Genomic DNA, 57671 nt, shown 5'->3' with positions numbered 1-57671 from the left:
TTACATCGCGAGGTAGGCGAGCAACTTCCACCGCTGAACGGGCTGGAAATTCTTCTGTAAAAGCTGTCGCATACACTTCGTTAAAAGCGGCAAAATCGTTCATATCTTTTAAGAAGCAAGTTGTTTTGACAACATGGTTAAAATCCGTCCCTGCTTCCTCCAAAATAGCCGCAATGTTTTTCAAGACTTGCTCTGTTTGCTCTCGAATCGTTGTTCCAACAACCTCACCTGTTTCTGGAGACAAGGGAACTTGCCCAGATGCAAACAAGAGATTGCCTACAACTTTTCCTTGAACGTATGGACCGATTGCTGCGGGGGCTTTTTCTGTGTGAATGGTTTTCATATGATTTCCTACTTTCTATCTTTTATCGTTTGACCAAATTGATCGGCACGATGAATAGCTTGGCTGAAAGCTTCTGCTGTAAAAGGGGTATTGCGAAATTCAGCCGTGGTCGTCGCATAAGCGACAATAGCTGGAATGTCCTCTTCTGTCAAACCAATATCTGCTAAGGTCACTGGAAGACCTAACGAATCATTGAATAAAGCAACGGTTTCAAGTTCCGTTTCCTCTTCAAAATAAGCATGCAAGACCATGACTCCAAATGCGACAACTGCACCGTGCAAATGCTTGCGACTAGCTGAAACAACGGTCGAGCCATTGTAAAAAGCATGGGCATGACAGGTTGTCAAATCAAAAGCAGGTGGCTGCACCACTAAATTAGAAGCATAGGCGGTCGAGACAATAATCGCCAAGGCAATTTCTTGTACCGCCAGACTAGGGCGATGATTGGCCACATCTTGCAGGGCTTCTTGGGCATAGTCATACAGTGATTGGACTGAAGATTGAGCAATAGCTTGTCCCAACACAACTGGGTGGGGAGGCACAAAACCTCGTTGAACAGCTTCTTTAACAGCTCTGGTTACTTCTGGTCCTTTGGAAATGCCATCCCCAATACCAGCCCAAAAATATTCTTTTGGAGCTTCGGCAATCACTCGGGTATTGATAAAGGTATGCAGAGGTGGCTTACCGCTTTCATAATAGTCAAAGGAATGGTCTTCCTTATAGATAACTGCAATCCCAGTTGCTGCTGCACAGGTGGAACAAATCGTCGGCACACTGAATAGTTCTTTTTTCAATGCCCGTGCCACCTTTTTAACAGTATCCAAGGCCTGTCCACCACCAATTCCAATTAAGACAGCCGCATCTTGTACAGCTGGCTGGCGAACTAAGGCATTAATATTGCTTTGGGTTGCTGCTGTTCCGTAGACAAAACTAGCCGTTACCCCGACTCCTGCCTCTGTCAAAATGGTCCGCAACTCCTCTTCAACAGCTGCCAAAGCCTTTTGACCGCCAATGAGGGCAACAGAGTCAAAACCATAAGTCTTTAGGACACTTGGCAACTCCCTAAAACAATCTGTTCCGACACTGTAATTTGTAAAAAATTGACTGGTCATTCTTGTCTCCTCCACTTTTTGAACAGCAAATTGATAATCGAAAACCCAGCTACAAGTAACTGAGCTTTCTCCTGTATCATGAAAATGTGATTATGGCTTGATACGATGAAGCATACGTGGGAATGGAATGGCTTCACGGATATGCTTGGTACCTGCTACAAAGGTCACCATCCGCTCCAAACCAAGTCCAAAGCCACAGTGTGGAACCGATCCATATTTCCGCAAATCAAGATAGAAGGCATAGTCTTCTGGATTGAGGCCCTCTTCTTCGATTTTCGCCAATAATTTATCATAGTCTGTCTCACGTTCAGAGCCACCGATGATTTCTCCGTAGCCTTCTGGCGCCAACAAATCCGCACAAAGGACACGCTCAGGATTTCCTGGAACTGGCTTCATATAAAAGGCTTTGAAGCTGGCAGGATAGTTGACCACAAAGGTTGGCACACCAAAGTAGTTAGAAATCCATGTTTCATGTGGTGATCCAAAATCATCACCATGCTCCAAGTGCTCGTAATCCGTATCTTCATCTGCTTCATGCTCTTGCAAGAGGGTAATAGCATCGTCATAGGCCACACGTTTGAAAGGCTCTGCCACATAACGCTTGAGGGCTTCCACATCACGTTCTAAGGTTTCCAAAGCTTGCGGTGCGCGGTCAAGAACACCTTGGATCAAGGCCTTGACATAGGCTTCTTGCAAGTCAAGTGATTGGTCATGGCTGAGGAATGGATATTCCGCGTCCATCATCCAAAATTCCGTCAAGTGACGACGGGTTTTGGATTTTTCAGCACGGAAAACCGGTCCAAAATCATAAACACGCCCAAGGGCATACATGCCCGCTTCAAGGTAGAGCTGACCAGATTGGCTAAGGAAGGCTGGTGTACCGAAATAATCTGTTTCAAAGAGTTCGGTTGTGTTTTCAGCGGCGTTTCCAGATAGTATCGGACTATCAAACTTGGTAAAGCCATTTTTGTCAAAAAATTCAGCTGACGCCATTAAAATCGCATTCCGAATTTGCATAATGGCCGCTTGGCGACGCGAACGCAACCACAAGTGACGGTTGTCCATCAAGAAGTCTGTTCCATGTTCTTTTGGTGTAATAGGATAATCAACAGACTCGCCGATGATTTCAATATCCGTCACATCCAACTCATAGCCAAATTTCGAACGTTCATCTTCTTTGACAATTCCTGTCACATAGACAGAAGTTTCTTGGCTGACACGTTTGACGATGTCAAACTTGGCTGTTCCTTCTTCTTCACCAAATTTTTCAATAAAGTTTGGTTTAAACGCCACTGCTTGGAAAAAAGCAGAGCCATCACGAAGTTGCAAAAAGGCAATTTTCCCTTTACCAGATTTGTTGGCAACCCACGCTCCGATGGTCACTTCTTGACCAGCATGCTGGGGAACTTGGCTAATGGTAATTAAATCTTTTGTCATAAATTTCTCTTTCTCTTATTTTTCATTTAGCATAAAGGCATGGATCCGACGAACAGCTTCTTTTAAGGTACCCAAATCAGTTGCGTAACTCAAGCGAATATTTTCAGGAGCTCCAAAACCAGCTCCTGTCACCAAGGCAACACCGGTTTCTTCTAAGATGGCTGTTGTAAATTCGGTAACATCTGTGTAGCCTTTCATGTCCATGGCCTTTTTGACATTTGGAAATAGGTAGAAAGCCCCTTGGGGTTTGATAACCTCAAACCCTGGAATGGCTGCAACCAATGGATATAGAATATTCAGGCGTTCTTCAAAGGCTTGGCGCATGGTTTCAATAGAAGATTGATCGCCTGTTAAAGCTTCAATGGCCGCATATTGGGCTACCGTTGTCAGATTGGACGTTGTCTGGCCCACAATCTTAGACATGGCTGAAATAATATCCGGTTCTCCCACCGCAAATCCAACTCGCCAGCCCGTCATGGCATAGGTCTTAGAAACACCATTGACGACAACAGTTTGCTTGCGAATGGCTTCAGAGAGGCTGGAAATAGCTGTAAATCCATTGCCGTTATAAACCAGACGGCCGTAAATGTCATCTGCTAAGATGACAATATTGTGGGCAACCGCCCAATTTCCAATAGCTTCCAATTCCTCACGGGTATAGATCATACCAGTTGGGTTGGAAGGGGAATTGAGCAAGAGCACTTTTGTCTTTTCAGTACGGGCTGCTTCTAATTGGTCAACCGTTGCTTTGAATTGATTGGCTTCTGTTGTTTGGAAGGTTACTGGGACACCATCAACCATCTTCACTTGGTCGACATAAGAAACCCAGCAAGGAGTTGGAATGATGACTTCATCACCCGGATTGAGCACTGCTGCAAAAAAGGCATACAAGATAAATTTAGCCCCTGTCGCCACAACAACTTGATTGCGCTCCACAGCATAGCCGTAATAATTCTCCATATAAGAGGAAATGGCATCTTTTAATTCTGGAATACCAGAAGCTACGGTATAAAAACTCGCTTTGCCACTTGAAATGGCTTCGATGGCCTTATCTTGAATATTTTGCGGCGTGACAAAATCAGGCTCGCCCAAGGTCAAGGACAAAATATCCCTCCCTTGTTCTTTTAGCGCCTTTGCACGCGCGCTAGCGGCCAGCGTCACACTCTCTTCCATGTTTACCACACGATTAGATAATACTGTCATAAACCCTCCTTCTCCAACAATTCTCCTGTTTCAAAATCAATAATGTAGTAGGTTGTCCCTGATTTAATCTCCCAAATGGGCTCTTGATCACGGATACCGACTTGTGTTTTATCGATGTCAGACGCTCCTTGTTCCGTTGCAATTGAGATGGCTTCTTGCTCACTGATGCCGTCTCTTACAGGAAAAACATACAAATTGGAACTTTCTTCTGGCACAAATATATAGACATCCTCTTGCTGGTCCGTTTTCCCTCTAACGGTATAATAGGTCTCCAAACCATTATATATGTTTACATTCGAAACTTCTGAGACTCCAGCATACTGCTTGGCAACCGTTACAGCATGTTCTCTTGCCAATTCAAAAGGCTGGGCTGATTTTTCCAAAATGTATAAGATTGAAAAACAGACAGTAGCCGCTAACACAAAGAGACCAAAAACAACTTGTGTCCACATGCTAACTGATTTTTTTGATTGTGATCCGTATCGTTTGCCTAATTTTGCCATAATAGACATATTATACACCATTTTGCAACAGATTTCCATTGATTAAAAGTATCTTTATTGCTAAAATAAGCCTATGAAAGAAAATATTAAACAATCTATTGAAAAAAACCAAGAAGCCCTTCATAGCATCATCGTTTTTCGACGGGCTGAGAATGTGATCATGAAAAAAGAGTTGGAAACCATTCGTAAAAATGGCCTGACACCTACGCAATTTGGTGTGTTGGAAATTTTATACAACAAGGGGAGCTTGCGGATCCAAGATTTAATTGATAAAATGCTGAGCACATCTGGTAATATGACCGTTGTCATCAAAAATATGATTCGCGAGAATTACATTACCCGTATCCCCAATCCAACTGACAGGAGAGCCTGCCTAATCAGTCTAACCGAGGAAGGAAAGGGAAAAATCGAAGAAATATTGGAAGATCACTACAACAATATTGGGGATATTTTCTCAGTTTTAAGTAGTGAAGAACAAGAACAACTGGTCACGATTTTAAAAAAATTCAAACCGTGAGCATTTTTATTGCTAATTAGTGATATCTTTGTTATCCTTATCTCACAAAATAATTTTTTAGAATTAAGGAGTCACACATGACAAAAGTATTATTCTTAGTAGGTTCTCTTCGCAAAGGTTCTTTCAACCACCAATTGGCAGCACAAGCAGAAAAAGCTTTAGCTGGTAAAGCGGAAGTTTCTTACCTTGACTATTCCAAAGTACCTGTTTTTAACCAAGAATTGGAAATGCCTGTTCTTCCTGAAATCCAAGCCGTTCGTGACCAAGTTATGGCAGCGGATGCTATCTGGATTTTCTCTCCAGTTTACAACTTTTCTATCCCTGGCCCAGTTAAAAATGTCTTGGATTGGTTGAGCCGTGCATTGGATTTAACAGATCCTTCAGGTCCATCTGCTCTTCAAGACAAGGTGGTAACAGTATCTTCTGTTGCTAACGGCGGACAAGAAAACCTCTTTGCAAACTTCAAAGATCTATTGCCATTTATCCGCACAAAAGCTGTCGGTGAGTTTACAGCTGTTAGCGTCAACCCAGAAGCGTGGGGAACAGGTGAATTAGTTGTCGCAGAAGACAAATTAGCAGAAATTACTGCACAAGCAGATGCACTTCTTGTTGCCATTCAGTAATCCAGTTATAGACAAAAAATCTGAGAACCTCCTTCTCAGATTTTTATTTTTCAATCTTGAATATCATGAATCACTTTTTATTGTGGAGTGGTTATTCAGTAGCTACCAAACTCTCTTTCGAGTGCTCAACAATCTCTCCTGTCACAGCATCAATAGTGTAATCATAGTCCAGACCCGCAGTTGTATCATTGAAATCAACTTCGTAGACTTGCTGGCCATTTTCCATATCCAATTGAATGGTCAGTTGTGAAACGGCAGATTCTGCTAATCCAGCATGTTTAAGCGCTGCCTCTTTGGCTTGTTCTTCTGAAATGAGACTCGCTGCCACAGCTGCTTGATCGGTTGTCGAAGCTGTGCTCTCACTGCTACTTGTTGCTTGTGTTGTAGAAGAAGGAGCTGCCGCTACTTGGGAATTGATATGTTTACTTGTCGTAATATCCACATCCCGCTCCAAGATACTTCCGGTTGTTCCATCGATGGTAAAAGCATATTCTCCATCTGCTGTATAAAATTCAATATCATAGGTTTTCTGCCCGTCTTCCAAGTCCTTCTCAGATCGTGTAAAGGTCACCTCTGATTTGGCAACACCGGCACTTTCTAAAGCAATACTTTGTGCTTCGTCAAGCGAAATCGCATATTGATTGAAAGAATAAGCGAAAATCCCACCACCAATGGCTAGAGCTGCTAAGGCGACACCACCTCCAATAAGAACTTTTTTAGATTTAAATAAATGCAACATAAACTGTACCTCTTTTCTAATTATAATCTCATTATACAAAAAGACCGAACTCCAGTGTTCGGTCTTTTTGGTGCAAAAGTGTGGAAAATCTGTGGCAGTCTTAATTCCGATAAAAAGTCAGAATAAAAGCAGTCTCCTCATCATTAGTCTCCACATGGATTTTTCCACCCATCCGTTCAATCAAATCTTTTGTCATAGCCAGTCCAATGCCAACATGGCCATCTGCTCCCTTGTAAAACCGTTCAAAAATATGTGGAAGATCCTTATCCGCAATTTTTGGCCCATCATTTGAAATGGTGATGTACACTTGTTCTTCTTTTTGAATAGTTTCTATGTGGATAGCCTCTTTGGCATAGCGAATGGCATTGCTTAGAATGTTTGCAAATGCTTTTTCCATCAGGGCTTCATCCAAATCTAGGATTGGATTTTCCAATGTCAGGTTATGAACAAGGGCAATCCCTTTTTTATCTGCTTGCCCCTTTAATCGCCAAGAAACATCATAGAGCAATTCTTGTAGATCAATTTCTTCAAGTCTTAATGGGTGACTGACGTCTTCCATTCGAGACAGTTGCAGAATCTCATCGACTAACTCTTTCATTTTTTGGCTTTCTGCTTGAATAATCCCAGCTGCATGACGTGGGTTGTCAACCACTTCTTCCTGAATGGCTTCAGCATATCCCTGAATTGACATGAGAGGCGTCCGCAATTCATGTGACGCATTTTGGAAAAAGAGTTTTTGGCTGCGTTCATTGGCAGCAATCAAATGGTCCATTTCTTCAACAGACTGTTTGACCTCCTGAAACTCAACAAAAGCCAAGGAATCCAAACTGGCCTTTTTTTCTCGCTTCCCCACATGGTAAATAAAGGCTTTTAAGCGAGCAAAATCCCTGTCCACTTTTTGTGACGTTAAATAAATCAGTCCAACCGCCACACAGCCAATCACAGCCATCAAGCTCCATAATATCAACTGGATCAAGCGACTAAATTGGTCTAATGGTGTTGTATTCACAAATATGAGTACATAGTAGGTTTGGTCCTTGTCTTGGCTTTGCCGCACAAAGTAGTCCTTCAATTCCCCTTCGTATTCTCGGATTTTAACTGCATATCGGCTATCTTCCAATGAAATCAAAACAGGACTGCTTCCCCGGTCTGATTCCTCAATTTCTGCTTCTTCTTGCTCTTCTTGGTCAAAAAATTCCCAGTCATCATCGTGTTCATAAAAATAAGCCACGACTTCATCTGATACAACCGAGCTGGTCAAGTCGTCCTGACTAGCTGACAAATAGACCGTTTCATGGTTCTCATTGACAATGACATAAATGGGAGAAAAAATAGTCTCATCCGGTAATTCAGTTAATTCTTTCCCCACATACCGAGCATCCAACACATCGTATTGATACTGAATGGCCTCATCCACATGTTCGTTGATAAAGTAGCGCATGGCTAGCTGAAACAAGAGCAAGATTGAGAGAAAAGCCAAAATTAGAATTCCAAGTGGTTGAAGAAAGAGGGTCGACTTCAGGCGAACTCGTCTCTTCTGCCTATTTTTTAAGAAGTTTAAAGCCAAAGCCCCAAACCGTTTCAATCTGTACATCACTATCTACCTGCCTTAGTTTTTTCCGTAAGCGTTTAATGGTATCATCTGTCACTCGGGTTTCGACATCACTTTCGTAGCCCCAAACTCTCAAGAGCAAGTCTTCTCTCGCAACAGCTTCTTCTTGGTGTTCCATCAATACTTTTAAAAGTTCGTATTCTGTATTGGTCAAGGAAATGCCCTTTTCCTGAAAATGAGCATCTCGTGTTTTTTCAGACAAACTCAAACCACCAAACTGCATTTCGGATAGAGAAGCACTTGGCCTAATCTGTCGTTGCAAAATGGCTTTTACCCGCAGGGTTAATTGAATGGGAGAGAAAGGTTTTGTAAAATAATCATCTGCCCCAGCAGCAAACCCGTCGATAAAATCCTGATCGCTATCCCGTGCCGTTAAGAGAATAATTGGAACATCAGAGCGTTTTCGTATGGCTGACGCTGTATCATACCCATTGGTTCCCGGCATCATAACATCTAAAATCACTACATCCGCTGCTTTTTCTAGAAAGCGCAACAACAGCTGGTCCCCAGTTTCAAACAACTCAACATCTAGTCCTTCTTTTCGTAGAAAAGAGCCCAACAGTTCCCTGATATTTTTCTCATCATCTGCAATATAGATTGTCACCATAGGAACATCCTCCCGATCATTTGCTTCTATCATACCATATTTTGGTAGTAAAAAAGGCAAACTCTTGCGTTTGCCACACTTTTGCCTTATTTAGTGCTTGGTCGTAAATACACCAAGTCTGTTTCGCTTGATAAGTCTTCTTGATAGACAAAACCATCGACCGATAGGGCTTTTAATGCTTCGACAGTTTGAACATTGTGACGAGCCATTTCCGACACAAAACGTCCCCGGCCTTTTTTAGAAATGGTCGAGTGAATCTTGTTGATCCCATTTCGTTCTTCCATAAAGGTCAAATGCACCATGCGTTTTTGAATAGCTGGAGAAAAAACAGCTTCAAATTCAGAAGACAAAAGGGAAATCACCAACTCTTCTTCTTGGACAAGGGCATCATACTGGCTGCGCCAAAAAGCCTTGAGGCTCTTGGAACCAATTTTTAGACTGCCTTGAAAATCCAAACGATGGGGCGAAATCAAGTCAAAGACATTGATGGCTCCATAAAAACCAGTTGTGATATAGACAGACTCCTTAAGATAGGCCATTTCTTCCTTGGTCAAATCCCGACGACTCATATAACGGTACATGAGTCCATCATAAAGTTGCCAAGCAGGATAGGTCTTGGCCTGTCCATTTGCAATTCGTTGCCAGCGGTCATATTCTAAGGTAGCCTTGTCAGGATTTATTTTATAAAATTTGGCCAATTCATCAGGGCTCATTTTGGATAGAACTGCTAAAAGCTCCTGGCTGGCACTGGACAAAGTCGCAAAAGGAGCATTGTCTAAATTGGTATTCATTTCTTTGGCATTTGGAATCAAAATTTTCATAATTCTATTGTATCATATCGCCTTTTTCCTTGACAAGATATTTAGATAATGTTAACATCTGATCATCAATACTAGATAAGGTTGTTTTTATGACTAACATTCCCCTTTGGGAGACCATTCCAGAACTGGAACTCTACCTTGACCAAGTCCTACTCTATGTCAACCAAGTGACAACCAGCTTTGAAGACATACAAGATAAACCCTTAACGGCTGCCATGGTCAACAATTATGTCAAACATGGCTATCTTCCAAAACCAACAAAAAAGAAATATGGCCGTGAGCACTTAGCCCGTCTCATCGTCCTCACCCTTTCTAAACAGGTCTTTGCCATTGCTGATACAGCAAAGCTCATGGACTCCTTAAGACTAGTAGAAGAAAATGAAAAGCTCTACAATCATTTTGTCACTACCTTGCAGGGTCAAGAAGATGAGCATACCCCGCCCGTTATTCGCTTGTTGTGCCAAACACTTCTTTCTTATCAGCAAACCATGGCCGCATTTCACACACAAACCAGAACCACTGAAGGAGAATAGTATGTCCAGAAGCTTTCAATTGTCCAACCCACTATCTTTTGGTGAAGAAGTTGCCAACGCAGTAACCCACGCTGTTGGTTCGTTACTAATGCTGATTCTTCTGCCTTTTGTCGCTATCTACAGCTATACCGAGCACGGCCTTGTCCATGCTGTCGGAGTATCTATTTTTGTGATTGGACTCTTTCTCATGTTTTTGTCTTCGACCATCTACCATTCCATGTCTTACGGAAGTGTCCACAAATATATCTTACGGATTATCGACCACAGTATGATTTATATTGCCATCGCAGCCAGTTATACCCCTGTCGTCTTAGCTCTCATGAACAATTGGATGGGCTATGTGATTTTGACACTGCAATGGGGAACAACCATTTTTGGTATTCTCTACAAAATCTTTGCTAAGAAGGTCAACGAGAAATTCAGTCTCATCCTCTACCTCATTATGGGGTGGCTGATTATTTTTATCTTCCCTAAGATCATTGCTCAAACTGGTATCCAGTTTTGGCTCATGATGCTAGCAGGAGGCTTGGCCTACTCCATCGGTGCTCTCTTTTATGCCAAGAAAAAGCCATATTATCACATGATTTGGCACCTGTTTATCCTCTTGGCCAGCAGTTTGCAATTTATCGGAATTATCTTTTATATGGTGTAAAAACAGGTCAGTGATTGATCTGTTTTCTTGTTTTTCAAGGTAAAATCAGCTAGAATAGAAGAAATCAATCTGTAGGGGGACAGATATGGCAAGCAAATACCAGACCATCATGAACACAATTTTACAAGGGATTGAAAACGGCAGCATCAAACGTGGGCAAAAACTACCTTCTATTCGGCAACTAAGCCAAGAATACCAATGCAGCAAAGATACGGTGCAAAAGGCGTTTTTAGAGCTTAAATACCAAAAAGTAATTTATGCAGTTGAAAAGAGTGGTTACTATGTATTAGAGGACAAGGCCTTCCAGGAAGAACAGATCCCTTTGGCATCGGAGGATTTCCACCAGCTCCCCTATGAAGATTTTCGCCTCTGCCTCAATGAATCCTTGATTGGCCGTGAAAACTACCTCTTTAACTACTACCATCAACAAGAAGGGTTAGAAGAGCTCATTTCCTCCACCCAGCAACTGCTGATGGATTACCAGGTTTTTGCCAAAAAAGAACAGATTGCCATCACCGCTGGAACCCAACAAGCCCTTTATGTCTTGTCCCGCATGAGCTTCCCTAGCAAACGGGAAACCATCCTGCTGGAACATCCTACCTATGACCGCATGCAACACCTTCTCGACCAGCAAGAGATTCCCTACCGCCTCATCGAACGCGATTTGGACGGGATTGATCTGGACGAATTGGAAAAGCAATTTCAAGAAGGGGATATTAAATTTTTCTATACCATTCCCCGCTTGCACAATCCCCTGGGCACCAGCTATAGCCTGCAAGAAAAAGAAGCCATCCTTCGTTTAGCCCAAACCTATCAAGTCTACATTGTGGAAGACGACTATTTGGCAGATTTTGACTTGGAACAGGTTCTCCCCTTTCATTACTTAGACACAGAGGACAGGGTTATCTATCTCAAATCCTTTACCACCACTCTTTTTCCGGCTCTCCGGATTGGAAGTGTGGTGCTGCCACCCGCTCTCATTGAACGATTTTTAGAAGACAAGGGATTGATTGATTACGATACCAACCTCATCATGCAAAAAGCTCTCTCTCTCTACATCGACAATGGCATGTTTGCCCGAAATACCAAACATTTAAAAGACGCCCACCGCCAACAACAAGAAAGACTAGGCTTGCTGGTTAAAGAAAGTGGAATCCGCCTTCCCTATCAAATCACAAAAGATGCCATCCTTTTTCAACTACCTAAGAAACAGCTGACTCCGAAAATCAAACACAGTGGTCTTCCCCTTACTTTAATGGAAAATAAAGAATCGTTCTTTATCCGATTAACAGATAGTGCACAATTACAAAAACAGCTTATGCAAATCACAAAATTATTGCAATAAAAAGAAGCCCTTGGGCTTCTTTTTATGTATTCATCATACCAGACTGCAATTGGTACATTTTATGGTAGGTACCTTCCAGAGCTAGGAGCTCATCATGGGTACCTGCTTCAATAATTTCTCCCTTATCCAACACATAGATGCAATTAGCATCTTGAATGGTCGACAAACGATGGGCAATCGCAATCGTCGTGCGGCCCTGCCGCATTTTTTTCAAGGATTCTTGGATCACTTCTTCTGTTTCAGAATCAATATTGGCTGTTGCTTCATCCAAAATGAGGATTTTGGGTTGGGCAGCAATGGTTCTTGCAAAAGCAATTAATTGGCGTTGCCCAGAAGAAAAGGTCGATCCTCTCTCGGTCACAGGCTGGTCGTAACCCTTAGGAAGGCTCTTAATAAAGTCTGCCGCGTCCACAAATTCTGCAGCTGCCTCAATTTCCTCTCTGCTGAGCTGTTCTTGGTACATCTGAATATTGGATGCCACTGAACCATGATAAAGGAAGGGATCCTGTAAGACCAGACCAACGGCCTTTCGTAAGGCTGGCTGACTGTAAGAACGAATATCTTTGCCATCAATCCGAATCTGTCCTCGGTCAAATTCATAAAACCGCATAAACAGGTTAATAATAGAGGATTTACCAGATCCAGTATGGCCAACAAAGGCGATGGTTTCCCCCTTGTTCACAGAAAATGAAATATTTTTTAAGACATCTGTTTCCCCGTCATAAGAAAAACTCACATTTTCAAATTCAATTCGACCTTCAAGGACTGCTTCACTACTGTCTGCCTGGGCTGGCTCGTAATCTTTTTGGTCCATCAAGGTAAAAACACGATCCGCAGATACCATTGACGTCTGGAGGGTCGCGAAATTCTGCGTTACCTCAATCAAAGGATCAAATAGTTGGTTAATGTATTGGATAAAGGCATACATGAGACCAGCTGTAAAAGTAGCTGTTTGCCAGTTGAGTCCAAAATAAGTCAAAATAACTGCATAGGCCAAGACTTTTAAGACAGACATAGCAGGACGCAAGAAAAGGGAGTTGACATTGATTGAGCGATTGGCATAGTCTAAGTGCTCTTCGTTAATCTCCTCAAACTCTTCGTTCAAGCGATCCTCTTGTACAAAGGCTTGGATTATCCGCATGCCTTCAATTGACTCGGATAGCTTAACATTGATGTCACTCAATTTTTTACGGGTCATAGCCACCAAGTCATTGGATAATTTCCGATAAAGCCAGACCGATCCCCAAATAATGGGTAAGAAAGGAATAATAGCCAGGGTCAACTGCCAGTTCAACTGCAGCATGGTGACCAGGGTTGCTGCAAAAAGGAAAAAGGAAGAGATAAAACTGGCAAATACCGTACCAAACATATCCGCCACCGCCTGACTATCATTGGTTAAACGAGATACAATAGAGCCGGCAGGCGTTTTATCAAAATAAGACATGCCTAAGGATTGCAAATTAGCAAATGTTTCTTGACGAAGGTCACGCACAATACTATAGGCCACTTTGGAAAAAGTATAGCTTCCTAAGTAGGTAAAGAGAATCCGTAATAGAAACAAGAGGTAATAACCAATTAAGACAAAAAGCCCTGCTTGTCCAACTTGATTGTTAATAAAATGATCTATATAATAACGGGCTACCAAGGGAATGGCCGTTCGTGTCGCTGTTGTCAGCAGAATAAAGAGGAGAGCCAAGAAGGTCAGCCACTTGTAACGATAGACATAGGCCATCAAGCGACCAAATACACTAGTTTTCATGCTGCAAGTCTCCTTTCTCTAAACTGGCTGTTAAATCTTCAATCAATTGTTGAGACTGATAAGTATCATAGTACCAGCCTTGTTGGGCCATCAATTCTTCATGGGTTCCACGCTCCTTGATGGTGCCATTTTCCATCACCAAAATCAAATCCGCATGAACAATAGCTGACAAACGATGGGCGGTAATGATCGTCGTTTTACCAATCCGCTCTGATTTGAGGTTTTCAACAATCAGGTGCTCTGTCTTGGCATCAACGGCAGATAAGGAGTCATCCAAAAGCAAGATTTCAGGATTGGCTGCCAGAGCTCGGCTCATGGCAATCCGTTGTTTTTGACCACCCGAAAGTGAAACACCACGCTCGCCAATAATGGTTGAAAAACCATCCCTCATGCTCATAATGTCATCGTATACTCCACATAGCTGAGCAGCATTAGCAATGTCTTCCTGCGTTAGGTTAGGATTTGAAAAAGCAATATTGTCTGCAATACTCATAGCAAACAAAACCTGATCTTGAGGAACATAGCCTGTTAAACCACGTAAATCCTTGAGACGATAATCTTTGATATTGTAGCCATTGACTAAAATCTGACCATCAACTAGATCTCGTTCACGCAATAATAATTTCAAGAGGGTTGTCTTCCCAGACCCCGTTGGACCAACAATCCCTAAGGTCTGTCCCTTTTCAAGGGTAAAGGAAACAGCTGAAAGCGTTTCTTGCTCATCATAAGAGAAAGACTCAATCTGATAAGTAATAGCACCATTTTCCATAGGTACAATCGGCTCCAAAGTCTCCGTAATATCGGATTTTTGAGCTAAAAGATGGTCAATCCGCTCATAGGACACAGAGCCCCGCTGGATCACATTGAACAAGAAGCCCATGGCTTGAAGCGGCCAGACCAACATATCCAAATAGGTAATAAAAGTCACCAACTGCCCAATGGTTAAATCTCCTTGGCGAATAAAGAAAGCCCCCATAACCAAGGTCACGACATAGGAAAGACCTACAAAGGTCAAGGTTAAGGGATCAAACAAGGCATTGTATTTAGCGGCCACCATGTTTTTTTCAAATACAGCTTGATTAGTCTCTGAAAAAGCGGCAATCTCTTGTTCTTTGTAACCAAATGACTTCGTAACTTTGATACCTGAAACACTTTCTTGAACATGGTTGTTTAAAGTTGAAAAAGCTTCTTGTGATGCCTTGAAAGCCCTGTGGTTCCGTCGTCCCAGAGCACTCGTCCCCAAAGCCATAAAAGGCAAGGGAAGGATGGCTAAGAGGGTCAAGCGCCAATCCAATACAACAAACATGGTTGCTAGGGTTACCAAGGCCGTAATCGAAGCATCAACAGCCGACATGACACCAGCTCCTGCTGTCATTGTCAAGGCATTGATGTCATTGGTCGCATGGGCCATCAAGTCACCGGTTCGAAAGCGTTGGAAAAAGGACGGAGACATCTTTGTAAAGTGGTCAAACAAGCGAAAACGCAAAATCCGCCCCAAATGATTGGCCGTCCCCAAAATATACATTCGCCAAACATAACGTAGGGCATACATGGCAAAACCGGATAAAACTAAGTAAAGGATATTGAGCCATAATTCCTGATTGGTTAAGGTCCCTGATGCGATCTGGTCTATCACAACCCCCATCACTCGTGGTGGAACTAGATTAAAGACACTCACCAGTGCGAGGGCGACAATCCCAATCACATACCGGCGTTTTTCAAGCTTAAAAAACCAGCCTAATTTCTTTATTAAATTCATAGAATCTCCTTTAACAAACTATACTATTATATGCCCATCAGGACAGAATTGCAAGGATTGTCCATTAAAAAAACAGAAAAAGCCGAACAAAGTCAGCTTTCTCTTATCCAATTTCATATCCCATCAAGAGACCATTTTCTTCTGCATAAAAACTGCACAATCCTGAAGTCGCAATTACTTCAATGTCTGCACCTGGAAACTCTGCTTTAACCAGTTCTGAAAATTGATCTACAAATTTCTCATTGTTGCGGTGTGCCATGGCAATTCTACCACCAGCATAACCTGCTTTTTTCAATTCATCAAAGGCTGTTGTTACTGATTTCTTATGGCCACGCGCTTTTTGCAAGAGTTCCAATTTTCCTTCACTGCTGGCTTCGCCGACCATACGAATGTTCAAGAGACCAACAACTGTACCTAATAACTTACTGAGTCGGCCATTTTTAACAAGATTATCTACTTTTGCCAATACAAACAACAATTTTGTTTTGGCTTGGTAAGCCGTGATGGCATCCACTACTTGGTCAAAGTCTAATCCTTGACTAATCAAGCGGTTGATTTCCATCACCAAAAGATCCATCTCGCCACCAGCTGACAAACTATCGATCAAGTGAACATTGACATCTGGATGCTCTTCAGCAAACATTTCTTTAGCAACACGGGCACTATTAAAGCTACCTGATAGGCCACCTGTAATGGTCACTACAATGACATTTTCAGCCCCTTCATAGGCTGCTGCAAAGGCTTGAGGACTTGGGCAGGCTGAACTAGCTGCTTTGGAAGAACCATACATGGTTTCCATCATATAGTCAATATTGAGATTGGCGTCATCCACAAAATCAACACCCTCAACTTGGATGGACAAGGGAACACTTTCAAAAGCCGCATCAGGGGCTAAGTTTGCTAATTCTTTATAGTCACAGCCAGAATCGGCTACAATTTTCCATTTTTTCATTTTACATCATTCCTTTTCAAACAAACAATAGACTACTTTTATTTGACAAGCAGATTATCTTCTTTTACAATTATACCATGAAAACCATTTCCACTAAAGTACAAATGCCTTCGGATGTCACACTTAAAGGAGAACTATGAACAAACGCCAGATTTCACCAAAATCCTTAAAAAATCTCTATCAATCCAATAAAGAGTCTAACCAACTGACCAGAGAATCCATTGAAACAGCTCTACTCTTTCTCATGGAGAAAAAAGAGATGAAACAGATTTCGATTTCTGAGCTGGTTCGAAAAGCTGGTGTCTCCCGCAATGCCTTTTACCGCAACTACAAATCCAAGGAAGAAATTTTAGAGATGGCCTATGAGCGGACATCTCATCAACTGGCTGAAAAGTGGAAACATTTGTCTGATAAAGTGAAACGTAAAGGCGTTCCCCAGACTGTATCAGACTTTGTTCAACACCAAAAAGATAAGGTGACGGACAATCCAACTTTGACCAATGTCAGCCAATGGATCAAAGAAAAGACTGAGAAAAAATGATTGAACGCTTCAGTCATTTTTCTATTTTATTAATAAAAGAAGCTACTATTCCCTCATAGAGGGAAAATCGTCTGATCTAAATATAAGGAGAAAAAATGAAACCCTTACGATTTGATCCATTCGGTCTTCTGGTCGGTGGCATGATATTCGCCATTTACCTGATGGTCTTTGAAGATACCTTTTTTGTCTTTCCTCGTAATCTCATTACCTTCTATTTAATGGTATGTGTTATCTGTTTTTCCTTAGTATTGGATGAATTTCCCCATCGTTTTACCTTTCCTACTCCATCCTTACTTTATCGCTTGATTTATCCCCTCTTGTGGTTATTTGCGCCCTTTTACCTTGTCTATCTCCATTTTAGCTCCAAATCTTAATAAATAAAGCTCATAATTCAAAATTTTATCCCCGCTATAACATAAAATGTCTATAGGCATATGTTGATGAATTACAATATAAAAAGACTACACGACATTCGTGTAGTCTTTTTGACGTTCAAATGGAACTACGTTCTTTTTTACTCGACATCATATGCTAAAACAAGAGCTTGATAAGGTTTCAAGGTGATTTGTTTTGCCTCAACCGCTACATCTATATAGTTGTTCAAGAGCACTTCTTCAATAGATTGCTCAAGGTTCAATACGGCTTCTCTTGCTTGGAAATTGACGATAACAGCAACTCGTTTGTCTAAAACACGTTCATAGGCAATGACACCTGTTTCCCCTGCTAAAATCGGTAAGAGGTCACCGTGTTGAATGGTTTTTCCATAGGTATCATGCTTGTAAAGACGGGTAAGACGGCGATAGAAATGAAGAACAGAATTCTCATCCTTTAATTGAGCCGCAACGGTAATGTTCCGATTTGGTTGCTTGCTATAGAGCCATGGCTCAGTCGTTGAGAAACCAAGGTACTCACTATCATCCCACTGAACAGGGGTCCGAGCATTGTCACGGCTAATTTTAGAAACCGCCTTGAAAGCTTCTTCAGGGGTCAAGCCGTCTTCCATAGCCACCTTGTATTCATTCAAGGTGCTAATGTCATCAAATTCAGAAACATCTGTAAAGACCTGATTTTCCATCCCAATTTCTTGGCCTTGGTAGATAAATGGAATCCCTTTTCGCAAGGTGAAGATCGTTGCCAAGGCTTTTTTACTGGTGTCGTTCAAGTCTGCTTCTAGAATAAAGCGGCTAACGCCACGGGGTTGATCATGGTTTTCAATGATAGTTGAAATCACACCCACTGGATCATTGCGCTTGTGAGCCGCAAAGATACTTTCCTTGATTTGTTCAGCTGTCGGTGTCTCAAAATGGTGCCAGCCTTTTTCCATATTGATACCAGATTGTTTGAAATCAAAGATGGAAGAAAAGACACTCTCGTCTCCACCAATCAAGAACTGAAGGTCGTCATCACTTTCGTTGAAGACTTCTCCAACCGCAAAGGCATTGTATTTCTTGAAGGTTTCTTCATACATTTCACGAAGGAATGGTTCAATTGGTTGGGCATTGTCAAGGAAGACATCTGGAGATACCAAACCATCTTCATCTTCTGACTCATAAGTGGTCCAATTGAGGTCTTTTTTGATGTTGATAATGGCATCAATCCGGAAACCAGCCACTCCTTTGTCCATCCACCAGTTCATCATATCATAAATCTTGCGGCGAACCACTGGATTTTGCCAGTTCAAATCTGGCTGTGCCTTATGGAAGGAATGGAAATAATAGGTATCCGTTCCAGGAATTTGTTCCCACATATTGCCACCAAAGTAACTTCTCCAGTTGCTTGGCGGGCCATCTGGACTGTCTACAAAGTAGAAGTAATCACGGTACTCACTGTCTGGATCAGCCAAGGCTTGTTGGAACCATTCATGCTGGTCTGAACAATGATTGACCACTAAATCAAGAACAATGGCAATCCCACGTTTTTTAGCTTCTGCAATCAATTCGTCCATATCTTCATCTGTACCAAAGATTGGATCCACCTTGTAGTAATCTGAAATATCGTAACCTTGGTCTACAAAAGGACTCTGAAACATTGGCGAGAGCCAGAGAATATCAATCCCAAGGTCTTGTAAGTAATCTAATTTTTCGGTAATTCCTTTCAAGTCACCATAGCCATCATTGTTGCTATCGTTGAAACTTTTCGGGTAAATCTGGTAGGCAACTTTGCCCTTCCACCAATTTTTCTCCATTTTTTCTCCTATTACGTATAATTTTATTTTACAGCACCATCAGACAAGCCCTTGATGATATTCTTTTGCAAGAACAAGAACATGATGATGACTGGGGTAATGGTAATCAATACCGCTGGGAAAATCAAATCCCATGAATTACCATATTGGCCTGATTCGATTTTTGCAAAATAAACCGAAAGGGTTAAGGTTTTGACTGGACTGTTTCCGATTACCAAGAATGGTAAGAGGTAATCATTCCAAATCCACATACCATTTAAAATGATAACAGTCATGGTCGTTGGCTTCAACAGTGGCATAATGACCTTGAAATAGACTTGAATCGGACTTGCTCCATCAATAATAGCCGCTTCTTCTAAAGATGCTGGGATACTCTTGATAAACCCATGGTATAAAAAGAGTGACATACTAAGTCCAAATCCACCATACATCAAAATAAGACCTGGTACATTTTTCAAGCCCATGCTATCAAAGTTACTGATCAATGGATACATAATAGCTTGGAAAGGAATCAACATGGATGCCGTAAAGCAAAGCAATAAAAATGTTGAGAATTTCGATTTAAAACGCACCATCATCCAAGCTGCTGCCGACGATACAAAGACAATCAAAGCAACAGATAAAACCGTAATAACTAAGGTCAAAACAAAAGAGCTTCCAATGTTAATTTTTTCAATGGCATTGATAATGTATTCAAATGAAAAGTTTTTTGGCAAGGCCATCGGAGTCTTGACGATCTCTGTCTGAGATTTAAAGGAGTTTAAGAGCAAGAAAACGATTGGAAACAAGGTAAAGAGTGCCATGATAGTGATAATGGCGTACCGTAAGTAGGATTGTACTTGTTGTTTTTTCATTGTGCTTCAATCTCCTTTCTCTTAGTAATTACAACTTGTGTCAAGGATACAACAGCGATAATCACGAAGAAGATAACCGCTTGCGCTTGCGCCATACCATAGTTGTTCGTCGTATCTTTTGGAACACGTAAAATTTGCAAGGCTAACATACGGGTGCTGAATTCCCCGTTTGTCAAAGCCACGTTTGGGTCCAAGAGCTTAAAACAACCAGATAAGACTAAGAAGAATACGACTGTAAAACTTGGCATCAGCATTGGGAAGGTCACATTGCGCAATTTTTGCCAGTAGTTGGCACCATCAATATCTGCTGCTTCATATAAATCATCTGGAATATTGGCTAAACCGGTAATGTAAATAATCATCATATAGCCAGACATTTGCCATGTGACCATAATCAAAAGAGCCAAAAGGTTTTTGCCACTATCTTGGGTCATATTATTAAGCAAGTCAAATGGCATGATACCGTCTGGACCAAAGAGCATTTTTGAGAAAACATTCTCGTAGATAAAGAGCCAGATATAACCCAGAGCTAATCCACCTAGTAAGTTCGGTAAGAAAAAGGTTGCACGAAAGAGCCCAACAAACTTACCGAGACCGTGTACTAAAAGGGCTTGCGCTAAGGAAACCACATTGACCACCACTACTGCAATGACTGTAAATTTCAAGGTATAGACAAAAGCATTTCTAAAGTTTTCATTTTGAAATGATTTGATGTAGTTTTCAAATCCAACCCAAGCCTCAAAGGGATTACTTCCTCCTGCAAAGTAAACCCCTCTCCAAGCTGAGAAGGAGTAAATGACACCAACAATAAATGGTACTAAGACCACCATTGCAAACAAGATAAATGCTGGCAACACAAATGGAGCAAACCATTTTTTATAGACAGAATTCATACAGTCCTCCTAAATATTAAATAAGATAGGAGTGAGAAGTGCAGTAGCCGATTGGCCGACTGACTTTTCACTCCCGGTCGTCTTTTTAGCAATTAGTTTGCTGCGTCTTTCAAGTCAATCCATGTCTTGATGTATTTGTCAGCAAAATCTGAGTAAGTTTTTTCATCCCATGTTTCTTTGGTCATGTAGTTTTCTTTCAATTCATTCCCAATTTCCTCAAGGAAGCTACCTGGTGCAGCGTTGTATGGGTTTGAGAGGGTATCATTACCAAGGTATTGAACAATTGCATTGTTTAATGTATTTGGTGAATCAGTAGCGGTTGGGTCATTGTACATGATAAAGCCACTTTCTTCTTTCAAGAATTTCAAACCACGCTCAGAAGTATAGAGCCATACAAGGAAGTCTTCTGCTGCTTTGATTTTTTCTTCGCCTACATTTTTATTGATAGTGAAGTAGTTTGGAATGAAAACTGGAATAGAGTTTGTAAAGGTTTCAGCTTTACGACCATCAACAGAGATATCATCTTGTGTGAATGGCATTTTCACTGGCAACATATCCAATGTTGAAACGATTTCTTCGTTTAATTTCACCAAGTTAGGGTAAATCCAGTTCCCTTGTTTGATGAAGAGACCTTTGTGGCCCGCAAACAATTCAAGTGAGTAGTCGTATGAACCAGTAGTTGTGTTCACATACTCTGGACCACGTTTGTTCGGCCCATCTTCTCCAGCTGCGTGGGCAGTGTTGTACTCCAAGACACCCATTGCTTTAACGATAGCTGATTTTGCTTTTTCCATTTGTTTGGCATCTGTGTAAAGAGCGTCTGAGTAGCTCTCAAATGCTGCGTTGATTGGAAGATTGGCCATGAAATGGTCTGAGTATGTCCATTTTTCAGCACCTGCTTCAACAAAGACACCAGTCAATTGTTTGGTCAACTCTGTTTTTTCACTTGCAAATGTGTAAGTATTGCCATTGATTGTCACTGTTTGGCCAGTCTTGCCATTGATGAAAGCGTCAACAGCATCTGTGAATTGACGGAATGAATCAAAATCCGCCGCTTTTAAGTCAGCTACCAACGCTGCTGTATCCGCTCCTGCAAATAATTCAGTCAATAATTTCGTGTCAAAGACGTAACCATATCCTTCCACTGTGTAAGGAATACCAAAGTTTTCTTCATCCGTAGAACGCAAACGTTGTGCATCTGGAACTTGGTCAGCCAGTTCTTTCAATTTTTCATTGGAAGATTCGTTCAAGTTATACAAGAAATCACCGTCTTTTGGTCCCCAAGGAACAAGAGATACTGTTGAGAAAATCGCTGGTGGATTTTTAGAAGCCATCTCCGCATTGGCAGTTTCAGTAGTATCTGTACCAGATCCTGGTGAGAACACTTTTAATTTTTGACCAGTTTCTTCCTCGTAATCTTTTGCTAATTGCTCCAGACCAGGACCAATTTCACTCTTTGTGTTAAAGATATACAACTCATCGCTACTGGACGATCCACCTGAATTGCCACATCCAACAAGGGCTGCACCAAGTGCCACAGCAGCGAACATGCGCAAAAATGTTTTTTTCTTCATAAAAACATATCTCCTTTTTTCTTTGAACAGAAATTTTTCTGCCAACGCTTTTTAAAAGCGCTTTCTTTTGTTGATATATTTATTATATGGTAACGTTATCATAATGTCAAGCGTTTTGCAGAATTTTTTTATAAAAAATTTTTTATGGCTAAAATACAAACAAAATTCCCCTTTAAACTTGCCTTATAATCAAGTTTTTTTTATACTTAATATATTAAAAGGAGATAGGACTATGCCAGCTAGTATTACAGATGTTGCGAAAAAGGCTGGGGTATCAGTAACGACTGTTTCAAGAGCCATTAATGATCACCCCTACGTATCCAAACAAACAAAAGACCGCATCAAGGCGGTTATGGAAGAGCTAAACTACTATCCCAATCATGTTGCCCAACAATTACGGGGGCATAAATCAAAGCTGATTGGAGTCACCATCTCCTTTATCACCAACCAATTTTTTGCTTATCTGGTAGATGCCATTGAAAAAAAAGCTAAAGAGATGGGATACCGAATCAATATTTTACAAACTTCTGAAAATCCTGAATTGGAAGATTTTTATTTGGATTTGATTGCCAAAAAACAAATGGATGGGCTGATTGTGACCAGTATCGGTGAAGCAACACCCAAGTTAAAAAAATTATTAAAAGAAAAAAAAGTTGTTCTCTGCAATCGCTATTTAGGCGAAGAGCCCTTAGATATGATTCGGATTGATGAGGAAGAAGCTTGTTATGAAGGAACTAAACTTCTCATTGAAAAAGGGCATAAGACCATTGCTTTTTGTACTGGTAATCACCGCGATCCTTCCTTTAATGACAAACGTTACAAGGGTTTTTACAGGGCTATGGAAGACGCTGGATTATCCTTCAATATGGACCACTACTTCGCTCACACGATGGGAATCGAGGGTGGCCGATACTTTGCAAAAGAATGGATGAACATGACAGATGATCGTCCAACGGCTGTTTTTTCAAATGGTGATTTGACAGCTGCTGGTATCATCAATGAGCTACAAGAAAATGGCTATCGTGTTCCTGAAGATTTGGCAGTTCTGGGTTTTGACGACCAACCCATTGCTGGTCTAACCAAGCCTGGCATCACGACCATTGCCCAACCCATTCAAGAAATGGGGGAATTGGTAACAGAAATCTTGATCCATTCCTTAGAAGACAATGACATTCCAGCATATCAAACCTTAAAAACGAAATTGATTATTCGCGGTAGTGTCTAATATCGCTCAAGACATCTAAAAACGAGTTCAACACTGAACTCGTCTTTTTTTTAGCCAAAATGAATTTCTTGTCCATTTTCCGTCACACTATAAGTGACATCTTTTAGATTAAGGGTCGCGGTTGCAACAACTGACTTATCCTTATTGTGACGCGTAATCACAATAGTATTTTCATCTGGTGTCTCCACTTCAATGCCACCGTCTAAATCAAAAGCTTGGCTCTTGTTACGGTAGGTAAAGAGGCTAAGAAGCGATTTGACAACTGGTCGTTCCACTTCTTGTGCGATCTCTTCGCTACTATAATAGTGACGATTGATATTGCGGCCTTCCTTGGTGCTTTCAAGCAGTTCCAAATCGTTTTTACCAGCCAAGAAGCCAACATAATAAACCTGAGGAATACCAGGAGCAAAGGCTTGGATCAAACGAGAAAGGAAGTATTTCTTGTCATCATCACCCAGTGCAGAATAATAGGTTGAGTTGATTTGGTAGATATCCAAGTTGTTGTATTCAGCAGAAGAATATTTGCGTTTGACATTGGCTCCCACCTTATACAATTCGTTTGAAGCAAAATCAATTTCCTCGTCTGTCAAAATGTCTTTAACATCCACAACCCCAATTCCATCATGGGTATCCAAGGTAGTAAATTGCTTCATCGGACTCATCTTGAGCCATTTAGCCAACTGGTTGGTTTTTCCGCTATATAGCGAATAGAGGGTCACCATTGGAAGGGCAAAATCGTAAACATAGTAATCGTGATCAGCAATTTTGAACTGAATGGTGTAGTGCTCATGGATTTCCGGAAGCAACTCCACACCTTTTTCTGCTGCCATGTCTCGAACCTTGTCCAAGAGGTCCCAGATTTCAGGCTCTACAAAGAAATCATTGGTATCCAATTTTTTGATGGCGTAGGCAAAGGCATCTAAGCGAATCAAGTCACAGCCGTTTTCAGCCAAGTTGTCAATGGTATTTTTGATGAATTCCATGGTTACTTCTTTGGTCACATCTAAGTCAATTTGTTCTTCGCCAAAGGTGTTCCAAAGGTGCTCTTTACTGCCGTCTGCAAAAACAATTTCCTGCATTGGCGCCTTGTCTTTACGCTTGTAAATTAAATCAATGTCTTCTTGAGTCGGACGATTTTCAGGCCAGAATTTTTCCCAACGCAAGAACAAATCCGCATAAGCTGAATCGTCCTTTTTCTCTTGGAAGTCCTTGTAGTATTTGGATTGACGGGAAATGTGGTTGATCATAAAGTCAAACATGAGGTAGTATTTTTCACCCAGACGTTTGACATCATCCCAGTCTCCAAAAGCAGGATCGACTTCATCGTAGTCAACAGGGGCAAACCCACGGTCTCCTGTAGATGGGAAAAACGGCAAGAGGTGAACACCACCGACTGCTTCTCCAAAATACTTGGTCAAGTTTTCATCGAGTTCTTTTAAGTTTTTACCCAAACTATCTGAATAGGTAATCAACATGGTTTTATTTGAAATGGGCATAGCTACTCCTTTTTTTCAATTATTTTCTATATCTTAACAAATAAACCGCTTTCACAATAGAGGCAATCCCCCTAAATTTTTCGGTCAATTTGCACAAAGAACAATTACCAAAAGAAAATGAAGTTCAAGACTTCATTTTCTGGCTCTTACTTAACGGATCCACTGGTCATACCAGAAATAATATTCTTTTGGAAAATGAGGTAGACGATCAAGATTGGGATAATCCCTACGACATAGGAAGCAAAAGATGGTCCATAATCACTGAAATACATGCCTTGGTAATTGTATTGGAACAACGGAAGCGTCCACATATTTTGGTCCTTGTTCAAGACTAAAAGGGGCAACATAAAGTCATTCCATAGCCAAAGAGCATTGATAATTAAGACGGTCGCATGCATGGGCTTCATCAAGGGGAAGATAATTTTCCAATACATGGTATATTTGTCACAGCCATCAATGGCCGCTGCTTCGTCCATTTCAATTGGTACAATCGTTTTGATATAACCAACATAGAGAAAGAGGGTTTGTGGAATAGCGTAGGTTAAATAGAGAATAATCAAGCCAGTAATGTTGCTCAATCCTAGGCTAGACATAAGTTTGGTCATCGGTAACATAATGACTTGGAAAGGAACAAAAATCCCTAAAATCAAGAAGAAATACATGATACCAAATGCTTTTTTCCGATCCATATGGCGGGCTACTGAGAAGGCAGCCATCGGAATCACCAATATAATCAAGGCCACTCCAACAACTGTGACAGTTGCGGAATTTCCAAAATACTGGACAATCCCATCTTGGAAGAGACGGGTATAGTTTTCTAAGGTAAATTCTTGCGGCAAGCCAAAGAAGTTACCCGTAATTTCTTTGGTTGGTTTAAAGGAGCTGATGATGGTTACCAGAAGGGGAACAAACATCAAGAGAATGCCAGAGAATAAGATAAGGTAAACCCACCAGTTTTTTTGTTTGTGTTTCATTGCTTATTCTCCTTTCTATACTTCAAACCGTTTGGACAATCTCATTTGGATGAGCGAAATCACGACAATCATGATAAATAAGATGATCGCCAAGGTATTGGCATGTGAAAACTTATTATCAACAAAGGCATAGTTGTAAACCATTAGACCGAGCGATTCCGTTTTTCCATTTGGGCCACCACTGGTCAAGGCAAAAATTAAGTCAAATGCCGTCAAACCAGATTTCATGGCCATGATAAAGACCATGCTGATGGATGGTAACAAGTATGGCAATTCAATTTGGAAGAAGGTTTGGGAGCTGTTGGCTCCATCAATGGCTGCTGCTTCTTTCACATCATCAGGGATACTTTGCAAACCGGATAGGAAGATAATAATCGGCATGGCCAATCCTTGCCAAAGGGCAACAAAGATGACAGATGGAACAGCTGTTTTTTCCTGTACCAGTAAGTTTTCAGACAACCAGTCGATTCCTAACGCTTCACCAATTTGTGGCAAACCGTAGTTGAACAATTGGACAAAAATCAAACCGAGGGTCACCGTAGATAAAACTGCTGGGAAGAAATACCAAGTCCGAAAGAATCCCAAAGCTTTAATCTTGCGATTCAAGAGGGTGGCAATCCAAATCCCGATGACAATTTCACCCACTAATAAGCCGAGTGTAAAGATCAGGGTAAAGACCATACTGGTATAGAAATCAGAACTTTTGAGTACGTCAATATAGTTCTGAATACCAACCATGTCATAGGTATTGGAGAGACCATTCCAGTTTGTTAAGCTATAATAAATACCATTTACCAAGGGGTAAAAGAAAAATATTAATTGCAAGATAATCGGAATGGCCACAAAGAAATAGGCCCAATATTTTCCAAAAAATCCTTTTTGAGTCATAAGATACTCCTTTAATGATGTGTTTGTAGTCCACTAATTGAATGGACTTTCGACCAATGAAATGGACTACGTATTGAAAGTGAAAAGCCGGGCTCTTATATTGATTAAGGCCCAGCTTCTTTCAATTATTTTTTCATTGGGTCAAAGAATTTATTTAATAATTTCGTCAACTGTTCTGAGTCTGGTTTTTTAACTGTTTCGACAGTGATATTCCAGAATTCATCTTCTGATTCCCACTCACTTTGCAACCACACTACATGTTTGTCTGTGAAGGCCAAGTCTGCAATGCCATTCAACTCTTCAAATTTACCTTCTGTATCGACACCGACAACAGATGTTGGTGAGCCGTCTACGTCATAGTATTTTTGGAAAACTTCAGGGCTAGAAAGGTAGCTCAAGAATTTCTTCGCTTCTTCTGGGTGTTTAGATTCAGCCGATATAGATACTGCAACATCAGCCGCACCAATGGTGTATGAGTTACCTGCTTCTTCACTAGGGAAGGCAAAGATACCGTATTCGAATTCTGGCTCTTGTTGGTTGATAACAGCTGCTGCCCATGAACCTTGTGGCAACATCAATGCATCACCAGCAGCAAAGGCTGCAACAGCATCAGCATATTTAGCACCTGCTGCTCCTTTTTGGCCATTGTCTTTCAACAATTCCAAGCGTTTTGTAACAGCTTGTGTTTTTTCATCATTAGCAACTGCTCCTTTTCCACTGCGGATTAAGATGTCCTCTGCTGCATCAAAACCACCTGCAACAGTTACCCATGCTAATTGGTGGTAACCATTTAATGACCAAGCATCATTCAATGAAAGAGCAAATGGAGCGGCATTCCCATCGTCCTTAATGGTTTTTACCAATGCTTCAAACTCAGCATAGGTTTCAGGAACCTCAATACCAAGCTCTTCAAACTTGTCTTTGTTGTAGTAAATACCGTAAGCATTCACGTTCAATGGCAGTGAGTAAATCTTATCATTGACTGCATAAGTCGCTGCTGCGCCTTCTTTTAAGTTTGACAAACCAGCATCATCACCTAATTCAAGGAAACGATCATTGACTGCCCACTCTTTGAAGTCCGCATTTTGAGGGTAACTATGGATGATGTCTGGCGCTTCGTTGTTGGCCATACGTGTCCGAAGAACGGTTCCAGCATCTGGTACACTTGTAAACTTGATGTCAATGTCTGGATTCTCTTTTTCAAAATCCGCAACAATTTCTTCAAGGGTTTGTTTCATTTCTCCTTTTTGTGAGAAAAACTCGATTTCAACTTTGTCACTGTTTCCACCACTTTGAGCGTTTCCACATGCAACAAGTAAGCTAGCGAATGCTACAACAGATGCAGCTTTTAAGAATGATTTGAATTTCATAAAATCCTCCTAAGATTTTAAATATTTTTTACATTTTTTAAAATGGTTAAACGTTTACTTATGTTTGTATTATAAAATAGAGATTGATTTTTGTCAAACGTTTTCACAAACTTTTTTAAAGATATATTGCACACTGACATAATCTTTTTGAAGATGTGGCATGGTCAAACCGATGTTCATCAGCTCGTCTCCGTAGAAATGAGCATCCAATTCTGAGCAGTAATATTGGACATTTGGATCCAATCCCTCTAGCTGAACACGAATCAGAGGAGCTTCCGGTTGGGAAAGAATTTTAACAAAGGTAAAGACAACTTCGCTCTTATCTTGACTAACATAATTGTATGCAGCCGTATTGCTGGTCTTTTTCAGACGGTAATAATCGCCAAATTGAATTGTCTTGCGAATAGACTTGTAGGTCGCAATTTGCTGACTAATGCCGTCCAATTCTTCTTTTTCAAGACTCAGTAAGTCCAATTCGTAGCCGAGATTGCCCAACATGGCCACATTTCCCCTAGTTGAAAGTGGTGTTATGCGTCCTGTTTGGTGATTGGGCACAGCTGAAACATGGCTCCCCACGCTAATAGCTGGAAAAATTAAGCCAGTTCCTTCTTGAATAGACAAACGTCCAATGGCATCAGTGTTATCACTTGCCCATGCCTGAGGCATGTAATAGATCATACCTAAATCATTACGGCCTCCACCACCAGAACAAGATTCAAACAGGATATTTGGGAATCGTTTTGTCAGTTCTTCCAAGATAGAGTACAAGCCAAGCATATAGCGGTGGTAAAATTCATGCTTTTCGTCATTGGCTTGTGATTCTGGAATATTGGTAATATTCCGGTTCATATCCCACTTGACATAACTGATGTTGGCTGAGGATAGAATATCTGACACTGATTCAATCAAAAATTCACAGACTGCTTCTTGCGATAAATCCAAGACCAGTTGTTCCCGGCTGTAAGTATGACTACGGCCACTTGTTTGAATCGTCCATTCTGGATGGGCTCGGTAAAGGTCACTATCTTCAGAGACCATCTCTGGTTCAAACCAGAGTCCAAACTGCATCCCAAGATCGGTAATTTTTTGTGACAAACCAGCTAAGCCAGAAGGCAGTTTTTCGAGATTAACGACCCAATCTCCAAGCGAACAGGTATCACTGTTGCGTTTTCCAAACCAACCATCATCTAAGACAAAGAGTTCGACACCGGTTTCCTTGGCCGCTTTAGCCAAGTCCACAATTTTTTCTTCCGTAAAATCAAAGTAAGTGGCTTCCCAGTTGTTGATCAAAATCGGACGTTCTTTGTGGGCCCAAGTTCCTCTTGCAATATGATAGCGAACAAAGTTTTGACTGTCCCAGGTTTGTCCGCGGAAGCCCTGATCTGTATAACTCAAGAGGGCTTCCGGTGTTTGGAACTGGCTGTTTGGCCCTAATTTCCAGCGGAATTTCTCATCATTGATTCCAATTCCCATCCGAGTGGTGTGAATGGCGGTTGTCTCTGCAAAGGCTGTAAAGTTGCCACTATAAATCAATTGAGCTGAATAAACACTACCAGCTGTTTCTGTTGCTTCTGGATCTGCCAAAGCAATAAAAGGTGTCCGTGAATGGCTAGATGCCCCTCGGATACTGCCAATTGAATATTTCCCTTGGGTCAATGGCGTCTTGGTCCACTCTTTTTCATAGCCATATCGTCCCGTCAGACTGTGGATAGTAAAGTCTTTTTCTGGCAAATCTATGGTCAAGCTCAAGACCTTCTCCAAGTCTGCTGCTTGTTCTCCCGTTTTCACCAAAGCAGAGCGAACCAACATATTGGCTTCAGCAAAGAGATGATAGGATAGGGTAACCGTGACATCTGTCAATTGGTCATAAAGATCAATTTCTAGGGTTTCAACGTCATTCTCCTTGCCATGACTAGATGGCAAGCCACTTAGAAGAGGTTTTCCCTTTAGCATCCGGTGTTCTTTGTACTTCAAGTCCAATGTGGTCCCTTTTTCTGAACGCAACTCAATCGCAGAGGTTCGAAAATCACCCAAACCATTGCTACTGTATTCCTGTTGCAGAGTATCCATTGAGAAGGTACGATCCTTGCTGGTTGGATTCGGTGAAAATGCACGATCCAAAAAGGTAATTTTGTTAGCTGAACTGTATCGTTCAACACGTTTTCCAAAATACCGATGAACCAAGAGACCATTCTCTAGTACCTGCATGACATATGAAAAACGTTTGCCTTTCAAATGAAAGAGAGACGTAGTTTCATGAAACTCAATCATGTTTTCCTCCTCCTTTAAGTTGATTTTATTCTACCAAATGAAAACGCTTTATAAAATGGAGTTTTGTTGCTAAGATATGGTAAAATGTTACTAAGGAAATAAGGAGGCCAACAATGTTTTATTCTGAACTGCACCAAGATACCATGGACCTAACCATTGACTTTTATGGCTACGAAGCCTGTAGCTCACTCTATTCTTTCGGTCCAGCCATCCGGGAAAACTATGTCTTGCATTACATCGAAAAAGGAAAAGGCTACTTTCATTACCAAAACAAGGTTGTTACTTTGCAAGAAGGAGACCTATTTTTGTTAAAACCAAATGAGGTTACTTTTTACCAGGCAGACGAAGCAAATCCTTGGGCCTATTTTTGGATTGGACTAAGTGGTAACAAAGCCAAAGACTACTTTTCCTTATCCCATATCCAAGAAGATGCTTATCTTATCAATACAACGCAACAAGTGACAGGCTCAATCGGACAAGAAATTATCAATCTATTGCAAACTGCAGAATCCAAAGAACATTCCACCCAAAACCATTTGGAATTACTAGGCCATGCCTATCAAATTCTTTATCTCCTAAGTGATTTGGCTCCAAATAAAAGTAAGGTTGAACTCACTCAAACAGAAGAAATTTGCTTGGAATGCCGCCATATCATTGACAAACATTATAATTTAGATGGCCTATCCATTTCTAATATTGCTGATGAACTATCAGTCAACCGTAGCTACCTAACCACCAGTTTTAAAAAGCTCTATCACATTAGTCCCAAAGATTACCTGCTTCAAACCAGGATGAAACGAGCCAAGCAACTCCTTGAAGCCACCGACGAAGCTATCAAGGTTATCTCCTATTCTGTTGGCTACAGGGATCCCCTCTATTTCTCCAAGGCCTTTAAAGACTTTTACAAACAATCTCCCAGCCAATTCCGCCGATCTGGAACAATCCTTTCAGAATAAGAAGTCCATCACATGCAAAAAAGAACATCGATCGATGTTCTGATGTTCTTTTGTGTTGTTATTTGCCTAATTCCTTGGTGCGTAAGAGGGCTTGATTGACAGCTTGTACGGTCGCAGCCTGGAAACCTGCCTCCGTCAAAGCCACTAAGCCTGCGATGGTAGCCCCCCCTGGTGAGGTCACTTGGTCTCGTAAAACAGCAGGATGTTCTTGGCTTTCTTGAACCAATTGGGCAGCCCCTAAAACGGTCTGGCTAGCTAGGGACTGTGCCAACTGAACTGGCAGACCATTTTGCACACCTGCACTGGTCAAGGATTCAATAAATTCATAGACAAATGCAGGTCCGCAGCCAGCAATAGCAGTCGCAGCATCTATCTGATGTTCCGGCAGTTCAATGGTTTGCCCAGATGCCGCCATCCATTCTTGAAAGATCGGAGCGATTGCTGGACGATTGGTGGCAAAGCTTGTCATGCCTTGCCCGATGGCAACGGGTGTGTTGGGCATCATCCGAATGATCGATTGATTCGGAAGCCACTCTTCCAGCTGGGCCAAGGTGATACCCGCAGCCATAGAAATCCAAATAGTGTCTTTCTTGCCTTGGAATTTTTCAGCTTCTTGGGTCAAAAAAGAAGCCATCAGATGTGGTTTAATGCCCAAAAAGATGGCATCGGCAGCTGCAATAATGTCGCTATTAGACAAAACTTGTCCGCCAATTTTTTCTTGAAGGGCCTTTGCCTTTTGAGGATTGTGGTTGCTCAAGAGCAATTCGTATTTTTCTAGTTTGGCAAGAGCCTGAGCAACGGCTCCGCCCATATTGCCCAAACCAATAAATCCAATTTTCATCTTTTCTCGCTTTCTAAGAGACGGATCTCTTATGCTTGTCAATTAAACCTGGAAGAGTTGGAACAAGTTGGATTAAATCCGCACCTGTCCCTCTCCCGTAATAATGTATTTGTAGGTGGTCATTTCACGCAAGCCCATTGGTCCACGCGCATGCATTTTTTGGGTGGAAATCCCCAATTCACAGCCCAAACCAAACTGACCGCCGTCTGTAAAACGGGTCGAAACGTTAACATAAACTGCGGCAGCATCCACATGGCCTGTAAAATAGGCTGCATGTTCTTGATTTTCAGTAACAATGGCCTCACTATGGCCGGTTGAGTGAGCAGCAATGTGTTGAACAGCTTCTTGCACATCTTTCACAACCTTGACAGCTAGGATAAAGTCTAGAAACTCAGTATCAAAATCTGCTGGTCCCGCAGGAACAGCCTGCTTGAAATAGGGTAAAGCAGAGGAGTCTGCTCGGAATTCAACTTTTCCTGCTAGCAAGGATTCGAGTTGCGGTAAAAAGTCAGAAGCCACTTTTTCATGGACTAAGAGAACTTCTTCTGAATTGCAGACGGAAGGACGGCTGGTTTTAGCATTTTCAACAATAGATAAGGCCTTTTCCAAATCCGCAGCCTCGTCAACATAGACATGGCAAATGCCTGTTCCCGTTTCAATGACAGGTACAGTGGCTTGCTCAACAACGGCTTGAATGAGCCCAGCTCCTCCTCTCGGAACCAAGAGATCAATCTTTCCTTTTGCAGTCATCAATTCCATTGCAGAAGACCGACTGGTATCTTGCACCAATTCAATGACCTTCGGAGATAGTCCAGCTTTTTCCAATCCCGTTTTTAAGGCGGTGACAATGGCTTGCGCAGAGCGAATCGCTTCTTTTCCACTGCGTAAAATCACCGCATTCCCGCTCTTAATGGCCAAGGCTGCCGCATCAGATGTGACATTTGGACGGCTTTCATAAATCATCCCAATCAAGCCAAAGGGAATGGATTTTTTGACAATCCGCATTCCATTTTCTGCTTGATGCTCTTCTAAGACCAGGCCGACCGGATCTGGCAAGGCAATCAAGGCACGAATGCCCTCTGCCATATCACTGATCCGTTCCTTGGTTAATAAGAGACGGTCCAACATAACCGTTGTAATCCCAAAATCTTTGGCCTGTACCATGTCCTCTTGATTGGCTACTAGAATCACGTCACTTTGCGCTTCCAATTCACTGGCCATGGCTTCCAGGGCCTTGTTCTTTTCATCTGTCGTTGCCAAATTGATGGCGGCTTTGTGGTCCAATAAACTGTGTAATAAATCCTGTGTCGTCGTCATAGACTCTCCTATCATCTCATCTTATAAACTAACCCAGTCATTGCGGTGGATAAACATACCACCCGTTTGATTGTTTGCCATCCTCTCTTCCAGTTCACGAGAGGAGAGCCGGACACGGCCTTTTCCAATCAGGCGGTGTTGTGTCTGCGAATAAACTTCAACAATGCTACCCGCTTCAAATTCACCTTCCAATGCCCGAATCCCTGCTGACAACAAACTTTTTCCTTGGTGAAGAATGGCTTCTTCCGCTCCTGCATCAATCTCCACCCAAGCATCCACTCGGGCATAAAAAGCCATCCACTGCTGGCGTTGTTTCATGGATTTGGCATCGGCTAAAAAGAGGGTCCCCTTGTTGGTCTGCTCTACGGCTTCCAAAAGTGCTGTATCTTTTTCTGACGAACAAATATAGACTGGGACGCCAGACTTGGTTGCAAGGACCGCAGCCTGCAATTTGGTTGTCATCCCACCTGTACCATTGCTACTTCCAGCGCCTGCTGCCATTTCAAATAATTCTTCGGTGATGGCATCAATCACAGGCAAGTGTTTAGCTGTTGGATCTGTATTAGGATTGGCGGTATAAAGGCCATCTACATCTGTCAGAAGGACCAACAAATCCACTTTTAATAGGGAGGCTACTTGAGCCGATAGGGTGTCATTGTCACCAACCTTGATTTCTTCAATAGCAATGGTGTCATTTTCATTGATGATGGGAATGGCCCGTTGGCGCAAGAGGACTTGGAGAGCCTGGGAAGCATTTTTGTAGCGTCTGGCATCTGCAAAATCGTCCTGGGTCAAAAGGACTTGAGCTGAAACAATCCCGTCCTTCATCAAGTTCTGAGTATATTCTTCAATCAATAATCCTTGCCCAACAGCTGCACTGGCCTGTTTTTCAGCGATTTTTGTAGGTCGTTTTTCAAAACCCAAACGGCGAAAACCAGCTGCAATGGACCCTGAAGTCACCAAGACAATCTGGTGTCCTTGTTGATGAAGCTGCGCTAATTGGTTGGTGATTCGTGCCAACTTAATCCGATCCAAACTCCCATTTTTTTGGGTGAGCGAACTGGTGCCCACTTTAAATACAATCGTTTTTTCTTTCATAGAGCGATTCTTTCCATCAAAATCTTATTAGTAAAGTATAGCACAATTCTACCCTTAAAACTAGAAGAAAAAGAATGGCTAACCATTCTTTCTACTGTTTTTTCTCAAAAAATTCTTTCAAAGAAGAAAATAGTTCTTCTTGCACGACTTCCTTGGTTTGGTATTCCTTTTTAATAAAGGAACGAATCTGACGGCTATAACGCTTTGTTTTTGTCCGATTGTCTAATATCACCACTGCTGAGAATTGACCTTCGTAGCGTTTGGTTCGTCCAATGGCCTGCCGCAACCGCAAGAGCATCATGGGCAATCCGTAGTCATAAAAAGGTTGCTTTCCTTGGTGCTTTAAATAGCGGTTAATTTTTTGTACAAAAAAGTCTTTGGGATTCTCAAAGGGAAGCCGTGAAATAACCTGAATGACTTCTGTTTGTTTGGCAAAATCAACCCCTTCCCAGAACAAGCCCGTTCCAAGAAGCAATTGGGTTTCTCCTTTTTCAAAACGACGTTTTAACAGGGATTCTTCTCCATCACGGTGTTGAGCCAAATGCGCAATAGCCTTTTCCTCTAAAGCATCGGAAACAGCTAGCAAGGTCGCAATAGAGGTAAACAAAACCAAGATTGGCCTCTTCAATGCTTGTAACAAAATGAGTTGCTGACAAATATAATCTGCTTGTTCAACAGCAGTTAATTCTACCAAATCTGGAGAATCTCCTACTAGATAAACAGCTTGATTAGGCTGCTGTTGGTGATCCAGTTTATCACTGGTTACCTCTTTAAAGCCAAGCAAGTCTGAAATCCTTAATTTTTTACTCAATTCCAGGGTCGCACTAATGCAAAAAATCTTGGTTTGTGGCAACAATTCCGACACATTTAATAGATCGAACTGGGTTGCTTTAAACAAAAACTCTCCAGTAGTCCGCTCTTTTTCAATCCAAAACTGCTCATAAAAATCCAACATCCAATGCAGGTTCGCCAATCGTGGGGATAAGGTTGTTAATTCTAGTAAGTTTTGCTGTACCTGTTTGAGCTCACCAGTAACACGCATCAGGGTCTCCCCTTTTTTATGCCGCTCCATCAGGTGAGACAACTCAAACAAACAGCTTTCATACAAACGTTTTTGCAACATATCCTGAGCCTTCTGACCAGCTTCTTCCAGTTCTGTCAATAAGGAAGAAAGGGGTTGCTCATGATTGCTTAATTCTTCAGCTGTCAAAAGGAGTTTTTGGGCCTCATCAATGACCAAGATTCGATTTTCCATCAAATAGGCTTGGTCTTTTATATGGTGCAATAGGTAAGAATGGTTGGTCAACAGAATCTGACTCTCTTGAGCTTTTTTTTGAATCTGTTTAACAAAATCACCATCGACAAACAAGGAATTAATGGCTAAAAATCCATCATGCCTAATCGCATCATAAAAACTAGGCAGGCGGTATTGTTGCTTCAGTTCTGTTAAATCGCCTGTCTCTGTTTCACACAACCAGACCAAAACCTGCTGTTTCAAGCGATTAAAGAGTCGATTACTGTCCTCACGTTGCAACAAGTCATAAAAAACATCTAACTTAATGTAGTGGCGAGGTGATTTTAATGAGCCAATCGAAACGCCAAAAGTATCTTGTAGCTGGCGCCCTTCCTTCTCCATAATCTGATCCTGCAAAATTTTGGTCGGAACAGAAACCAACAATTGCTTTTGCAATTTAGCCAAAAGCGGCAGGAGATAGCCATAGGTCTTTCCAATTCCAGCTTGAGCTTGGATAAAATGAACCTGCCCCTCCTCTTCCAGTCTCTTTTCGACACAGGCAGCAAATGCTGCTTGTAAGGGACGCTCATCTAAGCCTAAGACAGCCAAGTTACTGTCAAAATCAGATGACAGTGCTCTTTTCTCTAACACCCTATCTTCTTTTTTTAAAAAGAGGCCTCCTACTTCCCTATAAGCATCTGCTGGATAGTCTGACATCCCCCCATACACTTCTTCAATAGCGATCCTTGTTTCGTACAAGAGAGAATCCCCAAAAGAAAGGATTTGCCCAATGGTCTGCTTGGGTAACGAAGCTATTTTTTGCTGTATCTTTAGAAAAAGCAGAGCTGTTGCATGGGCATCTGCAATGGCTGTATGAGCATGTGCCAGCTCAATGTTCAATTCCTTTGCTAGATAAGACAAATTGTACTTTTCGAATGTTGGATAAAAGAGTTGTGCCAACTCAACCGTATCAACCCGCGGTGTCCGCAGCTCAAAGCCCTCAAAAAACAATTCCTCTGCTAATAAATTGGCATCAAAGCGGACATTGTGTGCGACAAAAACCGCCTCTCCAATCAGGTCGTAGATCCGTGCAGCTACCTGTCCAAAACTAGGCGCCTGTACCAATCGTTCATTCGTCAAGCCTGTTAAGTCTTGGATATGTTTTGAAATCGGCTCATGTGGGTTTATATCTGTTTCATATTGATTGACAATCTGACCATCTTCAATGACGACAATGCCAACCTGAATAATTCGCGCATCGCTACCTGTTCCTGTTGCCTCTAAATCAACGACAGCGTAGCGATTTTTCATCTGATTACTTGTCATAGTAACCAAATTATAACACAAAATAGCAAAGAGGACATCTTTCTTTGATGGGAAGGACTAGCAAAAAAAAGGCCTTTTTGGTACACTGAAATAGAAAAGGAGAATTGCTATGAACCTACACCAAAGTTTTAATCCAGTTGCTGGAGAAAATACCTATTATCTAGAAAATGATCACCATCTCATTCTTGTCGACCCTGGTAGTGATTGGAATGCCATTCAAGCGGTTATTGATCGCATCAATAAACCAATTGCAGCTATTTTGCTAACCCATACCCATTACGATCATATTCTGAGCCTTGATTTGGTCAGAGAAAAGTACAATCAACCACCTGTATATGTTGCTGAAAGTGAGGCAGACTGGCTCTTTGACCCCGAAAAAAATGGCTTGACACGGCATGATGAATTGGAAAATATCATTCTCCAACCAGCAGAAGAAATCTTTCAATATGACACTCCCTATTCCATTGAAGGTTTTGAATTTTCAGTAGTCCAAACCCCTGGACACTCTATCGGTGGCGTTTCCTTTATTTTCCACGAAGAAGCCTTTGTCATCACTGGCGATGCCTTGTTCAAGGGAACCATCGGTCGAACAGATCTTCCGACAGGGAATTTTGAACAGCTCATTCACAGTATCCAGACACAACTCATGGTGCTACCCACCCATTACAAAGTCTTGCCTGGCCATGGCCCTTCTACCACTATTGGCTATGAGAAACTCTTTAACTCATTTTTAAACTAAACAAAAAAAGCCTTACGGCTTTTTTCTTTAAATTTTCAAGAAACGACGCATGGAAATTGTAGATCCCAAAGCACCAATCACAATTCCAATTAAGAAGAGACTGCCAACCATAGCAGGGATAAACAATCCCATTGGGAACAAGGATAAATTCTGTGTTGCCAAAGTTGGATTGGTGGATTGGAAGACTGCTTGATAGCCAAAATAAACCAAAACAGATGGAACAATTGCTCCTAATAGACCAACCCAAGCGCCTTCTAATAAGAATGGACCACGAATATAAGAATTCTTAGCTCCAACTAAGCGCATGATTTGAATTTCACGGCTACGTGAAATAATGGTGATCCGAATGGTATTGGAAATCAAGAAAATCGCCGTAAAGAGTAAGAGAACCGTTGCCGCAAGCCCCCATGTACGGACCATGGCTGCTAATTTAAAAATCCTTTCCGTCTCAACTTCGCCATCGCGAACTTCTGAGACTCCGTCAATCTTAGCTACTTCTTTTGCTACACTTTTGACAGCCGATGGACTCTTTGTATCAATAATATAAGCATCATACAAAGGATTTGCGTCTCCTTTAAAGAGATTCCAGGTCTCACCCAACTTTTCAGTCAAGTTTTTCAATTGCTCATCTTTACTAGAATAAGTAACGCTTTCAACATCTTTCAAGGCTGAGATTTGATTGTAAATCGAAAGGTAATTTTCGTTTGGAACTTGCTCACCTTGTTCATTAACAACCGTTTCCATTTGATCTGTCGAATCCGCTCTTAAGAAGACATTGATCCGAACATTATTTTCCAAGTCAGAAGCCAATTTTGCTGTATTTAAAATTACTGAAGCAAAGATTCCGACCAAGGTCAAGGTAATTGTTACAGACGAAATCGCTGCAACTGTCATCCAACCATTTCGCTTCAAGCTCTTTAATGACTCAATAAAATGGCTAAAAAATCGTCTAATCATTATATCCGTATTCTCCTTCTGCTTCATCCCGTACGACACGACCATCTTCAATCGCAATCACACGATGGCGGAGGGTATTTACAATCTGGCTATTATGTGTCGCCATCAAGATTGTTGTCCCTTGTAGGTTAATCCGCTCCAACAAATTCATAATTTCCCATGAATTTTCTGGATCCAAGTTACCAGTTGGCTCATCCGCAATCAATACTTTTGGATTGTTGACAATCGCACGGGCAATTGCAATCCGTTGTTGCTCACCACCTGACAATTCATTTGGGAAAGAGCGGATTTTGTGTTTTAAACCAACTAAATCCAAAACTTCCATAACCCGTTTTTTGATGTTACGTGGTTTTTCTCCGATAACTTCCATAGCATAGGCAATGTTTTCAAATACAGTTTTTCGTGGTAACAGTTTGTAATCCTGGAAGACAACTCCCACACTACGACGCAACATTGGAACATCTTTTTTCTTGATTTTTCCTAAGTTAAACTTACCAACTTTCAACATTCCCTTATCAAACTTTTCTTCACGGTATAACAATTTAATAAAGGTTGATTTCCCAGCTCCAGATGGACCTACAATATAGGCAAATTCACCTGGTTCCACATTGATTGACACCCCTCTAAGGGCGGTTGTTCCGTTTCCATATTTTTTAGAAACGTCTTTCATTTCAATAATTCCCATAAGATTTTCTGTCTTGCGACAGTCCTTTCTTTCATTTAGCGAATACGCCATTTCAAATAGGCGTCAATAAAGCCTTCGATATCACCATCCATGACCTTATCAACTTGAGCCACTTCAAAGTTTGTTCGGTGGTCTTTTACCATGGTATAAGGTGTAAAAACATAGGAGCGAATCTGACTTCCCCAGCTGATTTCTTGTTTGTCACCTTTTAAGGCATCGACTTCAGCTGCTTTTTTCTCTTGTTCCAATTGGTAGAGCTTAGCTTGCAGCATCTTCATGGCCCGGTCTCGGTTTCCATATTGGGTCCGATCGACCGTAGATGCTACTACAATTCCGGTTGGAATATGGGTCAAACGTACACCTGTCGAAACCTTATTGACGTTCTGACCACCAGCGCCCCCACTTCGGAAGGTATCCATTTTAATGTCGTCCTCCCGAATGTCCACTTCAATTGTATCATCCAATTCTGGCATCACCTCGACAGAAGTAAAGGAAGTATGGCGGCGTTTTGCCGAGTCAAATGGTGAAATTCGTACCAAGCGGTGAACACCCATTTCTGACTTTAAAAAGCCATAGGCATTTGGACCTTCAAAAGAGAGGGTCACAGATTTAATACCAGCCTCATCTCCTGATTGGTAATCCAAGGTTTCGACCTTATAACCCTTAGCATTCCCAAAACGCATGTACATGCGCATGAGCATCTCGCCCCAATCCTGAGCCTCTGTTCCACCAGATCCTGGATGGATTTCCAAGATCGCATTGTTGTGGTCATAAGGTTCAGAAAGAAGCAAGGTCATCTCATAGCTTGCCATCATTTTTTCCAATTCGGCCAAGTTTTCAACCAGCTCATCATGAACCGATTCGTCTTCTGCTAAAAAATCCCTGAGAATCTCAGATTCATCCAACAAATCAATCATTTTATGAAATTGCTGATAGGTATTCTTTAACTCATTGAGTTCTTGAGATGTCTTTTGCGCTGCTAAATTGTCATTCCAAAAATCAGGTTCGGTCATCTTATGTTCCAAGATAGCAATTTCTTCTTCTAAGCCATCTAAGTCAAAGAGACCCCCTGAATGAGTCCAATTTGGCAGACAGCATCTCGATTTTTTGTCTAATTTCTGCTGTGTCCATCGTTACCTCATTCTATTTTTTGTCCCAAAGGACTCTATCTTATTTATTCTATCACATTTGTAGCCCTTTGGCTATCTTCATAAACGCATCACGCTCCGCGATAATATCTGGATGATCTGTCTTGATGTCTTCAATAAAGGACACCATCTCATCACTAGGCTGTTTGACAATCTGACTCAGTGCCCAAATCGCCGTTGCGACATGAATGGGATTTTGCATCTTGTCAATAATTTCTAAGAGCTTGGGAATGGCAGAGCGGTCGTGGGCATTCGCAAGAGCAATAATAGCGTTGCGTTGCAAAATGTTTTTGCCTCGCCAGGAGCCCGCTATCTGACCAAACTTCTCTTTGAACTGTCCGTTGGACAAGTCCAAAAATGGCAGTAACTCGGGTTCTGCTAAGTCAGGATCAATCTCCACAATGGGCGGATTGTAAATCCCCTTATTATAGGGACAACAAATCTGGCAAATATCACATCCATAAATAACCGTTTTGATTTTTTTGCGAAATTCAAGATCCATCATTCCCTTATCTTGGGTTTGAAATGACAGGCAACGTCTGGCATTCATCGAACCGTCTCCAATCAAACAAGAGGTCGGACAGACATCCACGCAGCGATTGCAATCTCCGCAGCCATAGTCAACAGGCTGATCTGGTTCAATCTCCAAATTCGTAATCAGTTCCCCCAAAAACATGTAGGAACCAAACTCTTTGGAAATCACCAGGCCACTCTTACCAATAAAGCCAATCCCAGCTCTTTGAGCTACTGCTGTATCCACCAGGGCTCCAGTATCTACCATGCCCTTGTATTCAAAATCAGCAGTCAACTCCTCAATGGCACGGGCTAGTCGTTCCATTTTATCCTGTAAGATGTAATGGTAATCCACACCCCAGGAACTGGGACTAAACTTACCACGTTTGTATTGGCTTTTTTCTGGTTTGACGGGAAGCGTCCTCGGATAAGCCACTGCAATCGAAATAATGGTTTTAGCACTTTCCAAGGTCAATCTCGGATCCAGCCGTTCCTCGATATTTTTGTGTTCAAATCCAGAAGAACGCCCTTCCTCAATCGAAGCCCGCAAAGATTTTTCCAAATAATCAAAATTATCCGCAGTTGTAAAACCGATTTTTGAAATACCAATTTCTTGCGACAATTCTCTAATTTTTTCTTTTAAATTCATCACTTTCATTGTAACAAAATTAACTGTAAAATCAAAAATATCCCCTCGTATGACAAGGACATTGCTACATTATAGCAGAAAAAAGCACTGATTAGGTTACAATTCCGTAACGTTTCATGCCCCATGTTACAAATGGCTTACAATTTCAGCAAAAAACACCTCATCAGAGTGAGGTGCTTCATAAACATTAAAATGAACGGTAACTACTGCTAGTTTGCACGGCCATTTGCAATTTCTCTAAATTCTTGCGTTTGGTCACTCCCATAATTAAGAACCAATCAACAATCGGCCAAATACCAAATGTAAACCAAGATAAACATAACTTTGCAACTCCTAACCCAATATCGCCAACATAAAAACGATCGATACCAAAACTACCAAGAAAAATAGAAAAGATGAGGGCAACAATTGGATTTTTCATTTCAATCGATAACAGATAGGATTGTTGTCTTTCATCCATTTGCTCCAATTGCTGACGAAGAACAGGGATGGATTGGGCAGGTAAGTTAGTCGCATTTGCCGCTAAAAATGAATCTATGAAAACAGACATAATATCTCCTTTATTATTTTCCTATAAGCATACACTAAAAATAAGAATCTGTAAACACTCTTATGATTTTTCTTGCATCAAATGACGTAGTTCCAAAGCTCTTTCAGGTTTATCTGTAATAATCGCTGCTACTTTTTTGTGAAAAGCTTTTTCCATCATTTCCTCATCATTAACCGTCCACAATCGAACGCGTTTTCTTACTTTTTTCCCCTCTCTAAAATACCACTTATGTGATAGGTGCAGAGCACCAATAAAAGGAAGAATTCCTGACCAAAAGAGCAAATGGCTATCCCTTGATAATAAATAAGCCTTCTCTCCCTTCCAATCTACAAGGTGCATATTGAATAAGGATCGCAGACTAAATGACGAATACATCACCTTGAACGGCCATTTTTTTGATGTTAAAATCCTACCAATCTTCTTTTCAATACCCTTATAGCGATAGACGGATGTTTTTAATTCAATGTTGAGATGCCCTTTGAAGTCTTTTTTCTCTAATAGTTCAAATACTTCTAGTAAGGTTGGTATCTGCTCTCCAGCAAATTCAGGTGCAAACCAAGAGCCTGCATCCAGTGCTTTTAACTGAGCAAGGGTTTTATCTTTTACTTTTCCTTTTCCATCTGTCGTGCGATTTACAGTTTCATCATGAATCACAACGACATGCCCATCCTGACTAAGGTGAACATCCAATTCAATTCCATCCGCATGTACACGAACAGCTTCTTCAAAAGCAGAAAGGGTATTTTCTGGTCGATTAATCCGACTCCCTCTATGCGCTACAATCTCTGTCATACTCTTTTCCATTCTTTTACTTTTCCTTATTGTATTGTACCATATTTCTTGCCAAATACACCTATACGACAGCTTTTGGCTATGATATAATAACACCAAGAGGTTCATCATTATGGCTATTCATATTTTAAGAAGAACTGGAATTTTAGGTCCATGGGGACAACTGTTTTTAGCAGTAGACCAAACAGAGATTTCCCCTATCGAAAATAATCAGTCCATTCGCATCGAGCTGCCCTATTATCCTGCTAAATTAGAAATTGTAGGGGATGCCAAGTCTGCGATTGTGACCAGTAACCACCAGTTTTGGATATTGGAAAACCATCCACTCTATCAAATCCTTTGTTGCCTAGCGCTTCTATTAGGATTTTTTTCCTGGTGGCTACCTGTTTTTTGGTTAAAAATAAGTTGTATCTGTTTTGCTCTGTTGCTTAGTTTAATCGCAATGGTATTGGTGCCACGTTTTCGATTTAGACCTGTTAGAAAAGCAAATTTCAGCATCAAGGAGTTATCTGTATGAAGATCACATTGATTCGTGCCACATCCTGGTGGCACTTTGCAAATACTGTCTCTATTTACCACGAGAAAAAATGCCTTCAATCACTGGAGATAAATGAGAAAACGACACTTCATATTGCCTCAAAAGACGAAATTATTCTCTCTGTCTCCCAAGCACTTTTTGCTCCTAAGGCTCAATTGACGGACGGTGATACACTTCTCATCTCGTCAAACCCCTTCCCTATCTACTTTCTACTGATTGCTACTATTTTGGCCTTCTTTCTTTCCAACTACTATGATTGGACCCGTATCGCTTGGTACATTTCAATTGCCCTTGCACATCTATTTCCTCGTTACCATTTGCAGAAAATTCCTGCTACAAAAGCATAAAAAATCAGATTCTTTCGAATCTGATTTTTTGTTTAAATAGCTTTTTTATCCATACCTAAAGCACGTTGAAGCAATTTCACGATTTCAACTAAGACAAACATACCAAAGCTTCCAATCAAGACAACTGTCCATTGTGTCATATCAAGGTGACTAACATGGAAGATTTTCTCAAGGAATGGAATGGTCAATGTTGAAATGAGTAGCAACAAGGATCCCACGATTGACCAGTTAAAGGTTTTGTTTTTGAATGGACCAACTGTAAAGACAGATTGGTAAACAGACTTCACGTTAAAGGCATGTACTAATTGGATCAAACCAAGTGTCGCATAAGCCATCGTCAAAGCATCTGCGTGAATTTCAGCGTAGCTAGAATGAACTGGGTTTGCAATCGCATAAGCATACACTCCAAGAACTAAAGCAGCTTGGAAGATACCTTGGTAGGCAATCGCGCCAAGAACACCACCTGAAAAGAAGCTTGAATTGCGTCCACGAGGTTTATTTTTCATGACACCAGGTTCAGCTGGCTCCATACCCAAAGCAATGGCTGGAAGCGTATCGGTTACCAAGTTGATCCACAAGAGGTGAACTGGCTCCAGAACATCCCATCCGAAGAGGGTTGCAAGGAAGATACAAAGTACCTCAGCAGTATTAGCTGAAAGCAAGTATTGAACTGTTTTTTGGATATTGGAGAAGACCTTACGTCCTTCTTCAACCGCTACGATAATCGTTGCAAAGTTATCATCAGCAAGGACCATGTCAGAAGCACCTTTGGATACTTCTGTACCTGTAATCCCCATACCGATACCGATATCAGCCGTCTTAAGGGATGGTGCATCGTTTACTCCGTCACCTGTCATGGCAACGACTTTTCCTTCATTTTGCCAAGCCTTCACGATACGCACCTTGTGCTCTGGAGACACACGTGCATACACAGAGTATTGTTTGAAGACTTTTTGGAATTCTTCGTCTGTCAATTCATTGAGTTCTGCACCTGTAAAGACATGGTCTTCTGTATCATTTGGATCAATGATTCCAAGACGTTTGGCAATCGCTTCAGCTGTATCTTGGTGGTCACCGGTGATCATGATTGGACGGATTCCAGCTTCTTTTGCAACCCGAACTGCTTCAGCTGCTTCTGGACGCTCAGGGTCAATCATACCAACCAAACCAGCAAAGATAAGGTCATTTTCAACCACTTCAGATGTCAACGAAGTTGGTACAGCGCTCTCATACTTGTAAGCCATCATAAGGACACGAAGAGCTTGTTTTGCAAGAGACTTGTTGGTTGCCAGAATCTCTTGGCGGTCTTCTTCTGTAATTGGGCGAACTTGACCGTCAATAGAAATCTGTGTCACTCGTTTCAAGAGCTGGTCTGGCGCACCCTTAACAGCTACAAAAATACGACCATCCGCTTGCGAGTGAAGTGTAGACATAAGCTTGCGGTCTGAGTCAAACGGAATTTCCGCTACACGTGGCTCAGCTTTCAAGGCTTGACGAACATCAAAGTCTTTGTCCCAACCAAATTGTACCAAGGCAGTCTCTGTTGGATCACCAATTAGTTTTCCTTCTTGGTCAAACTTGGTATCATTGGCAAAGTTCATAACACGAAGCGTCATGCTTTCATGTGAAATCGGCTCTGCCGCATCAGACATGCTACCATTTTGGTAAACTTTTTCAACCGTCATCTTGTTCATGGTAAGGGTACCAGTCTTGTCAGATGCGATGATTTCAGTGGAGCCAAGCGTTTCAACAGCTGGCAATTTACGGATAATCGAGTTCCGCTTTGCTAACACTGTCGAGCCAATCGACAAGACAACTGTAACAATAGCTGGAAGTCCTTCTGGAATCGCTGCAACAGCAAGAGCAACAGCCGTCATCAATCCTTCTAGTGGAGCTGTGCCACGTAAGAAGACTGCAACAATAAAGGTAATCGCTGCAATGACCAAAATCACATAAGTCAATACTTTTGATAGTTGGTTGAGATTTTGCTTGAGCGGTGTATCTGACTCATCTGCATTTGCAAGCATGTTGGCAATATGCCCAACCTCTGTGTACATACCTGTGTTGGTTACAACACCAAGACCACGACCATAAGTCACGTTTGAGTTTTGGTAACCCATGTTGACACGGTCACCAATACCTGCATCTTCCTCTAATTGAACAGAAAGGTCTTTTTCAACAGGAACAGATTCACCTGTGAGGGCCGCTTCTTCAATCTTGAGAGAGTTGGCTTCTAAAAGACGCATATCTGCTGGGACCACATCCCCTGCTTCCAACATGACAATATCACCAGGAACCAACTCTTTTGAGTCAACTTCCTTGGCATGACCGTCACGAAGAACACGGGCACTTGGACTAGACATGGACTTAAGGGCATCAATTGCTGCTTCCGCTTTTCCTTCTTGGTAAACACCAAAACCAGCATTCAAGACAACCACCAAGAGAATAATAATGGCATCTGTCAAACCATGCATTCCCTCTGTCACGACAGACAGTGCCGCTGCGGCCAAGAGGATAATAATCATCAAATCCTTAAATTGGTCTAAGAATTTTTGAAGAAGAGTCCGCTTTTCAGCCTCTTCCAATTCGTTGCGGCCATATGCTGCCAAACGCTCTTGGGCTTGTGCACTTGTCAGACCCTCAGTTGTTGTATCTAATTTAGATAAAACTTCTGTTTCTGTCAGCGTGTAAAACGTGTCACGCAATTGTTCTTTTGACAATAGTTTTCTCCTTTTTAGCCCCTTTTCCAAAAGAAAAAGAGACCTGTTTTATTAAAACAAGTCTCGCTATTTAAGATTATGCCGGAATAATTCGGAATGACGACATAATCACGGTAAGACCGCTAGCTACTCCCTCGATTTACATTCTATTATAGCAAATTTTCATTTTTTTTCAAGAATGAAAAACTATGAAAATTGTTTTAAAATGTTACATCCAAGAAATCGTCATCTTATACGAAGCAAAAATCCCTTCTCCTTCTAACTGTTTTAAGTCATAGTGTAGGACAATCTGCTGTTGCAAGAGGTCTTGCTGGTAATGACTGGTAGCTGTCACAAAATGTTGAATCCCCATTGGAGTCGGGAGGGTAATTATCGCCTCTTCCTCTTTTATGAATCGCATGATGGTCTTTGGATTGGAAAAACGTGTCATGTGCAATTCTGTCGCAGTAGACTTCATCATCACTTTCTCTTTTTCATCGTTTGTATAAACGAGAAAGAATGCTCCATTTTTTTCAGTTACCTCAACAGGAAACTGCTGTTCAATGACTTCCATTTCCCCATCCAGTTGAATTTCATTTTTTAAATAAATCTGCACCATTTCTTCCTTACTTTCTTTTTTCTCTTTCTCATTTTAAGCTAAAGGCTCTCATTTGTAAAGAAAGAGACCAGTCTCATTAGACCAGGAAAAAAAGAAGAAGTCAGACAATTTGCGACTTATTTGATATAATAGAAGAATGATTGAAAAAGTATTTCGTGACCCTGTTCACAACTACATTCACGTTAATCACGACGTGATTTACAAACTCATCAATACCAAAGAATTTCAACGACTACGCCGCATCAAACAATTAGGAACCACTTCCTATACCTTCCACGGGGGTGAGCATAGCCGTTTTTCGCATTGTCTTGGTGCCTATGAAATTGCCAGACGCATTACCCAAAATTTTGAAAAAAAACACGCAGACAAATGGGAAAAAAGTGAATCTCTCCTTACCATGGTCTCAGCCTTGCTACACGATATTGGTCACGGTGCCTATTCCCATACCTTTGAGCGGCTCTTTGATACGGACCATGAAGAGATGACCTGTGCCATCATTACGGATTCAGAAACCGAGGTCAATCAAATTTTGTGTCAAATTTCTGCTGATTTTCCAGAAAAAGTGGCCAGCGTTATCCGACACACCTATCCAAATAAACAAGTTGTACAGCTGATCTCCAGCCAAATTGATGTGGATCGCATGGATTACTTGCTAAGGGATTCTTATTTTACAGGTGTCAACTATGGGCAGTTTGATTTAACACGCATTTTGCGGGTCATTCGCCCAACTGAAAATGGTATCTCCTTTCTGGATTCAGGAATGCATGCTGTGGAAGACTATGTTGTTAGTCGCTACCAGATGTACATGCAAGTTTACTTTCACCCTGCTAGCCGCTCCATGGAAGTTCTTTTACAAAATCTATTGGACAGAGCTAAGGTGCTCTACCCTGTTGAAAAGACTTTTTTCACCGCTTCTTCTCCTCGTCTGATCCCATTTTTTGAGCACCGCTATACCTTAGCGGATTACTTAGGGTTGGATGATGGCGTGATGAACAGTTATTTCCAAGCCTGGGTTGACGGACCAGATAAGACCCTCTCTGATTTAGCGCAACGCTATATCAATCGCAAGGTTTTTAAGTCCATTACCTTTGAGCCAGCCATGGAGACTCAACTGGATTGCCTACGGGAAATTGTAGCTGAAGTTGGTTTTGACCCGGAATATTACACAGCTGTTCACCATAATTTCGACCTTCCCTATGATGTCTACCGTCCTGATGCGGAGAAAAAACGGACACAGATTGAAATGATCTGTAAAGACGACTCCAAGATTGAGCTCTCTCAACTATCTCCCCTTGTCAATGCTTTATCAGGAACAATCCACGGAGACAGTCGCTTTTATTTTCCAAAAGAAATGCTGGAAGATATCGGGATTTTTACCGACCAACAAGCCCAGTTTTTACAATACATTCACAACGACCATTTTATACCTGGAGGAACAAATGACCATTAAACTTGTGGCTATCGATTTAGATGGCACCTTGCTCAATTCCAAAAAAGAAATCACGCCAGCAGTATTTGAAGCTATTCAAGATGCGAAAAAAGCAGGTGTTAAAATTGTGATTACAACGGGGCGCCCTATTTCAGGCGTTAAGCAAATCCTAACTGACCTGCACTTGACTGACCCTGGTGATTATGTCATCACTTTTAACGGTGGTCTCGTCCAAGACGCTGCGACGCAAGAGGACATTTTACGCGAAACCCTTCGCTATGATGAATACCTAGATATTGAATTCACTGCCAGAAAATTGGCCTTGCCCCTGCATGCCAGTGCAAAAGAAGGCATGTATACAGCTAATCGAAACATTGGCAAATATACCATGTATGAAGCCATGCTAGTTGATTCACCGCTCTTTTATCGAACTCCAGAGGAAATGGCAGAAACAACGATTATTAAAACCATGATGGTCGATGAACCTGAAAGATTAGACCAAAAAATCGAAGAGTTGCCAGCTGACTTTTATCAGCGTTTCAACATTTCAAAATCAGCTCCCTTTTACCTCGAAATTACCCCTAAAACAGCCAGCAAGGGCCAAGCTCTTAAAAGCCTGGCGACCTATCTGGGGTATTCAATCAGTGAAACCATGGCTATTGGCGATGAGGAAAATGACCGTTCTATGTTAGAAATGGCTGGATGTGCAGTGGTCATGGAAAACGGGGCAGCAGCCTTAAAAGAAATCGCAACACACATCACCAAATCAAACGAAGAAAACGGCGTAGCCTACGCCATCAGAGAGTGGGTATTAAAATAAATGTATACATATCAAACGGGCATCTCTGCCTATGACCATGACGAATTTGTCAAAAATCATCCCCAAGTCAACCTATTACAAAGCAGTTCTTGGGCGACCATTAAAGATTCTTGGGGCAATGAGCGGGTTGGTTTTTACCAAGACGGCCAATTGTGTGCCGTTGCTTCCATCTTGATTCAGCCACTACCACTTGGCTTTACTATGATGTACATCCCTCGTGGGCCTGTAATGGACTATGCGGACACGGAGTTGGTTGCCTTTGTCATTGCCTCCCTAAAGAAGATTGCTAAAAAACACAGCGCAGTCTTTATCAAATTTGACCCTTCGATTATTTTAAGACAATATGCCTTAGCAGATGCTCAAACAGCAACAGAAGACACAACTGTCTTAAACTTTATTGAAAATCTTAAACAAGCTGGTGCTATTTGGTCGGGACGAACAAGCGATATGGCAGATACAATTCAGCCGCGTTACCAAGCCAAAGTCTTTACCTCAGAAAACGTACTTTCTAACTTTCCAAAACACACTCAGCGTCTCATGAAAGATGCCATCAACCGTGGTGTGGTGACCACGCGTGGCTCTATTGAAGAACTTCCTGAATTTGCTAGTATCATTGCCTTGACGGAAAATCGAAAAGGAGTGGCTCTTCGAAATGAAGACTACTTCAAAAAAATTATGACCGTTTATGGTAAAGACGCATATTTGCATTTGGCTAAAGTGCACTTGTCAAATCGATTGGAAGAATACAAAGAACAGCTTCTTCAAATTACAAAGGAATTGGACGAAACAGCACCACACCAGAAAAAACGCCTAACCAAATTAAGCCAACAAAAAGCGTCCGTCGAAAAATACATCACAGAATTTACAGGTTTTGTTGAAAAATATGATGATGAATTGGTTATCGCTGGTATCTTATCCATCAAGTTCGGAAATAGCATGGAAATGCTCTATGCAGGAATGAATGATGAATTTAAAAAATTCTATCCACAATATTCCCTTTACCCCAAAGTCTTTACAGATGCATATGAAGATGGTATCGTTTGGGCCAATATGGGCGGGGTTGAAGGAAGCTTGGAAGATGGTTTGACCAAATTCAAAGCAAATTTTGCTCCTGCCTTTGAAGAATACATGGGTGAATTTGACATTCCAGCCAATCCAATTCTGTATCGATTATCGATTTTCGCTTATAACCTTCGGAAAAAATTAAGGAATAAACACTAATGGCTTTAAATATTTTAAGCATAGAAGAATACCAACAACACGCAGAAAAACAAGTAGAACGATCTTTCCTACAAACAGAAGAAATGGCTCAACTGTTGCAAAAAAGAGGCATGACAGTGCAACGGATTGGTTTGGTAAAAAATAATGAAATCCGTGTCGCAGGACTCTTATACAGCATTCCGATGACAGGTGGACTTCATATGGAAATAAACGGCGGGCCAAGCACCCTCTATCCTGAAGATTTAGCCGAATTTTACAGCTTGTTAAAGGATTATGCCAAAGAAAACGGGGCTCTACAATTGATTGTCAAACCCTACCAAACCTACCAGAGTTTTGACAGCAATGGTGAACCAATCAGCCAACAAAAAGAACAACTTCTCTCTGATTTAACCAAATCTGGTTATCAATTTGATGGCCTAAAAACTGGTTACCCAGGAGGAGAGCCAGATTGGCATTACGTCAAAGATTTAGCTGGCTTAACCAAGGATACCCTTCGCAAATCCTTTAGTAAAAAAGGTCGTCCACTTGCAAACAAAACAGCATCTTTTGGTATCACGACTAAGAAATTAAACCGAGATGAACTAGTTATCTTTAAAGAGATTACAGAAGCAACTTCCGAAAGACGGGAATATGAAGATAAACCCCTTGACTATTATGAAGCCTTCTACGATTCCTTTGGCGATAACTGCGAATTTATGATTGCCAGCATCAATTTCAAAGATTATCATACCATCATTGATGCAGAACACAAACAAATACAAGCAGAATTAGATGCGATTGCTGAAAAAATTGCCCAAGGGGTGAATTCAGCTAAAGTAAATACCCAACAAGCTCAATTGCAAAAGAAAATCCTCACCTTCGAACAACGCTTACACGAAGCCAACGATTTGGTAGAAAAATACGGTGACCAAGACGTCACACTTGCTGGAAGTCTGTTCATCTATACACCTCAAGAAACTGTTTATCTATTTAGTGGATCTTACCCTGAGTTTAATAAATTTTATGCACCTGTTGCTCTACAAGAATACGTCATGCAAGAAAGTATCCGACGTGGTATTTCTTTTTATACCTTATTAGGTGTACAAGGAATTTTTGATGGGTCAGACGGCGTCTTACGCTTTAAACAAAACTTCAATGGTTACATTGTCCGAAAGATGGGAACTTTCCGCTATTACCCAAATCCCATTAAATACAAATTACTCCAAGGAATCAAAAAATTACTTGGAAGAAACTAAAAAAACAGTCCTCGGACTGTTTTTTTTTAATTAGTAAAGCGACCTGTATAATCGATATTTAAATCAAAGAAGGAGCGACCAACCAATAGGTTAGCTTTGGAGGTAAATTGCCATGCCGCTGTATGGTGGTGGTAATTAAGAGAACGCGCCTGTGATACAGACATGCCGTTGATGTATGGATAATGAGCAACCCAAAAATTATTTAAGCCAAACTGATTGGTTTGAATCGGACCAAGAATCCCTAAATTATTGACATCAATCCAGCTCGCTCCTGTATAATGAACAAGATTGGTATAGCCAAGCAAGCGCATTTCTGCTTCCCAAGCTTTCATATTAGCATTGATATTGTTTCTTGTCTTATTTTCTTCAATATCATTGACCATCACCGTATTTGCTGGCAAACCCAATGCTTTTGCAAAGGCTACGAAATAGCGGGCTTCTGCTTGTGCTTCTTTTGCCGATGTAAAATGAGAATAATGGTAAACAGAAACTTTCAATCCTGCTTTCTGTGCATTCCGAACTTGTGATTCAGCAAAAGGATTACGGTAACTTGTTGCTTCTGTTAATTTCACAACAACTCCAGCAACACCTTGTGAGATGAGTTGTTGATAATCGACAACCGACAAATAACCATTATGGCTGCTGACATCAATGAAGGATTGACCTGTTTTCTTTGTGAAAGACAGATTGGTCTGACTAGATCCAAGACCATAACGTTTTCCATTGCTTGTCACATAAAGATGGGCATGGTACAAACCAGTTTCATAGCCATGGTTGGCTGCTCGAATCGTTACTTTATAGCTACCATCTGCTTGTTTATAAGCATCGTACCACTGAATATCATTTTGACCATTCTTATCGCCCCAAACTGGCACTTGGATTTTTTCAATCCCAAATGGCACAAAAAGATCTGACACCACAACATCAAATGTTCCAAAAGTATTGTTCACATTTTCAATAGCAATCTTAGCTTGAGGAGTTTGTTGTGTCCAAACAACATTGGTCTTTGTTTGTGCAACTCCGACCATTGCCCCGCTTGACTCTTTTAAGTAAAGATGAATATGGTAGGTGCCTTGGTCATAAGCATGATGACTTGAATGAACGGTAACTTTGTAAGTGCCGTTAGCTTGTTTTTTTCCTTCGTACCATACAATATCGTCTTGGCCATTTTTATCAGACCAAACAGGAATTAGTACTGTGGACAAGCCGTTTGGACTGACGACATCTGTTACAAGGATATCAAAACTACCAGTGTTCTGATTCTTATTTTGAATGTGCAATTTCGCAGCTGCTTTTTGTCCTGGTAGAGTTGCACTCGTTGCTCCAATTCCTTCTGTTCTACCATTTTCATAGGTAAAATAAAGGTGGGCATGGTAAAGGCCTGTTTCATTCTTATGATCTTTTTTAGAAATAACAACTTTATAGGTACCATTAGCTTGCTTTGTAGCAGTATACCATTTCAAGTCATCTTGGCCATTGGCGGCCGTCCAGACTGGTATCTGAACAGACTGAATAGGAGACGATGATTGAACATTGGTTACCAATACTTCAAAGGTCCCTAATTGTCCATTTATAGAGCCAACACTAATCTTTCCACTGGCCTTATGCTGAAGCGTCGTTTTAGTGGATGCAACTCCTTGCTTTGTGCCATTTGAAAAGGCATAATACAAATGAACATGGTAGAGTCCATTTTGGTTTTTATGATTGGATTTGTGGACTGTGGCTTTATAGGTACCATCTGCTTGTAGTTGTGCCCGATACCAACGAAGATCATCTTGACCTCCAGCTTCGGTCCAGACTGGCACTTGAACTTCAGCCAATGGAAAAGCCGATTGAACATCTGAGATAACAATGTCAAAGCTACCTTTTAAAGTATCCATATTGTTAATGGAAATTTTTCCTTGGTTTGAAAGAGCAATCCTGCTTGCCCCAATGCCTTCTTGTTTTCCATCGGTATATTCATAATACAAATGCACCTGGTAATACCCAGTCCCATTTTTATGGTTTTTCTTGTTAACTGTTACTTTGTAATCCCCATTTGTTTGCTTAACAGCTTCATACCAACGAAGATCATCTTGACCTCCAGTTTCTGTCCAAACTGGTACCTTTACTTTTTTGATAGTAGAAGAACCCTGTACATTTTGGATGATAACATCAAAACTTCCAGTAGTTAAATTCTGATTGGCAAAAGTAATCGTCCCAGTTTTTACAGGCGATAAAGAGACTTTACTAGAGGAAACTCCTTGTTGTTTCCCATTGGTAAACTGATAATATAGGTGGACGTGGTAAGCACCATTTCCATTTTTATGATTTCGTTTATTGATGGTGATTTTATAATTACCATTTGCTTGTCTGGTAGCTTCGTACCAACGAAGATCATCTTGACCTCCAGCTTCTGTCCAAACTGGCACTAAGACTTTTTGAATGGAAAATGGACTACTTATTGAGGAAATAAGGACATCAAATGTTCCATTAGATGGATGGACCTGTTGAAAGGAAATCTTACCAGTTGTACTTAAAGCTGTCGTTGTAGCTGAAATTCCATTTGTTTTGCCACTTCTGTCTTCATAATAGAGATGCACATGGTACAGACCAGTATCTTGTTTATGATTTCGTTTATCAATAGTAACCTTATAAGTCCCATTTGGCTGGCGAGTTGGTTCATACCATCTCAGATCATCTTGACCGCCTGTCTCAGTCCAAACAGGGATTTTTATCTTAGCAATGGCAGAAAAATCCGTAATCTGCGACACTACAACATCAAATGTTCCAGCTTGAAGATTATGATTTGTCACAGACAAATTGGCTCGGACAGCTTCATTTTGAATAGCTACCGAAGTATTTGTATCATCGCTCTGTGCTAGAGTTGATGAAGAAAAACTCGTTGAACGACTTGTTGTCGTACTAGGAGATACTACAACCGTGCTAATTCTAATTTCATGATTTTTTAACATGAAAACCTGATTATCTTCTGACAGTGCTGTCACATTCAAGAAAACTTGCTTCGCCTTAGATGACCATTTTTTATCCAAACGGCCGACAAAGCGACCTGACTCATCTTTTTCTAGAATAATCTTTTCTATATCTGACAAATCAGACTGACTCCAAATCTCTACTTCTACGGATTGGAATGCAATTGTATTTTCAGCAATTAAAAACTGCAAGCCCTCTTCATCTTCTTCCACCATGAATTGACCAGACTTGATAGTTTGATCTTGTGAAACAAGGGAAATCGCCTCGCTTACCATTTCTTCAGCAGAGATAAAACGATTAGAAAAGAGAGAGAAACTTATGCATAAAGCGATAAGTGCAATAACCAATGAACACTTCTTTCGATTCAAAATTTCCTCCTAAATACTTGAAAAACTTCTAGCTGTAACAGTTAGAAGTTTTTTCTTTGACTACTACTTATCTTAACATGCTTAAAACTTCAACAATGCCAAGAAGCTTTCTGCTTCCAAGGAAGCTCCACCTACAAGAGCACCGTCAACATCTGGACAAGCCATGTATTCTGCAATGTTTTCAGGTTTCACAGAACCACCGTATTGTACACGAACTTTGTCTGCAACTTCTTGACCAAAGTCAGCAGCAACAACGTCACGAACGGCTTTACACATTTTTTGTGCATCGTCTTGAGTAGCTGATTTACCAGTACCGATCGCCCAGATTGGCTCGTAAGCAAGTACAGATGATGCTACTTGCTCTGCTGTCAACCCTTTCAATGCTGCAGATACTTGAGCTCCTACAAACTCTTCTGCTTTACCAGCTTCATAAGTTTCAAGAGACTCACCACAACAGATGATTGGAGTCATGCCATTCTTGAAAATAGCATGCGCTTTTTTATTGATGTCTTCGTCTGTTTCATGGAAGTAGTCACGACGCTCAGAGTGACCGATAATAACATATTCTACACCTAAAGCAGCAATGGTTGCTGGGCTGTTTTCACCAGTGTAGGCACCAAAATCTTCAAAATAGCAGTTTTGTGCTGCAACTTTTAATTCAGACTTAGTCATTTTAACACCTTTTTTCATTCCTTCAAGGAAAATCGCTGGTGCACCAATAACAGTTTCTACAACATCATTTGATGGAATAGCATTGGCAACTGCTCCAATAAAATCACGAGCTTCTTTAGCTGTCTTATTCATTTTCCAGTTTCCGGCAATAATTGGTTTACGTGACATTTCACATACCTCTTCTTTTTTATTTTACAGAGTCTATTATAGCATAAGTCAGCGAATTAGGAAAGGCAAAATCTAGCGTCGGTAATCTCCACCCTCAACACCAAGGTATTCTTCTAACGAGAGACCGGATCTGTAAATTTCTGTCGCTTCATTTCCAATGTAACGGATGTGCCAAGCCTCTGCCATGTAGCCCGTAATGTGTTCTTTTCCTGCTTGGTAACGTACAATAAAACCATATTCATGAGCATGGCTAGCTAGCCACGCCACGGCATTGGGTTGGGATAACAATCCTCCTCCTGTGCCAATCACATCAAATGCTAATCCTGTTTGGTGCTCACTGTGTCCAGGACGAGCAGAAAAACGATCTGCCGCTACTTGACCATGAAGATTCACATAATTCCAGTAAAGTCGATTCTGTGTTTCATAACTTCTAAAGCCACTATAGGAATAGGAAATGCCAAAGCCTAGCGTTCTCATTTGATTTGTCAACCTGTTAAATGCTGCTTTAGCACTTGGATTTTCTCCAGGAGCATACTGTCGATTGACAGCATATTTTTTATTGACGATTGGGATTTCCCCATATTTTCCCTGTACGCTATAATAATTGCCATTGTATTGTGGCCCCTTGTAGTGAATATCGACACTTGTTGCACCAATGCCAAGGCGTGATTGGTTAAGAGGTGTCACATAAGCATGGATATGGTATTTGCCTGCTTGGTAACCATGATCTGCAATCTTCACTGTCAAATGATATGTCCCATCAGATCTGCGTGTAGCAGTATACCACCGAATATCATCTTGTCCACCCTTATCAGACCAAACTGGCACTTCGATTTTGCTAATTCCAGTTGGAACATATAACTGAGAGACCACCACATCAAAACTGCCTCTATTGTGATCGACTTGTTGGATCTGGATTTTTCCCTCTGGCTTTGTCTGCTTGATGGAAACAAACTGTTTTGTGGCAGCTATCATCGGTTGCTCCCCGT

Annotated in this window: 51 protein-coding genes and 1 pseudogene (2 of these 52 cut by a window edge); 16 read left to right on the top strand and 36 right to left on the bottom strand. The window is 41.2% G+C overall.

Going from position 1 to position 57671, the window contains the following annotated elements:
• The 5 genes from ACVR1I_RS02925 to ACVR1I_RS02905 all read right to left on the bottom strand — a co-directional run.
• Window positions 1-343 carry the 5' portion of a RidA family protein gene (locus ACVR1I_RS02925; protein WP_447442551.1) on the bottom strand. 35 nt of this gene lie to the left of the window's left edge, so only the first 343 of its 378 coding nucleotides appear in the window; the start codon lies at window positions 341-343; the stop codon falls past the left edge of the window.
• An 8-nt stretch (window positions 344-351) separates the two neighbouring features.
• Window positions 352-1455 (bottom strand): iron-containing alcohol dehydrogenase family protein, encoded by a 1104-nt coding sequence (locus ACVR1I_RS02920; RefSeq protein ID WP_447442550.1) that lies wholly within the window; start codon window positions 1453-1455, stop codon window positions 352-354.
• Between the two features lie 90 nt (window positions 1456-1545).
• Window positions 1546-2892: an asparagine--tRNA ligase gene (gene asnS, locus ACVR1I_RS02915; RefSeq protein WP_447442549.1), complete on the bottom strand. Its 1347-nt coding sequence runs from the start codon at window positions 2890-2892 to the stop codon at window positions 1546-1548.
• 15 nt (window positions 2893-2907) lie between these two features.
• Window positions 2908-4095, bottom strand: coding sequence for a pyridoxal phosphate-dependent aminotransferase (locus ACVR1I_RS02910; RefSeq protein WP_447442548.1), 1188 nt, complete (start codon window positions 4093-4095; stop codon window positions 2908-2910).
• Complete coding sequence (locus ACVR1I_RS02905; RefSeq protein ID WP_447442547.1) at window positions 4092-4598, bottom strand: cell wall elongation regulator TseB-like domain-containing protein; 507 nt, start codon at window positions 4596-4598, stop codon at window positions 4092-4094. Before ACVR1I_RS02905 ends, ACVR1I_RS02910 begins: the two co-directional genes overlap by 4 nt.
• Before the next feature lie 73 nt (window positions 4599-4671).
• On the opposite strand from ACVR1I_RS02905, the gene ACVR1I_RS02900 reads away from it, so the two are divergent.
• Window positions 4672-5115 (top strand): MarR family winged helix-turn-helix transcriptional regulator, encoded by a 444-nt coding sequence (locus tag ACVR1I_RS02900; protein ID WP_447442546.1) that lies wholly within the window; start codon window positions 4672-4674, stop codon window positions 5113-5115.
• Window positions 5116-5192: 77 nt separating this feature from the next.
• Window positions 5193-5738, top strand: coding sequence for an NADPH-dependent FMN reductase (locus tag ACVR1I_RS02895; protein WP_447442545.1), 546 nt, complete (start codon window positions 5193-5195; stop codon window positions 5736-5738).
• 91 nt (window positions 5739-5829) lie between these two features.
• On the opposite strand, the gene ACVR1I_RS02890 is transcribed toward ACVR1I_RS02895, so the two are convergent.
• The 4 genes from ACVR1I_RS02890 to yaaA all read right to left on the bottom strand — a co-directional run bounded on the left by ACVR1I_RS02890 (window position 5830) and on the right by yaaA (window position 9517).
• A complete protein-coding gene (locus tag ACVR1I_RS02890) occupies window positions 5830-6477 on the bottom strand; it encodes a PepSY domain-containing protein (protein ID WP_447442544.1) in 648 nt (215 codons plus the stop codon).
• Between the two features lie 100 nt (window positions 6478-6577).
• Complete coding sequence (locus ACVR1I_RS02885) at window positions 6578-8071, bottom strand: sensor histidine kinase (protein ID WP_447442543.1); 1494 nt, start codon at window positions 8069-8071, stop codon at window positions 6578-6580.
• Entirely contained in the window at window positions 8019-8696 is a 678-nt protein-coding gene (locus ACVR1I_RS02880) for a response regulator transcription factor (protein ID WP_447442542.1), read from the bottom strand. Before ACVR1I_RS02880 ends, ACVR1I_RS02885 begins: the two co-directional genes overlap by 53 nt.
• Before the next feature lie 86 nt (window positions 8697-8782).
• Window positions 8783-9517 carry a peroxide stress protein YaaA gene (gene yaaA, locus ACVR1I_RS02875; protein ID WP_447442541.1) on the bottom strand — a complete coding sequence of 245 codons (735 nt, stop codon included), beginning with the start codon at window positions 9515-9517 and terminating at the stop codon, window positions 8783-8785.
• 89 nt (window positions 9518-9606) lie between these two features.
• Here yaaA and ACVR1I_RS02870 point away from each other — a divergent pair, with 89 nt between their 5' ends.
• From ACVR1I_RS02870 to ACVR1I_RS02860, 3 genes are all read left to right on the top strand, one after another.
• Window positions 9607-10050 carry a DUF1836 domain-containing protein gene (locus tag ACVR1I_RS02870; RefSeq protein ID WP_447442540.1) on the top strand — a complete coding sequence of 148 codons (444 nt, stop codon included), beginning with the start codon at window positions 9607-9609 and terminating at the stop codon, window positions 10048-10050.
• A gap of 1 nt (window position 10051) precedes the next feature.
• On the top strand, window positions 10052-10702 hold the full coding sequence (trhA, locus tag ACVR1I_RS02865; RefSeq protein WP_447442539.1) for a PAQR family membrane homeostasis protein TrhA: 651 nt from the start codon (window positions 10052-10054) through the stop codon (window positions 10700-10702).
• Between the two features lie 85 nt (window positions 10703-10787).
• Window positions 10788-12047 (top strand): aminotransferase-like domain-containing protein, encoded by a 1260-nt coding sequence (locus ACVR1I_RS02860; protein WP_447442538.1) that lies wholly within the window; start codon window positions 10788-10790, stop codon window positions 12045-12047.
• 22 nt (window positions 12048-12069) lie between these two features.
• On the opposite strand, the gene ACVR1I_RS02855 is transcribed toward ACVR1I_RS02860, so the two are convergent.
• The 3 genes from ACVR1I_RS02855 to ACVR1I_RS02845 all read right to left on the bottom strand — a co-directional run bounded on the left by ACVR1I_RS02855 (window position 12070) and on the right by ACVR1I_RS02845 (window position 16517).
• Window positions 12070-13806 (bottom strand): ABC transporter ATP-binding protein, encoded by a 1737-nt coding sequence (locus ACVR1I_RS02855; protein WP_447442537.1) that lies wholly within the window; start codon window positions 13804-13806, stop codon window positions 12070-12072.
• Window positions 13796-15565, bottom strand: a complete 1770-nt coding sequence (locus tag ACVR1I_RS02850; RefSeq protein WP_447442536.1) for an ABC transporter ATP-binding protein — start codon at window positions 15563-15565, stop codon at window positions 13796-13798. The genes ACVR1I_RS02855 and ACVR1I_RS02850 overlap by 11 nt, the downstream gene beginning before the upstream one ends.
• 103 nt (window positions 15566-15668) lie before the next feature.
• A complete protein-coding gene (locus ACVR1I_RS02845) occupies window positions 15669-16517 on the bottom strand; it encodes a DegV family protein (RefSeq protein WP_447442535.1) in 849 nt (282 codons plus the stop codon).
• Window positions 16518-16653: 136 nt separating this feature from the next.
• On the opposite strand from ACVR1I_RS02845, the pseudogene ACVR1I_RS02840 reads away from it, so the two are divergent.
• Window positions 16654-16932 (top strand): annotated as a pseudogene (locus ACVR1I_RS02840) (TetR/AcrR family transcriptional regulator); the annotation flags it as partial.
• A gap of 221 nt (window positions 16933-17153) precedes the next feature.
• Window positions 17154-17432, top strand: a complete 279-nt coding sequence (locus ACVR1I_RS02835; protein WP_447442534.1) for a hypothetical protein — start codon at window positions 17154-17156, stop codon at window positions 17430-17432.
• 140 nt (window positions 17433-17572) lie between these two features.
• On the opposite strand, the gene ACVR1I_RS02830 is transcribed toward ACVR1I_RS02835, so the two are convergent.
• The 4 genes from ACVR1I_RS02830 to ACVR1I_RS02815 all read right to left on the bottom strand — a co-directional run bounded on the left by ACVR1I_RS02830 (window position 17573) and on the right by ACVR1I_RS02815 (window position 22564).
• On the bottom strand, window positions 17573-19243 hold the full coding sequence (locus tag ACVR1I_RS02830) for a glycoside hydrolase family 13 protein (RefSeq protein WP_447442533.1): 1671 nt from the start codon (window positions 19241-19243) through the stop codon (window positions 17573-17575).
• Between the two features lie 23 nt (window positions 19244-19266).
• A complete protein-coding gene (locus ACVR1I_RS02825; RefSeq protein ID WP_447442532.1) occupies window positions 19267-20097 on the bottom strand; it encodes a carbohydrate ABC transporter permease in 831 nt (276 codons plus the stop codon).
• On the bottom strand, window positions 20094-20990 hold the full coding sequence (locus ACVR1I_RS02820; RefSeq protein ID WP_447442531.1) for a carbohydrate ABC transporter permease: 897 nt from the start codon (window positions 20988-20990) through the stop codon (window positions 20094-20096). The genes ACVR1I_RS02825 and ACVR1I_RS02820 overlap by 4 nt, the downstream gene beginning before the upstream one ends.
• A 92-nt stretch (window positions 20991-21082) precedes the next feature.
• Window positions 21083-22564, bottom strand: a complete 1482-nt coding sequence (locus ACVR1I_RS02815) for a hypothetical protein (RefSeq protein WP_447442530.1) — start codon at window positions 22562-22564, stop codon at window positions 21083-21085.
• Between the two features lie 232 nt (window positions 22565-22796).
• Here ACVR1I_RS02815 and ACVR1I_RS02810 point away from each other — a divergent pair, with 232 nt between their 5' ends.
• Window positions 22797-23789 carry a LacI family DNA-binding transcriptional regulator gene (locus ACVR1I_RS02810; protein ID WP_447442529.1) on the top strand — a complete coding sequence of 331 codons (993 nt, stop codon included), beginning with the start codon at window positions 22797-22799 and terminating at the stop codon, window positions 23787-23789.
• 50 nt (window positions 23790-23839) lie between these two features.
• Here ACVR1I_RS02810 and gtfA read toward each other — a convergent pair whose 3' ends face one another.
• The 5 genes from gtfA to ACVR1I_RS02785 form a co-directional block, all read right to left on the bottom strand.
• Window positions 23840-25285, bottom strand: a complete 1446-nt coding sequence (gene gtfA, locus ACVR1I_RS02805) for a sucrose phosphorylase (RefSeq protein WP_447442528.1) — start codon at window positions 25283-25285, stop codon at window positions 23840-23842.
• Between the two features lie 146 nt (window positions 25286-25431).
• Complete coding sequence (locus ACVR1I_RS02800; RefSeq protein WP_447442527.1) at window positions 25432-26259, bottom strand: carbohydrate ABC transporter permease; 828 nt, start codon at window positions 26257-26259, stop codon at window positions 25432-25434.
• Between the two features lie 15 nt (window positions 26260-26274).
• A complete protein-coding gene (locus tag ACVR1I_RS02795) occupies window positions 26275-27147 on the bottom strand; it encodes a carbohydrate ABC transporter permease (protein ID WP_447442526.1) in 873 nt (290 codons plus the stop codon).
• Window positions 27148-27272: 125 nt separating this feature from the next.
• Complete coding sequence (locus tag ACVR1I_RS02790; protein WP_447442525.1) at window positions 27273-28517, bottom strand: extracellular solute-binding protein; 1245 nt, start codon at window positions 28515-28517, stop codon at window positions 27273-27275.
• A 93-nt stretch (window positions 28518-28610) separates the two neighbouring features.
• Window positions 28611-30788, bottom strand: a complete 2178-nt coding sequence (locus ACVR1I_RS02785) for an alpha-galactosidase (RefSeq protein WP_447442524.1) — start codon at window positions 30786-30788, stop codon at window positions 28611-28613.
• A gap of 113 nt (window positions 30789-30901) precedes the next feature.
• Here ACVR1I_RS02785 and ACVR1I_RS02780 point away from each other — a divergent pair, with 113 nt between their 5' ends.
• On the top strand, window positions 30902-31744 hold the full coding sequence (locus tag ACVR1I_RS02780) for an AraC family transcriptional regulator (RefSeq protein WP_447442523.1): 843 nt from the start codon (window positions 30902-30904) through the stop codon (window positions 31742-31744).
• A 58-nt stretch (window positions 31745-31802) separates the two neighbouring features.
• On the opposite strand, the gene proC is transcribed toward ACVR1I_RS02780, so the two are convergent.
• The 4 genes from proC to ACVR1I_RS02760 form a co-directional block, all read right to left on the bottom strand.
• Window positions 31803-32585: a pyrroline-5-carboxylate reductase gene (proC, locus tag ACVR1I_RS02775; protein ID WP_447442522.1), complete on the bottom strand. Its 783-nt coding sequence runs from the start codon at window positions 32583-32585 to the stop codon at window positions 31803-31805.
• A 72-nt stretch (window positions 32586-32657) separates the two neighbouring features.
• A complete protein-coding gene (locus ACVR1I_RS02770; protein WP_447442521.1) occupies window positions 32658-33902 on the bottom strand; it encodes a glutamate-5-semialdehyde dehydrogenase in 1245 nt (414 codons plus the stop codon).
• A gap of 21 nt (window positions 33903-33923) precedes the next feature.
• Entirely contained in the window at window positions 33924-35000 is a 1077-nt protein-coding gene (gene proB, locus ACVR1I_RS02765) for a glutamate 5-kinase (protein ID WP_447442520.1), read from the bottom strand.
• A 91-nt stretch (window positions 35001-35091) separates the two neighbouring features.
• Window positions 35092-37545: a bifunctional DnaQ family exonuclease/ATP-dependent helicase gene (locus ACVR1I_RS02760; RefSeq protein ID WP_447442519.1), complete on the bottom strand. Its 2454-nt coding sequence runs from the start codon at window positions 37543-37545 to the stop codon at window positions 35092-35094.
• Between the two features lie 124 nt (window positions 37546-37669).
• On the opposite strand from ACVR1I_RS02760, the gene ACVR1I_RS02755 reads away from it, so the two are divergent.
• Window positions 37670-38299: an MBL fold metallo-hydrolase gene (locus ACVR1I_RS02755; protein ID WP_447442518.1), complete on the top strand. Its 630-nt coding sequence runs from the start codon at window positions 37670-37672 to the stop codon at window positions 38297-38299.
• Between the two features lie 27 nt (window positions 38300-38326).
• Here ACVR1I_RS02755 and ftsX read toward each other — a convergent pair whose 3' ends face one another.
• The 6 genes from ftsX to ACVR1I_RS02725 all read right to left on the bottom strand — a co-directional run bounded on the left by ftsX (window position 38327) and on the right by ACVR1I_RS02725 (window position 43593).
• Window positions 38327-39256, bottom strand: coding sequence for a permease-like cell division protein FtsX (gene ftsX, locus ACVR1I_RS02750; protein ID WP_447442517.1), 930 nt, complete (start codon window positions 39254-39256; stop codon window positions 38327-38329).
• Window positions 39249-39941, bottom strand: a complete 693-nt coding sequence (ftsE, locus tag ACVR1I_RS02745; RefSeq protein ID WP_447442516.1) for a cell division ATP-binding protein FtsE — start codon at window positions 39939-39941, stop codon at window positions 39249-39251. The genes ftsX and ftsE overlap by 8 nt, the downstream gene beginning before the upstream one ends.
• Window positions 39942-39976: 35 nt before the next feature.
• Window positions 39977-41072 (bottom strand): peptide chain release factor 2 gene (prfB, locus tag ACVR1I_RS02740; RefSeq protein WP_447442515.1). Its coding sequence is split into 2 segments (ribosomal slippage): window positions 39977-40999 and window positions 41001-41072, totalling 1095 coding nucleotides; the frame shifts between segments, so codons are not numbered across the junction.
• Window positions 41073-41123: 51 nt separating this feature from the next.
• Window positions 41124-42251: a tRNA epoxyqueuosine(34) reductase QueG gene (gene queG, locus ACVR1I_RS02735; RefSeq protein ID WP_447442514.1), complete on the bottom strand. Its 1128-nt coding sequence runs from the start codon at window positions 42249-42251 to the stop codon at window positions 41124-41126.
• Between the two features lie 187 nt (window positions 42252-42438).
• The gene (locus ACVR1I_RS02730) at window positions 42439-42801 is read right to left on the bottom strand and encodes a TM2 domain-containing protein (RefSeq protein WP_447442513.1); all 363 of its coding nucleotides are present in this window, start codon (window positions 42799-42801) and stop codon (window positions 42439-42441) included.
• Between the two features lie 60 nt (window positions 42802-42861).
• Window positions 42862-43593, bottom strand: coding sequence for a glycerophosphodiester phosphodiesterase (locus ACVR1I_RS02725; RefSeq protein ID WP_447442512.1), 732 nt, complete (start codon window positions 43591-43593; stop codon window positions 42862-42864).
• A gap of 112 nt (window positions 43594-43705) precedes the next feature.
• Here ACVR1I_RS02725 and ACVR1I_RS02720 point away from each other — a divergent pair, with 112 nt between their 5' ends.
• Window positions 43706-44110 carry a hypothetical protein gene (locus tag ACVR1I_RS02720; protein ID WP_447442511.1) on the top strand — a complete coding sequence of 135 codons (405 nt, stop codon included), beginning with the start codon at window positions 43706-43708 and terminating at the stop codon, window positions 44108-44110.
• On the top strand, window positions 44107-44478 hold the full coding sequence (locus tag ACVR1I_RS02715; RefSeq protein ID WP_447442510.1) for a hypothetical protein: 372 nt from the start codon (window positions 44107-44109) through the stop codon (window positions 44476-44478). The genes ACVR1I_RS02720 and ACVR1I_RS02715 overlap by 4 nt, the downstream gene beginning before the upstream one ends.
• A 32-nt stretch (window positions 44479-44510) precedes the next feature.
• Here ACVR1I_RS02715 and ACVR1I_RS02710 read toward each other — a convergent pair whose 3' ends face one another.
• On the bottom strand, window positions 44511-47198 hold the full coding sequence (locus ACVR1I_RS02710) for a cation-translocating P-type ATPase (protein WP_447442509.1): 2688 nt from the start codon (window positions 47196-47198) through the stop codon (window positions 44511-44513).
• A gap of 208 nt (window positions 47199-47406) precedes the next feature.
• On the bottom strand, window positions 47407-47793 hold the full coding sequence (locus tag ACVR1I_RS02705) for a YwiB family protein (RefSeq protein WP_447442508.1): 387 nt from the start codon (window positions 47791-47793) through the stop codon (window positions 47407-47409).
• Between the two features lie 139 nt (window positions 47794-47932).
• On the opposite strand from ACVR1I_RS02705, the gene ACVR1I_RS02700 reads away from it, so the two are divergent.
• From ACVR1I_RS02700 to ACVR1I_RS02685, 4 genes are read left to right on the top strand one after another with little or no spacing between them, the layout of a single operon-like run.
• Window positions 47933-49246: an HD domain-containing protein gene (locus ACVR1I_RS02700; protein ID WP_447442507.1), complete on the top strand. Its 1314-nt coding sequence runs from the start codon at window positions 47933-47935 to the stop codon at window positions 49244-49246.
• Complete coding sequence (yidA, locus tag ACVR1I_RS02695) at window positions 49236-50045, top strand: sugar-phosphatase (RefSeq protein WP_447442506.1); 810 nt, start codon at window positions 49236-49238, stop codon at window positions 50043-50045. Before ACVR1I_RS02700 ends, yidA begins: the two co-directional genes overlap by 11 nt.
• Window positions 50046-51266, top strand: a complete 1221-nt coding sequence (locus ACVR1I_RS02690) for an aminoacyltransferase (RefSeq protein ID WP_447442505.1) — start codon at window positions 50046-50048, stop codon at window positions 51264-51266.
• Window positions 51266-52501, top strand: a complete 1236-nt coding sequence (locus ACVR1I_RS02685) for an aminoacyltransferase (RefSeq protein ID WP_447442504.1) — start codon at window positions 51266-51268, stop codon at window positions 52499-52501. Before ACVR1I_RS02690 ends, ACVR1I_RS02685 begins: the two co-directional genes overlap by 1 nt.
• 26 nt (window positions 52502-52527) lie before the next feature.
• On the opposite strand, the gene ACVR1I_RS02680 is transcribed toward ACVR1I_RS02685, so the two are convergent.
• The 3 genes from ACVR1I_RS02680 to ldcB form a co-directional block, all read right to left on the bottom strand.
• A complete protein-coding gene (locus ACVR1I_RS02680) occupies window positions 52528-55842 on the bottom strand; it encodes a GBS Bsp-like repeat-containing protein (protein ID WP_447442503.1) in 3315 nt (1104 codons plus the stop codon).
• 81 nt (window positions 55843-55923) lie between these two features.
• Window positions 55924-56682 (bottom strand): triose-phosphate isomerase, encoded by a 759-nt coding sequence (tpiA, locus tag ACVR1I_RS02675; RefSeq protein ID WP_447442502.1) that lies wholly within the window; start codon window positions 56680-56682, stop codon window positions 55924-55926.
• A gap of 72 nt (window positions 56683-56754) precedes the next feature.
• Window positions 56755-57671 carry the end of an LD-carboxypeptidase LdcB/DacB gene (gene ldcB / locus ACVR1I_RS02670; RefSeq protein ID WP_447442501.1) on the bottom strand. 1336 nt of this gene lie beyond the right edge of the window, so the window shows 917 of its 2253 coding nt (coding positions 1337-2253); its start codon lies off the right edge, out of view; it ends in the stop codon at window positions 56755-56757.

The organism is Streptococcus cameli (assembly GCF_053207365.1).
The sequence above is the reverse complement of the archived record's forward strand: the minus strand, read 5'-3'. Positions and strand labels throughout refer to the sequence as shown.

Excerpts from the sequence above, each read along its gene's own strand:
- ACVR1I_RS02920 (WP_447442550.1), bottom strand. The coding sequence starts at position 1,455 with ATGACCAGTCAATTTTTTACAAATTACAGTGTCGGAACAGATTGTTTT.
- asnS (WP_447442549.1), bottom strand. The coding sequence starts at position 2,892 with ATGACAAAAGATTTAATTACCATTAGCCAAGTTCCCCAGCATGCTGGT.
- ACVR1I_RS02910 (WP_447442548.1), bottom strand. The coding sequence starts at position 4,095 with ATGACAGTATTATCTAATCGTGTGGTAAACATGGAAGAGAGTGTGACG.
- ACVR1I_RS02905 (WP_447442547.1), bottom strand. The coding sequence starts at position 4,598 with ATGGCAAAATTAGGCAAACGATACGGATCACAATCAAAAAAATCAGTT.
- ACVR1I_RS02900 (WP_447442546.1), top strand. The coding sequence starts at position 4,672 with ATGAAAGAAAATATTAAACAATCTATTGAAAAAAACCAAGAAGCCCTT.
- ACVR1I_RS02895 (WP_447442545.1), top strand. The coding sequence starts at position 5,193 with ATGACAAAAGTATTATTCTTAGTAGGTTCTCTTCGCAAAGGTTCTTTC.
- ACVR1I_RS02890 (WP_447442544.1), bottom strand. The coding sequence starts at position 6,477 with ATGTTGCATTTATTTAAATCTAAAAAAGTTCTTATTGGAGGTGGTGTC.
- ACVR1I_RS02885 (WP_447442543.1), bottom strand. The coding sequence starts at position 8,071 with ATGTACAGATTGAAACGGTTTGGGGCTTTGGCTTTAAACTTCTTAAAA.
- ACVR1I_RS02880 (WP_447442542.1), bottom strand. The coding sequence starts at position 8,696 with ATGGTGACAATCTATATTGCAGATGATGAGAAAAATATCAGGGAACTG.
- yaaA (WP_447442541.1), bottom strand. The coding sequence starts at position 9,517 with ATGAAAATTTTGATTCCAAATGCCAAAGAAATGAATACCAATTTAGAC.
- ACVR1I_RS02870 (WP_447442540.1), top strand. The coding sequence starts at position 9,607 with ATGACTAACATTCCCCTTTGGGAGACCATTCCAGAACTGGAACTCTAC.
- trhA (WP_447442539.1), top strand. The coding sequence starts at position 10,052 with ATGTCCAGAAGCTTTCAATTGTCCAACCCACTATCTTTTGGTGAAGAA.
- ACVR1I_RS02860 (WP_447442538.1), top strand. The coding sequence starts at position 10,788 with ATGGCAAGCAAATACCAGACCATCATGAACACAATTTTACAAGGGATT.
- ACVR1I_RS02855 (WP_447442537.1), bottom strand. The coding sequence starts at position 13,806 with ATGAAAACTAGTGTATTTGGTCGCTTGATGGCCTATGTCTATCGTTAC.
- ACVR1I_RS02850 (WP_447442536.1), bottom strand. The coding sequence starts at position 15,565 with ATGAATTTAATAAAGAAATTAGGCTGGTTTTTTAAGCTTGAAAAACGC.
- ACVR1I_RS02845 (WP_447442535.1), bottom strand. The coding sequence starts at position 16,517 with ATGAAAAAATGGAAAATTGTAGCCGATTCTGGCTGTGACTATAAAGAA.
- ACVR1I_RS02835 (WP_447442534.1), top strand. The coding sequence starts at position 17,154 with ATGAAACCCTTACGATTTGATCCATTCGGTCTTCTGGTCGGTGGCATG.
- ACVR1I_RS02830 (WP_447442533.1), bottom strand. The coding sequence starts at position 19,243 with ATGGAGAAAAATTGGTGGAAGGGCAAAGTTGCCTACCAGATTTACCCG.
- ACVR1I_RS02825 (WP_447442532.1), bottom strand. The coding sequence starts at position 20,097 with ATGAAAAAACAACAAGTACAATCCTACTTACGGTACGCCATTATCACT.
- ACVR1I_RS02820 (WP_447442531.1), bottom strand. The coding sequence starts at position 20,990 with ATGAATTCTGTCTATAAAAAATGGTTTGCTCCATTTGTGTTGCCAGCA.
- ACVR1I_RS02815 (WP_447442530.1), bottom strand. The coding sequence starts at position 22,564 with ATGAAGAAAAAAACATTTTTGCGCATGTTCGCTGCTGTGGCACTTGGT.
- ACVR1I_RS02810 (WP_447442529.1), top strand. The coding sequence starts at position 22,797 with ATGCCAGCTAGTATTACAGATGTTGCGAAAAAGGCTGGGGTATCAGTA.
- gtfA (WP_447442528.1), bottom strand. The coding sequence starts at position 25,285 with ATGCCCATTTCAAATAAAACCATGTTGATTACCTATTCAGATAGTTTG.
- ACVR1I_RS02800 (WP_447442527.1), bottom strand. The coding sequence starts at position 26,259 with ATGAAACACAAACAAAAAAACTGGTGGGTTTACCTTATCTTATTCTCT.
- ACVR1I_RS02795 (WP_447442526.1), bottom strand. The coding sequence starts at position 27,147 with ATGACTCAAAAAGGATTTTTTGGAAAATATTGGGCCTATTTCTTTGTG.
- ACVR1I_RS02790 (WP_447442525.1), bottom strand. The coding sequence starts at position 28,517 with ATGAAATTCAAATCATTCTTAAAAGCTGCATCTGTTGTAGCATTCGCT.
- ACVR1I_RS02785 (WP_447442524.1), bottom strand. The coding sequence starts at position 30,788 with ATGATTGAGTTTCATGAAACTACGTCTCTCTTTCATTTGAAAGGCAAA.
- ACVR1I_RS02780 (WP_447442523.1), top strand. The coding sequence starts at position 30,902 with ATGTTTTATTCTGAACTGCACCAAGATACCATGGACCTAACCATTGAC.
- proC (WP_447442522.1), bottom strand. The coding sequence starts at position 32,585 with ATGAAAATTGGATTTATTGGTTTGGGCAATATGGGCGGAGCCGTTGCT.
- ACVR1I_RS02770 (WP_447442521.1), bottom strand. The coding sequence starts at position 33,902 with ATGACGACGACACAGGATTTATTACACAGTTTATTGGACCACAAAGCC.
- proB (WP_447442520.1), bottom strand. The coding sequence starts at position 35,000 with ATGAAAGAAAAAACGATTGTATTTAAAGTGGGCACCAGTTCGCTCACC.
- ACVR1I_RS02760 (WP_447442519.1), bottom strand. The coding sequence starts at position 37,545 with ATGAAAAATCGCTACGCTGTCGTTGATTTAGAGGCAACAGGAACAGGT.
- ACVR1I_RS02755 (WP_447442518.1), top strand. The coding sequence starts at position 37,670 with ATGAACCTACACCAAAGTTTTAATCCAGTTGCTGGAGAAAATACCTAT.
- ftsX (WP_447442517.1), bottom strand. The coding sequence starts at position 39,256 with ATGATTAGACGATTTTTTAGCCATTTTATTGAGTCATTAAAGAGCTTG.
- ftsE (WP_447442516.1), bottom strand. The coding sequence starts at position 39,941 with ATGGGAATTATTGAAATGAAAGACGTTTCTAAAAAATATGGAAACGGA.
- queG (WP_447442514.1), bottom strand. The coding sequence starts at position 42,251 with ATGAATTTAAAAGAAAAAATTAGAGAATTGTCGCAAGAAATTGGTATT.
- ACVR1I_RS02730 (WP_447442513.1), bottom strand. The coding sequence starts at position 42,801 with ATGTCTGTTTTCATAGATTCATTTTTAGCGGCAAATGCGACTAACTTA.
- ACVR1I_RS02725 (WP_447442512.1), bottom strand. The coding sequence starts at position 43,593 with ATGACAGAGATTGTAGCGCATAGAGGGAGTCGGATTAATCGACCAGAA.
- ACVR1I_RS02720 (WP_447442511.1), top strand. The coding sequence starts at position 43,706 with ATGGCTATTCATATTTTAAGAAGAACTGGAATTTTAGGTCCATGGGGA.
- ACVR1I_RS02715 (WP_447442510.1), top strand. The coding sequence starts at position 44,107 with ATGAAGATCACATTGATTCGTGCCACATCCTGGTGGCACTTTGCAAAT.
- ACVR1I_RS02700 (WP_447442507.1), top strand. The coding sequence starts at position 47,933 with ATGATTGAAAAAGTATTTCGTGACCCTGTTCACAACTACATTCACGTT.
- yidA (WP_447442506.1), top strand. The coding sequence starts at position 49,236 with ATGACCATTAAACTTGTGGCTATCGATTTAGATGGCACCTTGCTCAAT.
- ACVR1I_RS02690 (WP_447442505.1), top strand. The coding sequence starts at position 50,046 with ATGTATACATATCAAACGGGCATCTCTGCCTATGACCATGACGAATTT.
- ACVR1I_RS02685 (WP_447442504.1), top strand. The coding sequence starts at position 51,266 with ATGGCTTTAAATATTTTAAGCATAGAAGAATACCAACAACACGCAGAA.
- tpiA (WP_447442502.1), bottom strand. The coding sequence starts at position 56,682 with ATGTCACGTAAACCAATTATTGCCGGAAACTGGAAAATGAATAAGACA.